Source organism: Paractinoplanes tereljensis (assembly GCF_016862435.1).
Classification (GTDB): domain Bacteria; phylum Actinomycetota; class Actinomycetes; order Mycobacteriales; family Micromonosporaceae; genus Actinoplanes; species Actinoplanes tereljensis.
Genome location: NZ_BOMY01000008.1, coordinates 169649 through 227319 on the forward strand (window position 1 = coordinate 169649; position 57671 = coordinate 227319).

General features: G+C 71.4%; 51 protein-coding genes (2 of these 51 running past the window's edge). 12 read left to right on the forward strand and 39 right to left on the reverse strand.

Annotation, left to right across the window (positions count from 1 at the left end):
* From Ate02nite_RS06420 to proS, 13 genes are all read right to left on the reverse strand, one after another.
* A protein-coding gene (locus tag Ate02nite_RS06420; protein ID WP_203800456.1) for a peptidoglycan DD-metalloendopeptidase family protein crosses the window boundary here: on the reverse strand, positions 1 to 249 show its 5' portion. Its footprint begins 204 nt before the window's first position; only the first 249 of its 453 coding nucleotides appear in the window; the start codon lies at positions 247 to 249; its stop codon lies off the left edge, out of view.
* A gap of 89 nt (positions 250 to 338) precedes the next feature.
* Positions 339 to 662: a DUF2469 domain-containing protein gene (locus tag Ate02nite_RS06425; RefSeq protein ID WP_127497241.1), complete on the reverse strand. Its 324-nt coding sequence runs from the start codon at positions 660 to 662 to the stop codon at positions 339 to 341.
* Entirely contained in the window at positions 659 to 1504 is an 846-nt protein-coding gene (locus tag Ate02nite_RS06430; protein ID WP_203800458.1) for a ribonuclease HII, read from the reverse strand. Before Ate02nite_RS06430 ends, Ate02nite_RS06425 begins: the two co-directional genes overlap by 4 nt.
* On the reverse strand, positions 1504 to 1947 hold the full coding sequence (locus Ate02nite_RS06435; protein WP_203800460.1) for an NUDIX hydrolase: 444 nt from the start codon (positions 1945 to 1947) through the stop codon (positions 1504 to 1506). The genes Ate02nite_RS06430 and Ate02nite_RS06435 overlap by 1 nt, the downstream gene beginning before the upstream one ends.
* Positions 1948 to 1991: 44 nt before the next feature.
* Positions 1992 to 2630: a signal peptidase I gene (gene lepB, locus Ate02nite_RS06440; protein WP_203800462.1), complete on the reverse strand. Its 639-nt coding sequence runs from the start codon at positions 2628 to 2630 to the stop codon at positions 1992 to 1994.
* A complete protein-coding gene (lepB, locus tag Ate02nite_RS06445; RefSeq protein WP_203800464.1) occupies positions 2627 to 3523 on the reverse strand; it encodes a signal peptidase I in 897 nt (298 codons plus the stop codon). The genes lepB (Ate02nite_RS06440) and lepB (Ate02nite_RS06445) overlap by 4 nt, the downstream gene beginning before the upstream one ends.
* A gap of 154 nt (positions 3524 to 3677) precedes the next feature.
* On the reverse strand, positions 3678 to 4034 hold the full coding sequence (gene rplS / locus Ate02nite_RS06450; RefSeq protein WP_203800466.1) for a 50S ribosomal protein L19: 357 nt from the start codon (positions 4032 to 4034) through the stop codon (positions 3678 to 3680).
* A gap of 124 nt (positions 4035 to 4158) precedes the next feature.
* Positions 4159 to 4917: a tRNA (guanosine(37)-N1)-methyltransferase TrmD gene (trmD, locus tag Ate02nite_RS06455; RefSeq protein WP_203800468.1), complete on the reverse strand. Its 759-nt coding sequence runs from the start codon at positions 4915 to 4917 to the stop codon at positions 4159 to 4161.
* Positions 4918 to 4919: 2 nt separating this feature from the next.
* Positions 4920 to 5480 (reverse strand): ribosome maturation factor RimM, encoded by a 561-nt coding sequence (gene rimM, locus Ate02nite_RS06460; protein ID WP_203800628.1) that lies wholly within the window; start codon positions 5478 to 5480, stop codon positions 4920 to 4922.
* A gap of 6 nt (positions 5481 to 5486) precedes the next feature.
* Positions 5487 to 5744, reverse strand: coding sequence for an RNA-binding protein (locus Ate02nite_RS06465; RefSeq protein WP_023561857.1), 258 nt, complete (start codon positions 5742 to 5744; stop codon positions 5487 to 5489).
* Positions 5722 to 6249 (reverse strand): 30S ribosomal protein S16, encoded by a 528-nt coding sequence (rpsP, locus tag Ate02nite_RS06470; RefSeq protein WP_203800471.1) that lies wholly within the window; start codon positions 6247 to 6249, stop codon positions 5722 to 5724. The genes Ate02nite_RS06465 and rpsP overlap by 23 nt, the downstream gene beginning before the upstream one ends.
* Before the next feature lie 260 nt (positions 6250 to 6509).
* Complete coding sequence (locus Ate02nite_RS06475) at positions 6510 to 7196, reverse strand: ribonuclease FAU-1 family protein (RefSeq protein WP_203800474.1); 687 nt, start codon at positions 7194 to 7196, stop codon at positions 6510 to 6512.
* Position 7197: 1 nt separating this feature from the next.
* Positions 7198 to 8604 (reverse strand): proline--tRNA ligase, encoded by a 1407-nt coding sequence (proS, locus tag Ate02nite_RS06480; RefSeq protein ID WP_203800475.1) that lies wholly within the window; start codon positions 8602 to 8604, stop codon positions 7198 to 7200.
* Positions 8605 to 8683: 79 nt separating this feature from the next.
* On the opposite strand from proS, the gene Ate02nite_RS06485 reads away from it, so the two are divergent.
* Together Ate02nite_RS06485 and Ate02nite_RS06490 are read left to right on the forward strand one after the other, a co-directional pair.
* The gene (locus tag Ate02nite_RS06485; protein WP_203800476.1) at positions 8684 to 9175 is read left to right on the forward strand and encodes a SigE family RNA polymerase sigma factor; all 492 of its coding nucleotides are present in this window, start codon (positions 8684 to 8686) and stop codon (positions 9173 to 9175) included.
* Positions 9165 to 10607 carry an outer membrane protein assembly factor BamB family protein gene (locus Ate02nite_RS06490; RefSeq protein WP_203800477.1) on the forward strand — a complete coding sequence of 481 codons (1443 nt, stop codon included), beginning with the start codon at positions 9165 to 9167 and terminating at the stop codon, positions 10605 to 10607. Before Ate02nite_RS06485 ends, Ate02nite_RS06490 begins: the two co-directional genes overlap by 11 nt.
* A gap of 9 nt (positions 10608 to 10616) precedes the next feature.
* On the opposite strand, the gene Ate02nite_RS06495 is transcribed toward Ate02nite_RS06490, so the two are convergent.
* From Ate02nite_RS06495 to Ate02nite_RS06510, 4 genes are all read right to left on the reverse strand, one after another.
* Positions 10617 to 11693 (reverse strand): amidohydrolase family protein, encoded by a 1077-nt coding sequence (locus Ate02nite_RS06495; RefSeq protein WP_203800482.1) that lies wholly within the window; start codon positions 11691 to 11693, stop codon positions 10617 to 10619.
* Between the two features lie 168 nt (positions 11694 to 11861).
* Entirely contained in the window at positions 11862 to 12458 is a 597-nt protein-coding gene (locus Ate02nite_RS06500) for a Uma2 family endonuclease (protein ID WP_203800484.1), read from the reverse strand.
* A 61-nt stretch (positions 12459 to 12519) separates the two neighbouring features.
* Positions 12520 to 14079: a signal recognition particle protein gene (gene ffh, locus Ate02nite_RS06505; RefSeq protein ID WP_203800486.1), complete on the reverse strand. Its 1560-nt coding sequence runs from the start codon at positions 14077 to 14079 to the stop codon at positions 12520 to 12522.
* Between the two features lie 65 nt (positions 14080 to 14144).
* A complete protein-coding gene (locus Ate02nite_RS06510; RefSeq protein ID WP_203800488.1) occupies positions 14145 to 14372 on the reverse strand; it encodes a hypothetical protein in 228 nt (75 codons plus the stop codon).
* 238 nt (positions 14373 to 14610) lie between these two features.
* Between Ate02nite_RS06510 and Ate02nite_RS06515 the strand changes: the two genes are divergently transcribed.
* Together Ate02nite_RS06515 and Ate02nite_RS06520 are read left to right on the forward strand one after the other, a co-directional pair.
* The gene (locus Ate02nite_RS06515; RefSeq protein ID WP_203800489.1) at positions 14611 to 16371 is read left to right on the forward strand and encodes a stealth family protein; all 1761 of its coding nucleotides are present in this window, start codon (positions 14611 to 14613) and stop codon (positions 16369 to 16371) included.
* 54 nt (positions 16372 to 16425) lie between these two features.
* Positions 16426 to 17688, forward strand: a complete 1263-nt coding sequence (locus Ate02nite_RS06520) for a nucleotide sugar dehydrogenase (RefSeq protein WP_203800496.1) — start codon at positions 16426 to 16428, stop codon at positions 17686 to 17688.
* Between the two features lie 928 nt (positions 17689 to 18616).
* Here Ate02nite_RS06520 and Ate02nite_RS06525 read toward each other — a convergent pair.
* From Ate02nite_RS06525 to Ate02nite_RS06535, 3 genes are read right to left on the reverse strand one after another with little or no spacing between them, the layout of a single operon-like run.
* Positions 18617 to 19027, reverse strand: coding sequence for a GtrA family protein (locus tag Ate02nite_RS06525; protein WP_239147163.1), 411 nt, complete (start codon positions 19025 to 19027; stop codon positions 18617 to 18619).
* Complete coding sequence (locus Ate02nite_RS06530; RefSeq protein WP_203800499.1) at positions 19014 to 19991, reverse strand: glycosyltransferase family 2 protein; 978 nt, start codon at positions 19989 to 19991, stop codon at positions 19014 to 19016. The genes Ate02nite_RS06525 and Ate02nite_RS06530 overlap by 14 nt, the downstream gene beginning before the upstream one ends.
* A complete protein-coding gene (locus tag Ate02nite_RS06535; protein ID WP_203800502.1) occupies positions 19988 to 21535 on the reverse strand; it encodes a hypothetical protein in 1548 nt (515 codons plus the stop codon). Before Ate02nite_RS06535 ends, Ate02nite_RS06530 begins: the two co-directional genes overlap by 4 nt.
* Positions 21536 to 21610: 75 nt before the next feature.
* On the opposite strand from Ate02nite_RS06535, the gene Ate02nite_RS06540 reads away from it, so the two are divergent.
* Positions 21611 to 23656 carry an acyltransferase family protein gene (locus tag Ate02nite_RS06540; RefSeq protein ID WP_203800505.1) on the forward strand — a complete coding sequence of 682 codons (2046 nt, stop codon included), beginning with the start codon at positions 21611 to 21613 and terminating at the stop codon, positions 23654 to 23656.
* Here the strand turns inward: Ate02nite_RS06540 and Ate02nite_RS06545 are convergent.
* Together Ate02nite_RS06545 and Ate02nite_RS06550 are read right to left on the reverse strand one after the other, a co-directional pair.
* Entirely contained in the window at positions 23645 to 24292 is a 648-nt protein-coding gene (locus tag Ate02nite_RS06545) for a hypothetical protein (protein ID WP_239147164.1), read from the reverse strand. The two genes, Ate02nite_RS06540 and Ate02nite_RS06545, sit on opposite strands and share 12 nt — an antisense overlap.
* Positions 24289 to 26469, reverse strand: a complete 2181-nt coding sequence (locus tag Ate02nite_RS06550; protein ID WP_203800509.1) for a glycosyltransferase — start codon at positions 26467 to 26469, stop codon at positions 24289 to 24291. The genes Ate02nite_RS06545 and Ate02nite_RS06550 overlap by 4 nt, the downstream gene beginning before the upstream one ends.
* Before the next feature lie 206 nt (positions 26470 to 26675).
* Here Ate02nite_RS06550 and Ate02nite_RS06555 point away from each other — a divergent pair, with 206 nt between their 5' ends.
* Complete coding sequence (locus tag Ate02nite_RS06555; protein WP_203800511.1) at positions 26676 to 27161, forward strand: CAP domain-containing protein; 486 nt, start codon at positions 26676 to 26678, stop codon at positions 27159 to 27161.
* A gap of 5 nt (positions 27162 to 27166) precedes the next feature.
* Here the strand turns inward: Ate02nite_RS06555 and Ate02nite_RS06560 are convergent, their stop codons facing one another.
* From Ate02nite_RS06560 to Ate02nite_RS06575, 4 genes are read right to left on the reverse strand one after another with little or no spacing between them, the layout of a single operon-like run.
* A complete protein-coding gene (locus Ate02nite_RS06560) occupies positions 27167 to 28177 on the reverse strand; it encodes a class I SAM-dependent methyltransferase (RefSeq protein WP_203800512.1) in 1011 nt (336 codons plus the stop codon).
* Complete coding sequence (locus Ate02nite_RS06565; protein WP_203800513.1) at positions 28177 to 29781, reverse strand: hypothetical protein; 1605 nt, start codon at positions 29779 to 29781, stop codon at positions 28177 to 28179. Before Ate02nite_RS06565 ends, Ate02nite_RS06560 begins: the two co-directional genes overlap by 1 nt.
* 27 nt (positions 29782 to 29808) lie before the next feature.
* Positions 29809 to 30408, reverse strand: a complete 600-nt coding sequence (locus Ate02nite_RS06570) for a hypothetical protein (RefSeq protein ID WP_239147165.1) — start codon at positions 30406 to 30408, stop codon at positions 29809 to 29811.
* Positions 30392 to 32371, reverse strand: coding sequence for a glycosyltransferase (locus Ate02nite_RS06575; RefSeq protein WP_239147166.1), 1980 nt, complete (start codon positions 32369 to 32371; stop codon positions 30392 to 30394). The genes Ate02nite_RS06570 and Ate02nite_RS06575 overlap by 17 nt, the downstream gene beginning before the upstream one ends.
* Before the next feature lie 125 nt (positions 32372 to 32496).
* Between Ate02nite_RS06575 and Ate02nite_RS06580 the strand changes: the two genes are divergently transcribed.
* Positions 32497 to 34833 carry a glycosyltransferase family A protein gene (locus Ate02nite_RS06580; protein WP_203800516.1) on the forward strand — a complete coding sequence of 779 codons (2337 nt, stop codon included), beginning with the start codon at positions 32497 to 32499 and terminating at the stop codon, positions 34831 to 34833.
* Positions 34834 to 34965: 132 nt separating this feature from the next.
* On the opposite strand, the gene Ate02nite_RS06585 is transcribed toward Ate02nite_RS06580, so the two are convergent.
* The 7 genes from Ate02nite_RS06585 to ftsY form a co-directional block, all read right to left on the reverse strand.
* On the reverse strand, positions 34966 to 35958 hold the full coding sequence (locus tag Ate02nite_RS06585; RefSeq protein ID WP_203800518.1) for a class I SAM-dependent methyltransferase: 993 nt from the start codon (positions 35956 to 35958) through the stop codon (positions 34966 to 34968).
* Positions 35955 to 38432, reverse strand: coding sequence for a glycosyltransferase family A protein (locus Ate02nite_RS06590; protein WP_203800524.1), 2478 nt, complete (start codon positions 38430 to 38432; stop codon positions 35955 to 35957). The genes Ate02nite_RS06585 and Ate02nite_RS06590 overlap by 4 nt, the downstream gene beginning before the upstream one ends.
* 43 nt (positions 38433 to 38475) lie before the next feature.
* Positions 38476 to 40725, reverse strand: a complete 2250-nt coding sequence (locus Ate02nite_RS06595; RefSeq protein ID WP_239147167.1) for a [protein-PII] uridylyltransferase — start codon at positions 40723 to 40725, stop codon at positions 38476 to 38478.
* Positions 40726 to 40735: 10 nt separating this feature from the next.
* Positions 40736 to 41074 (reverse strand): P-II family nitrogen regulator, encoded by a 339-nt coding sequence (locus Ate02nite_RS06600; RefSeq protein WP_203724369.1) that lies wholly within the window; start codon positions 41072 to 41074, stop codon positions 40736 to 40738.
* Between the two features lie 35 nt (positions 41075 to 41109).
* Complete coding sequence (locus Ate02nite_RS06605; protein WP_275422798.1) at positions 41110 to 42474, reverse strand: ammonium transporter; 1365 nt, start codon at positions 42472 to 42474, stop codon at positions 41110 to 41112.
* Between the two features lie 249 nt (positions 42475 to 42723).
* Complete coding sequence (locus Ate02nite_RS06610) at positions 42724 to 43524, reverse strand: phosphotransferase (RefSeq protein WP_239147168.1); 801 nt, start codon at positions 43522 to 43524, stop codon at positions 42724 to 42726.
* 34 nt (positions 43525 to 43558) lie between these two features.
* Positions 43559 to 44707 carry a signal recognition particle-docking protein FtsY gene (gene ftsY / locus Ate02nite_RS06615; RefSeq protein WP_203800537.1) on the reverse strand — a complete coding sequence of 383 codons (1149 nt, stop codon included), beginning with the start codon at positions 44705 to 44707 and terminating at the stop codon, positions 43559 to 43561.
* Between the two features lie 122 nt (positions 44708 to 44829).
* On the opposite strand from ftsY, the gene Ate02nite_RS06620 reads away from it, so the two are divergent.
* Both Ate02nite_RS06620 and Ate02nite_RS06625 read left to right on the forward strand, forming a co-directional pair.
* Positions 44830 to 46539, forward strand: coding sequence for an alkaline phosphatase D family protein (locus Ate02nite_RS06620; RefSeq protein WP_203800540.1), 1710 nt, complete (start codon positions 44830 to 44832; stop codon positions 46537 to 46539).
* Positions 46540 to 46545: 6 nt separating this feature from the next.
* On the forward strand, positions 46546 to 47067 hold the full coding sequence (locus Ate02nite_RS06625; RefSeq protein ID WP_203800543.1) for a DinB family protein: 522 nt from the start codon (positions 46546 to 46548) through the stop codon (positions 47065 to 47067).
* Here the strand turns inward: Ate02nite_RS06625 and Ate02nite_RS06630 are convergent.
* The 3 genes from Ate02nite_RS06630 to Ate02nite_RS06640 form a co-directional block, all read right to left on the reverse strand.
* The gene (locus tag Ate02nite_RS06630) at positions 47064 to 47675 is read right to left on the reverse strand and encodes an HAD family hydrolase (protein WP_203800546.1); all 612 of its coding nucleotides are present in this window, start codon (positions 47673 to 47675) and stop codon (positions 47064 to 47066) included. The genes Ate02nite_RS06625 and Ate02nite_RS06630 overlap by 4 nt on opposite strands.
* 5 nt (positions 47676 to 47680) lie before the next feature.
* Entirely contained in the window at positions 47681 to 51259 is a 3579-nt protein-coding gene (gene smc / locus Ate02nite_RS06635; protein ID WP_203800560.1) for a chromosome segregation protein SMC, read from the reverse strand.
* 207 nt (positions 51260 to 51466) lie between these two features.
* Positions 51467 to 51661 (reverse strand): hypothetical protein, encoded by a 195-nt coding sequence (locus Ate02nite_RS06640; RefSeq protein WP_020518001.1) that lies wholly within the window; start codon positions 51659 to 51661, stop codon positions 51467 to 51469.
* Between the two features lie 629 nt (positions 51662 to 52290).
* Between Ate02nite_RS06640 and Ate02nite_RS06645 the strand changes: the two genes are divergently transcribed.
* The 3 genes from Ate02nite_RS06645 to Ate02nite_RS06655 are packed head-to-tail and all read left to right on the forward strand — an operon-like array spanning position 52291 to position 55630.
* Complete coding sequence (locus tag Ate02nite_RS06645) at positions 52291 to 53793, forward strand: DUF3492 domain-containing protein (RefSeq protein WP_203800563.1); 1503 nt, start codon at positions 52291 to 52293, stop codon at positions 53791 to 53793.
* Positions 53790 to 55070, forward strand: coding sequence for a hypothetical protein (locus tag Ate02nite_RS06650; RefSeq protein WP_239147169.1), 1281 nt, complete (start codon positions 53790 to 53792; stop codon positions 55068 to 55070). The genes Ate02nite_RS06645 and Ate02nite_RS06650 overlap by 4 nt, the downstream gene beginning before the upstream one ends.
* Positions 55067 to 55630 carry a spherulation-specific family 4 protein gene (locus Ate02nite_RS06655; protein ID WP_203800565.1) on the forward strand — a complete coding sequence of 188 codons (564 nt, stop codon included), beginning with the start codon at positions 55067 to 55069 and terminating at the stop codon, positions 55628 to 55630. The genes Ate02nite_RS06650 and Ate02nite_RS06655 overlap by 4 nt, the downstream gene beginning before the upstream one ends.
* Here the strand turns inward: Ate02nite_RS06655 and mutM are convergent.
* The 3 genes in view from mutM to rnc are tightly spaced (at most 11 nt apart) and all read right to left on the reverse strand, a layout consistent with a single transcriptional unit that may run on beyond the window.
* Entirely contained in the window at positions 55590 to 56438 is an 849-nt protein-coding gene (gene mutM, locus Ate02nite_RS06660) for a bifunctional DNA-formamidopyrimidine glycosylase/DNA-(apurinic or apyrimidinic site) lyase (protein ID WP_203800568.1), read from the reverse strand. The two genes, Ate02nite_RS06655 and mutM, sit on opposite strands and share 41 nt — an antisense overlap.
* Before the next feature lie 11 nt (positions 56439 to 56449).
* The gene (locus tag Ate02nite_RS06665) at positions 56450 to 57631 is read right to left on the reverse strand and encodes a mannosyltransferase family protein (RefSeq protein ID WP_239147170.1); all 1182 of its coding nucleotides are present in this window, start codon (positions 57629 to 57631) and stop codon (positions 56450 to 56452) included.
* 2 nt (positions 57632 to 57633) lie between these two features.
* Positions 57634 to 57671, reverse strand: partial view of a ribonuclease III gene (gene rnc / locus Ate02nite_RS06670; RefSeq protein WP_203800572.1) — the final stretch only. The gene runs 718 nt beyond the window's last position; only the last 38 of its 756 coding nucleotides appear in the window; its start codon lies beyond the right edge, outside the window; the stop codon is at positions 57634 to 57636.

Sequence of the window (57671 nt, forward strand, 5' to 3'; positions counted from 1 at the left end):
GGTGGTGCGCAGCCCGCCGGCGTGGGACACGCTCACCACGCCGTTTCCGGCGATGATGCCGACGAAGACCACCGTCCCGGCACCGGCCGCCCGCACCGCGGCGCCCGGTGGCGCCGCGAGGTCGACCCCGCGGTGGCCGGGCAGCCAGCGCTGCGGCGGCGGATCGAACCGCCGCACGACCGGTGCCGAATCGATCGGCCAGCCGAACAGTGGCGCCAGAAGGATGCTGACGAGCAGGATGAGTGGCATGGCCACCACCCTGGCCGAACCTCAGGCCGCCCGCCCCCGGCCCTGTGGACAACGGCCAACTGTGGATAACCCCTGCCAGCCGACCACAACTAACTGCCGAAGCCGGGCTCGTCGGGCAGGGAGATGTCGGGCTTCTCCAGCTCCTCCACGTTCACGTCCTTGAACGTCATCACTCGCACGTTCTTGACGAACCGAGCCGGCCGATACATGTCCCACACCCAGGCGTCGTGCATCTCAACCTCGAAATACACCTCGCCGTCGGAGTTGCGCACGTGCAGGTCAACCTGGTTGGCCAGGTAGAACCGGCGCTCCGTCTCCACCACGTAGGAGAACTGGCGGACGATGTCGCGGTACTCCCGGTAGAGCTGCAGCTCCATCTCGGTCTCGTACTTCTCGAGATCCTCTGCGCTCATCGATTCTCGCCCTCCATGGCCTCATCTTCCCCCACCATCGGCGACGGCTGAGGCTGGTCGCCCGACGCCACGCCGACGGTACCCTCAGCAGCGTCCGGAAGCACCGGCTGGGCAGCCGTTGATGCATCAAACAGCAGCGTCTGCTGCCCGTCAAAGGCCGACACGGGCCGCCGGGCCCGCGGCGGCCGGTTCACCCGGCCGGAGGCGGCGGCCACGTTCACGTACGAGAAGCGGTGTTCCGCGCACGGGCCGTGGCGCAGCAGCGCGGAGCTGTGCTCCTCGGTGATGTATCCCTTATGCACGGCGAAGCCGTAGTCGGGGAACCGGTCGTCCATCTCTACCATGATCCGGTCTCGGGTGACCTTGGCAAGCACGCTGGCCGCGGCCACGCAGGCGGCGACCCGATCGCCCTTCCACACGGCCAGGCCGGGCACGCCCAGGCCGTCGACCGGGAAACCGTCGGTCAGAACGTATTCCGGGGAGGTGGTCAGCGACGCCAGCGCCCGGCGCATCGCGGCGAGGTTGCACACGTGCAGCCCGCGGGCGTCGACCTCGGTGGCCGGGATGATCATGACGGACCAGGCCAGCGCCCGGGACACGACCTCCTGGTAGACGCGTTCGCGCGCGGCCGGGGTCAGCAGCTTGGAGTCGGCCAGCCCGGGGACCTCGCCGCGCTTGCCCTCGGGCAGGATGGCCGCCCCGGCCACCAGAGGCCCCGCACAGGCGCCGCGACCGGCTTCGTCGGCCCCGGCCACGAACCGGAAGCCACGGCGCTGCAGCGCCCGCTCAAGGGCGTAGAGGCCGCCTTCGCGGCGGACGACGGTGCGTGGGGGCGCCAGCATCAGAGGCTCCGGAGCAGTGCAGCCAGCGAAACCGGGAAAATCTGCTCGGCGCTGGCCTCGATCTCGAGGGCCGACCACCACCGGTGCTCGGTGATGGTCTCCTGCTCGTCGGAGTCCATGCCGGCCGTGTCGACCTGCCACTCGCCCACCCGGAGCAGGAAGAAATCCTGGTCCTGCCGGTACTGCTGCTCGCGGTAGCTGAACTCGGTGACCTCGTGCCACACCGGGTCGCCCAGCTCGGCCGGGCCGACCCGCAGGCCGGTTTCCTCGGCCAGCTCGCGGGCGGCCCCCTCGGCGGGCGTCTCCCCGGCGTCGAGACCGCCGCCGGGGGTGAACCACCAGCGCTCGCCGGGACGGGCCGGGTCGCCGCCGTGCAGCAGCAGCGTGCGGCCCGCGGCATCCACGAGAAGCACGCGGGCGGCGCGGCGGTCGAGCACAGTCACGCGACCAAGCCTATTGCGCCCGTGATGGATCTTTCGATCGGGTGTTACTTGGCGTCCGGAATGTCATCGAAGCCCTTCGGGACGGACAGCCAGGTGGCCCGCTTGACCGGCCAGAACACCGTGAAGGCGCGGCCGACCACCGAGTCCTCGGGGATGGTCGCCTCCTCCACGTCGCCGGTCTCCTCGTAGTGCTCGAGGGAGTCGCCGGAGGCGGACCGGTGGTCGCCCATCACCCAGAGGCGGTTGGCCGGCACGGTGATGTCGAACTTGCGGTCGGCAGCCGGGTCCTGGTTGCCGTCGGCGTCCTTGTAGATGTACGGCTCGTCGAGGGACTTGCCGTTGATCGTCAGACGCTCCTGCGAGTCGCAGCAGATGATGTGATCGCCGGGCTCACCGATGATGCGCTTGATGAAGTCTTCGCCCTCGGCGCCGGACTGCCAGTCGGAGGGCGCCTTGAAGACGATGATCTCGCCGCGCCGCGGGTCGCGGAAGTCGTAGACGAGCTTGTTGACGAGCACCCGGTCCAGGACGTTGAGCGTGTGCTCCATCGACGGACTCGGGATGTAGAAGGTCTGCAGGACGAATGCGCGCACCAGAACGGCGACGAGGATCGCCACACCCAGCAGGATGGGAAGCTCGCGCCAGAAGGAACCACGGCGCTTTTCGGTCTGCTCGTCAATCACGAACGGAGCCTACGACGCCGTGTCGCGAACGGCAGTCCGGAACGCGCGGATACTCCCGCAGTTAACAGAAAGGGGAGAAGTAGTGCGTCGGTGGCGGGGTTGTCCCGGCGCACCGGAACCGGACCCAGCTCGGCGGCGGCGGTCGGATGCTCGGCCGCGTACGTCTTCCAGATGTCCGGAACGGACAGGCTGGTGAACCGGCTGCTCGGCCAGACGATGACGAATGCCCGCCCGATCACGTTCTTGATCGGCACCGGCCCCTGGCAGCGAGCGTCCTGCGAGACCGCCCGGTGGTCGCCCATGACGAACATCTCACCCGCGGGGATGGTGACCTCCGCGAACCGGCGGCTGGTGCACTGTGTCGGGTTGGGTGGCTGGTTGATGTCGGAGTTGTAGCCCTCGGCGATGTACGACTCGTCGATGCCCACCCCGTTGACGGTGATCCGGCCCTGCGCGTCGCAGCAGGCGATCTTGTCACCCGGCAGGCCGATCACCCGTTTGATGAAGTCACGTTCACCCGGGCGGCTGACCCCGACGAGGTCACCGATCGTGCGACCGAGCTTGGCCGCGAAGCTGTTGCTGACCGGCTCGGTCACCTCGGGCGCCCAGTTGTCGGTGCCGCGGAAGACCACGATCTCGCCGCGAATCGGGTCGCGCATGTCGTAGATGACCTTGTTGACCAGCACCCGGTCCTTGACCAGCAGCGTCTTCTCCATCGACCCACTGGGGATGTAGAAGGCCTGCACCAGGAACGTGCGAATGAGTACGGCCAAGCAGAACGCCACCACCAGCAGAAGCGGAAGCTCCTGCCAGAGAGGCATCTCTTTGCGCCGCAAAATCGACCGCCGTCGTGCTGACGGCCGATAGCCCTGCATCGGTTCCACGCTTCGCATCTCCCGCCGCCGACCGGCCGAACCGCCCCGGATACAGCACTACCGCCCGATAACCCCTCGCGAGGTCTTACGGGCGGTAGTGCTGGAAGGGTTCACTTTGATCCCATCCGACACTGGGGCAAGCGTAGTTCGCCCAGAGCCAGATCGATGAGGATCAGACGGTCTGCTTCTCGCGAAGCTCCTTGATCTTGGCCTTCTTGCCACGGAGCTCGCGAAGGTAGTAGAGCTTGGCGCGTCGCACGTCACCGCGGGTCACGATCTCGATCCGGTCGATCGCCGGGCTGTTGATCGGGTAGGTCCGCTCGACACCGACGCCGAAGCTGATCTTCCGGACCTTGAAGGTCTCCCGGAGGCCAGCGCCCTGACGGGCGATAACCACGCCCTGGAAGACCTGGACGCGGGAACGGTTACCCTCGACGACCCGGGCGTGCACCTTGACGGTGTCGCCGGCCCGGAAGTCAGGAAGGTCGGTGCGCTGCGACTGGGCGTCGAGAGCGTCCAGCGTGTTCATCGCTGCATCCTCGTCGTACTAAAGCGCACCGGGTGTTCGGGGCGCGAGGTGGGTACTGCTGATCTCCCGCAACTTCAGAAGATCCTCGTCTCACTCCGCGGCGCGAAGTAAAACGGCAACCTCCCTACTCTGCCACAGGGGGAGGCGTGATCCGAAATCCACCCTCGTCGAGGGTCTTCCGGTCGGCTTTGTCGAGTGATGACGGCGGATAGCCGGCCATCATGTCGGGGCGCCGGGAAGCGGTCCGCAGCAGTGCCTGATCCCGTCGCCAGCGGGCGATCCGCCCGTGGTCACCGGAGCGGAGAACGTCCGGGACGTCCAGCTCGCGCCAGGAGGCGGGCTTCGTGTAGACGGGGGCCTCCAGCAGGCCGGCCGCGTGCGACTCCTCGGTCAGCGAGTCGGCGTTGCCGAGCACGCCCGGGAGCAGCCGGGTCACCGCCTCCATGATGACGATGACGGCGACCTCGCCGCCGAAGAGCACGTAGTCACCGAGCGAGACCTCGAGCACCGGCATCCGGGTGGCCGCGTCGTCGATGACCCGCTGATCGATCCCCTCGTACCGGCCGCAGGCGAAGATCAGATGATCCAGCGAGGCCAGCGCGGCCGCGTCGGCCTGGGTGAACGGCTTGCCGACCGGCGAGGGCACGACCAGGGTGCCCGGGCCCACCGCGGCGAGCGCCTGGCCCCACGGCTCCGGCCGCATCACCATGCCCGGCCCGCCCCCGTAGGGCGTGTCGTCGACGGTCCGATGCACGTCGGAGGTCCAGGTGCGCAGGTCGTGCACTTCGAGGTCGAGCAGGCCGGTACCCCGGGCCTTGCCGATCAGCGACAACGACAGCGGCCCGAAGTAATCCGGAAAAATGGTAATAACGTCGACGCGCATGCTCAGAGGTCCAGCAACCCCTCGGGCAGATCAACCACGATCCTGCCGCCGGCCACGTCCACGGTCGGCACCATCTGGTTGACGAACGGGATCAACGCCGTCCCACCGCCCGATTTGTCCAAAACAATAAGGTCGGAAGCGGGCGCATGATCGATCCGGGCCACCACGCCAAGATCATCCCCAGCGACCGAGACCACCCGGAGCCCGACCAACTGGTGGTCGTTGAACTCGTCGGGGTCCGACGGCGGTTTGATCAAAGAGCTGTCGACCTGCAACAGCACACCCCGCAGCGCCTCCGCCACGTTCCGGTCGTGGACGCCCTCGAACTGGACGATCCCACGCCCCTGATGCCAGCGCACCGACTCGATCACGAGCGACGGCGGCACCTGATATGCGATCCCGGGGGCCGTCGCCGGCCCGGCGCTCACCCGGCGGACCCGAGGGACCTCCGTGGCGAACACCGAACCGGCGACGAAACGCTCCTCGGGCTCGTCCGTGCGCACCGCGACCGAGACCTCGCCCCGGACCCCGTGCGGCTTACCGATCTGACCGACGACAAGCAGCATCGGTCAGTAGGCGTCGACGATGTCGACGCGGATGCCGCGCCCACCGATCGACCCGATGACCTGCCGCAGGGCCTTGGCCGTGCGCCCGCCGCGCCCGATGACCGTTCCCAGGTCCTCGGGGTGCACGCGCACCTCGAGCCGCTTGCCGCGGCGCGAGTCGACCAGTCGGACCCGGACGTCGTCCGGGTTGTCGACGATGCCCTTGACGAGGTGCTCCAGCGCCGGCCGGAGCGCCCCGTCAGTTCGCGTCGGCGCCGGCACCGGCGGGGTCCTCTGCGGTCTCGGCGACAGCCTCGCGGTTCGGCTCAGCAGCCTCCGGAGCCTTCGGCTCGACAGCCTCCGGAGCCTTCGGCTCGGCGGCCTTCTCAGCCTTCGGCTCGGTCTTGGCCGACTTCTTCGGGGTCGCGGGCTTGGTGTCCGCAACACCGGCGGCGGCCTTCGACTCAGCCTCGTAAACCTCGGTGCGGCTCTTCTTCGGCTCCGCCACGAGCAGCGGCGGCGGCGCGGGAAGACCCTTGAACTGCTGCCAGTCGCCCGTCTTCTCCAGGATGCGCTGCACGGCCTCGCTCGGCTGCGCGCCGACGGAGAGCCAGTACTGCACACGCTCCGACTTCACCTGGATGATGCTCGGGTTTTCCTTCGGCTGGTAAATGCCGACGTACTCGATGGCACGGCCGTCACGCTTGGTGCGCGAGTCGGCGATGACGATGCGGTACTGCGGGTTGCGGATCTTGCCCATCCGCAGGAGCCGGATCTTAACGGCCACGGTAATTTCGCTCCTGATGACTGCGTGAGGTTTTGAGGGTAGGACCCACGTGGGGATGCGGGACCGAACCTCGGGGATGGCAACGCGCTCAGAGTTAGAGGGCGCCTCACGCGTGCCAAGCCATTCCATTCTGCCAGACGGTTGGTGACGGCTCCCAATCGGGCCGCGTTTTCCAGGCCAAATCAAGATCAAATTCAAGATGTCGTGCCTGGTTGCATGGTGCAGACCGCAACTCCCGTCGAGGCCGGGCCGGGGCCCAGCTAAGGCTGGCCCTGGCCCTTCATTCTGCGTGAGTGGTCAAAACCCACGACCGGACGGTCCCAGCCCACTGGCAGCTCGGTGGGGGTCTCCCAGGTCGGGTCCGGCTGGAAGTCGGTCCAGGTGCCGTCGAAGGGGAACTCGGCCGCCTCGATCATCTTGATCACGCGCCGGCCCTCGGCCCAGACCGCTGCCTCGTCGGGCACCCAGTAGTGGTTCGGGAGGGCCAGGCGTTCGGCGAACTCGTCCTCGTCCTTCCACTGCCAGGCCAGGTCGGGGGTGGCGACGATGTCCAGGTCCTGGTCGATTACGTCGAAGCCGGCCACCTCGCCGTCGTCCCAGCGGACCGCGGACTCCTCGAGGTTGACGTAGTAGCCCTTGAAGGTGTCCTCGTCGGTGCGGAAGAGCCAGACCGAGTGGTCGGCACCGACCGGGAAGAACCGCAGCACCCCGGGGCCCTGCCAGGAGGTGAGCCGCAGCTCGTAGCGCTGCTCGGACCACTCGGCGAACGACATGTCGCGCGGGCCGCGGCCGTCGGCCGAGCGCTCGACCGCGATGGTGGAACCCCGGGCCAGCCAGACGAGCAGCCCGCGCTCGTCGTCGGCGACCACCCGGGCCGGATGCACGAAGGCGATCCGGCCCAGATGGGTGTCCCGATGCAGAATCAGCCGGCCAGCAACGAAGGTCACGTCAGTAAGAACGGGCCAGGATCGCGATCAGGTTCGGCTCGTCGTCGGAGTCGGGCATCGTGCCGTCGTCGCGAGTGAGGCAACGGACGGTCACAGCCTTGCCGTTGGCCTCCTTCTCACCCTGCTCGCCGACCGCCGACCAGGGCACCCGGGCCCAGCCGGTCTGCGCGGCCTCGATCGCCTCGCCCAGCGTCTTGACGTCGACCGTGTTCTCCTCACGGAAGGCCAGCGCGTTGTCGTAGAGCACCTGCTGGTCGACCTTGAGCCCGCTGGTGACCGCACCCACGACCTCGCCCAGCGCGATCGGGTACTTGGAGCCGTCGATGCGGCGGGCCACCGTCACGTTGCCGGCCGCCAGGTCACGGGGGCCGATCTCGACCCGGATCGGGATGCCCTGCAGTTCGGCGTCCACCGCACGGCGACCGAACGGGATGTCCGCACGGTCGTCGAGCTTTACCCGTACACCTGCGGCTTTGAGATCGTCTCGCAGCTTTGCTGCGGCCTCCGCCACGCCCTCGCCGGCCTTGACCACCATGACCTGCACCTGGATCGGCGCGAGCCGCGGCGGCAGCCGCAGGCCGTTGTCGTCGCCATGCACCATGATCAGCCCGCCGACCATCCGGGTCGAGGTGCCCCACGAGGTGGTCCAGGCGTGCTCGACCGTGCGCTCGGCGGACGAGTAGGTGATGTCGAACGCCTTGGCGAAGTTCTGCCCGAGCTCGTGCGACGTGCCCATCTGCAGCGCCTTGGTGTCACCCATCATGGCCTCGACGGTCATCGTGTTGGTGGCACCGGCGAACCGCTCGCCCTTGGTCTTGCGGCCGGGCACCACCGGGATGGCCAGCACCTCGGTGAGGAACGCCTCGTAGACGTTCTTGTGGATGTCGCGGGCGTGCTCCCGGGCGTCGGCCTCGGTGGCGTGCGCGGTGTGCCCCTCCTGCCAGAGGAACTCGGTGGTGCGCAGGAACGTGCGCGGGCGCAGCTCCCAGCGAACCACGTTGGCCCACTGGTTGAGCAGCAGCGGCAGGTCGCGGTAGGAGTCGACCCACTTGGCCATGAACTCGCCGATCACCGTCTCGCTGGTGGGGCGCACGACAAGCGGCTCGGCCAGCTCTTTGCCGCCGGCGTGGGTGACCACGGCCAGCTCGGGCGAGAAGCCCTCGACGTGGTCGGCCTCGCGGCGCAGGTAGCTCTCCGGGATGAAGAGCGGGAAGTAGGCGTTCTGCACGCCGGCTTCCTTGATGCGCGCGTCCATGTCGGCCTGCATGCGCTCCCAGATGGCATAACCGACCGGCCGGATGACCATGGTGCCGCGCACCGGCCCGTTGTCGGCCAGCTGCGCCTTGGCGATCAGGTCCTGGTACCAGCGGGGGAAGTCTTCCGCACGGGGTGTGAGCACACGAGCCATGAGGGTGCATCCTAGTCGCGCCGTGCGTGCAACCCGTCGGGTGGGCGTCCCGTGTCAATTCGGGAAAGGGCGGTGACGGATGGACTTCGACGCGTTCTACCGGGACACCTCCCGGCGCCTGCTGCGATATGCGTACGGGCTGACCGGGGATCCGGGTGAGGCGCAGGACCTCGTGCAGGAGGCGTACGCCCGGGCCTGGCAGCGCTGGCGGCGGCTGACCGACTACGAGGAGCCGGAGGCCTGGCTGCGGCTGGTGGTGAACCGGCTGGCCACCGACCGGTGGCGCCGGCTGGGCGTACGCCGGTCGCGGGTCCTGGACCGGCCGGTGCCGGTGGATCCCCCGTCCGAGGACGTGGTCCTGCTGGTCACCGCCATGCGCACGCTGCCGGCCGCGCATCGGCGGGCGCTCGCCCTGCACTACCTGCTGGACCGGTCGGTGGCCGAGATCGCCGCGGAGACCGGCGCGTCCACCGGAACGGTGAAGTCCTGGTTGTCCCGCGGCCGGGCGGGTCTCGCGGCCGCGCTCGGCCTGGTTGGTGACGTCAAGGAAGGGGCGGACCGTGCCCACTGATCTCGACGACCTCTTCGACGCGCTGGGCCGCAACGCCGACGCGCTCCCGCTGGCCGGTGCGTCCGACGCCAAGCGGCGCGGCCGGCAGCGCACCTGGACCCAGGCGGCGGTGGCCGCGGCGGCCGCGGTGGTGCTGGTAGTGGCCGGCATCGGCATCGCCCTGCGCGACCCGCATCCGCGCGCGTCCCGCCCGGCGGCGACGCCCACCGTGTCCACTCCGGCGGGCATTCCGGTGGTCGGCACGGTCAAGCTCGGCACCGCCCGCCTCGCGACCGCACTGACCGCCCAGGACGGCGAACGGGCGTACACGACGTGGATGAGCCAGGACGACAACACCCAGTGGGTGCTCGGGGCCGACCTGGCGACCGGCACCGAGGCCTGGCCGGCCCGCCAGATCGACGACAAGGACCGGGCCATCGAGCAGATCCTGGTCGTGCCGTCGGCCGTCCTGGTCGTCACGCTGACCCACAGCGGCGCCATGCCGGAACGGGCGTTGTACGCGTTCGACCCGGCCAGCGGCGTGCCGCTCTGGCAGGACTACGTGCCGGCCGGCGACTCGGTGGTCTTCACCGATCAGATGCTGGTGCGGTCGTCCCGCTCCGAGGGCCTGGTCGAGGGCCTCGACTGGCGCACCGGAGAACAACGCTGGCGGGTGCTGCTGCAGGACGACCGGCCGGCCCGGACGATCGGCATGCGGGTGGCCGCCGACGAGGAGCGGATCGACCGGGCCGGGCCGCGCCCCGATCTCACCGACGGCCGGGTCGTCGTGGTCACGGTGGCCGGCCAGGTGCAGGTGCGCCAGGCCGGCACCGGCGAGCTGCTCGCGAACGCCGCGGTGCCGGTCGGTTCCGGGAACACCATGGTGGCGTACGAGGGCCGGCTGTTCAGCCACGACGAGGCCGACGACAACGGCGGCCCGCACCACATCCGGGCCACCGACCTGACCGGCAGCGGCGCGTCCGCGATCGTCGGCACCGTGCCGGACCGGTTCCTGACCATGGCGGGCTGCGGGCCGAACCGGATCTGCGTGGTCACCGCCCGGAAGCCGAACTACAAAACCACGGTGCTGACCGCGTTCGACGCGGCCAAGCGCAAGAAGCTCTGGGAGACGGCAAGCCAGTACGGCGGCGACCAGCTCTCCTCGGCCCGCGGTCGGACGATGCTGAGCGCGCTGGACGGTGGCGACGAGATGTTCGACGCCAACGGCACCCGGATCTTCACCGCGACCCTGACCAACGGCTGGCTGGACGCCGGCACCCTGATGATGGTCGCGCCGGACGGCACCGGCCGGTGGTCCCGCTTGTCGATCGCCGACCAGAAGCTCACCCCGCTGGGCCCATCGCCGGGCGAACAGCTCGGCTTCTGCGCCTCGACGAGCACCCTGCTGGCCTGCCCCGCCGAGGCCGGCCTGCGGATCTGGCGGGTCCGCTGATTACTTGACTTACTTGATGACCCGCCCCCGCAGCACGATCCGCTGCGGGGCCCGCACCACCCGCAGGTCGACGCGCGGGTCGGCCTCGTAGACCACCAGGTCCGCGAGGCCACCCTCGACCAGCCCCGGAAAGCCGAGCCACTCGCGAGCTTTCCAGGAGGCGGACGCGATGATGTCGGCCGCCGGAATCCCGGCCTCCTCCATGATCAGCATCTCCTCGGCCGCCAGCCCGTGCCGAATCCCACCGCCGGCGTCGGTCCCGATGTAGATCGGCACGCCCGCGTCATGCGCCGCCTTGACGACCTCCGGGAACCGGTCCCGCAGCGCGATCATGTGATCGGCGTACCCCGAGAACTTCTCCCGGGCCTGATCAGCGATGCTCCCGAAGGTCCGAATGTTGATCATCGTGGGCACCAGCGCGGTCCCCCGCCGAGCCATCTCGTCGATGAGCTCCAGCGACAGTCCCGTCCCGTGCTCGACGGAGTCGACCCCGGCCTTGACCATGATCTCCACCCCCTCCTCGGAGAAGGTGTGCACAGCGGCCCGAGCGCCGGCGGCATGAGCGGCCTCAACAGCGGCGGTCATGGTCGCGGCGTCCCAGGAGGGTGCGAGATCGCCGACCCCGCGGTCGATCCAGTCCCCCACGAGCTTGACCCACCCGGTGCCGGCTTTGGCCTGAGCGGTAACGGTGGCGGCGACGTCCTCAGCCGCGACCTCGATCCCGATGTCCCGCAGATAGCGCCGCGGAGGCGCCACATGCCGCCCGGCCCGGGCCAGCCGCGGAATCTCCACCTCGTCGTCCAGCTCCGGGTAGGGAAAGGGCGACCCCGCGTCCCGAAGCGCCAGCACCCCGGCGTCCCGATCGGTGATGGCAAGCTCCCGAGCCTGCTCAACGCTGGTGATCGGCTTGGCCCCATAGGCAATCCCGAGGTGACAGTGCGCATCAACAAGCCCCGGCACGACAAACCCACCGTCGCTGAGGGTCTCAGCCCCAGCCACGCGCTCAAACGTGACCCGATCCCCCACAAGCCAAAGATCCCGAACCTCACCCGCAGGCAGGACCGCCCCACGCACATGAAACGCCATGGATAAGTCCTACCCGATCACCGGCCTACCTGTATGGATGGTCGGCGGTATGTATCGCGTCACGATCGCGAGTCATCGGAATGGGAACGACCTCGCCGTCCAGCAGCTCGTAGTAGAAGTCCTCGGGGTAGTCCGCGACATCGTCGAGAGTCAGCCGCACCGGCCCGATCACCAATCGGGTTCTGCGTGGTCGTATTCCGCGCGAAGCTCGGTAAGCGCCGGTAGGTCGACGGTCACCGGGTAGGGCACGTCGGTTGTGAAGACCTTGCTTGTGCTGGTGACTCTCTCGTACCGACCGTCGTCGCCGATACGGAACTCGGTAAGCAGGACATCCCCGCCGGCCGTGGGATCGACGACCCAGTAGCTTGGGACTCCCGCAGCCGCGTAGACCTTGGCTTTGGCGCGCGCATCACGAGCCTGAGAGGTCGGCGAGACGACCTCAACGACGAGCAATGCGCCCTCGATCGGCACGGGGCTGCGCAAGCCCCGTGCCATTCGCCGCACGACCACGTCGGGCCGGGGTTCATTGCGCCGATCGATCGCCAGCGACACGTCGATCACGGCCCGATGACCCGGTGGACAATTCAGGCTGAGCATATTGCTCAGCTGAACGCAGACATCCTGATGAAACATTGTGGGGGACGGCAAGATGAGCCTTCCATCGATCAACTCATAACGAAGATCCTTTGGAAGGCTCGCCAGGTCGTCGACGGTCCAGTCCTGCTTTTCATCCAGCAGGCTCGGCAGCTTAAGGGCCGCAGTCATCGGGACCTCCTCAGGGGATGTCACCAGACTACCTTACCCATGACTACCTCCGCCACCCCGCTCACTTCTTGTCGTCGTCGTCCTTTTGGGGCTTCATCAGCTTGTTGAAGTCGATGTTGGGGAGCTTGAAACCGCCTGCGCCGCCCGCACCACCCAGGGCGTTCGGGTCCAGGCCCGGGGGAAGCTGGGGCATGCCACCGGGGAAGCCGGGAGGCATGGTGCCGCCGCCCACGCGCGGGCGGGACGAGCCGCCCTTCGTGCCCTTGCGCTTGTTCTTCGGGCTCTTGGTGGCCTTCCGCCGCGCGCCGGGCAGGCCCATCATGCCGGTCATCTGCTTCATCATCTTCTGCGCGTCGGCGAAGCGGTTCAGCAGCTGGTTGACGTCCATCACCGTGACGCCCGAGCCGTTCGCGATGCGGGCCCGGCGGGAGCCGTTGAGGATCTTCGGGTTGGAGCGCTCGCCCGGGGTCATCGAGCGGATGATCGCGGTGACCCGGTCGAAGTGGGAGTCATCCAGGTCGTCCAGCTGGGCCTTCATCTGGCCCATGCCGGGCATCATGCCGAGGATGTTGGCGATCGGGCCCATCTTCCGCACGGCGATCAGCTGGTCGAGGAAGTCCTCCAGGGTGAACTGCTCGCCACCGAGCAGCTTGGAGGTCATCTTCTCTTTCTGGTCCTCGTCGAAGGCCAGCTCGGCCTGCTCGATGAGGGTCAGCACGTCGCCCATGCCGAGGATGCGGCTGGCCATCCGGTCGGGGTGGAAGAGGTCGAAGTCTTCGAGCTTCTCGCCGGTGGACGCGAACAGGATCGGCTCGCCGGTGACGTGCCGGACGGACAGCGCGGCACCACCGCGGGCGTCGCCGTCGAGCTTGGAGAGGACCACGCCGGTGATGCCGACGCCGTCGCGGAAGGCCTCGGCGGTCTGCACCGCGTCCTGGCCGACCATCGCGTCGATGACGAAGATGACCTCGTCGGGGTCGACCGCGTCGCGGATGTCGCGGGCCTGCTGCATCATGTCGGCGTCGATGCCGAGGCGGCCGGCGGTGTCGACGATGACGATGTCTTTGGCCGTGCGCTTGGCGTGCTCGATCGAGTCCTTCGCGACCTGCACCGGGTCGCCGACCCCGTTGCCGGGCTGCGGGGCGTAGACGTCGACGCCGGCCCGGCCCGCGAGGACCTGCAGCTGGTTGACCGCGTTGGGGCGCTGGAGGTCGGCCGCGACCAGCAGCGGCTGGTGCCCCTGGGCCTTCAGCCAGCGGGACAGCTTGCCGGCCAGCGTCGTCTTACCGGAACCCTGCAGGCCGGCCAGCATGATCACGGTAGGCGGCGTCTTGGCGAACTGGAGACGCCGGCCCTCGCCACCGAGGATGGTGACGAGCTCCTCGTGGACGATCTTGATGATCTGCTGGGCCGGGTTGAGTGCCTGGGAGACCTCGGCGCCGCGGGCGCGTTCCTTCAGGTTGAAGATGAAGGACTTGACCACGGGCAGCGCGACGTCCGCCTCCAGCAGCGCGAGACGGATCTCGCGTGCGGTGGCGTCGATGTCGGCATCGGTGAGCTTGCCCTTGCCGCGAAGCTTGGTGAAGATTCCGGACAGGCGGTCACTCAAAGTGTCAAACACGGTGCGACTTCCCCGATGGTCAGAAGAGAGACGATGCCGCCAAGCCTAGCCGCCCGCGTGGAAGCTCACCGGTTGCGCATGCGGTACGTCTTCTGCGCTGCCTCGATCCGCCGCTGAGTGCGGGTGCCGGGAGCGAGCGACTTCTTGGCCTTGCCGTACAGATAAACGCCGCCGACCACGGCAAGCCCGATCAGAGCCAGGTAGAACAGCGGGCCGATGATCGCGTGCAGCACCCAGCCGACCACAACCACCGCACCGATCACCGCGAGCAGGTATGCGAGAGCCTTGCCCATCAGGTCCTCCAAAAACCAGAAAGTGCGTCGACCTCCACGATGCCCCCGCGGGTCAAGCCTTGCCTATCGGCCGCATCCCTGAAGCACACCCGTAGGGGTCGCTCTCGTCCGTTTTGTCCTACCTCATCGGGTAAATGGCGTATACCGGCGTTATCAGGCGTCACATACGACCGCAACTTCGAGTCGAGGGCTGCCGTTGAGGGTCAGTGACCGATACGGCGGGCGGAAGGACGACGGCGTGCCGATACGGCGGATCCTGCGACACACGCCCTGGCCGGTCCGGCGGCGGGTGCTGGCCGGCATGCAACACAAGCTGCTGCGCTATGTCCCGGCCGACCGACGCCTGGCCACGGCCCGGCGGGTAGTTCCGCTGACCGGAGGCCCGCGGCGGGTCCGGGTGGCCGCGCGGGTCACGGACCGGGCAACCCCTTCGGGCGTACGCCGGGAGAACCTCGACCGAGTCGTCACCGCGCTGGAAACCGCCGGTGTCGACTGGTTCCGGATCCCGGTCGATGCGGTGACCGGGTCTGCGGTGGCCGTACCGGAAGAGGACCGGGACCGGGTGATCGCCCTGCTCGAAACGCTGAGCGCGAGTGACGCCGGGCTGTTGGAGATCGTTCGGCCGCCAGGCCGGAACGGCCGGCGCGGGCGACGGACGGCGACCGTGCTGCGGTTGAGCCGCCCGGTGACCGATCCACGCGGGACCCTGGTGTTCGGCCCGGAGTACGGCTGCGAGATCGAGTTCTGGCGCAGCGTGAACGGCAACCTGGTCGGACCGCGCAGCAACCCGGTGTCCGACGTGGTGCCGGCCGACGAACCGGTCGTGGACGCCGGCGAGCCGGTGTTCGGCTCGTTCAGCGCGCCGGACGACCCGGCCTGCTACCGCACCCGCGAGATCTTCACGATGGTCAGCCCGGACCGGGTCGCGTTCCCGATCGACGTGGTCTACACCTGGGTGGACGGCGGCGACCCGGCCTGGCGGGAACGCAAGGCCCGGGCGATGTCCGAGAACGGCTGGGTCGCCGAGGTGAGCGGGCTGGCCACCAACGACTCGCGGTACGCGTCCCGGGACGAGTTGCGCTACTCGCTGCGCGCGCTGCACGCGTTCGCGCCCTGGGTGCGGCACATCTTCCTGGTCACCGACGACCAGGTGCCGGTCTGGCTGGACACCTCGCGGCCGGACCTGACCGTGGTGAGCCACCGGGAGATCTTCGGCGAGACCGGACTGCTGCCGACCTTCAACTCGCAGGCCATCGAGTCGCGGCTGCACCGGATCCCGGGGCTGGCCGAGCACTTCCTCTACCTGAACGACGACGTCTTCCTGGCCCGGCCGGTGGCGCCGGAGATGTTCTTCACGCCGGGCGGGCTGACCCGGTTCTTCCCGTCGACGGCGCTTGTCGACTCGGCGCCGCGGCGGGACGACGACCCACCGGCCAACTCGGCCGGGAAGAACAACCGGCGGCTGATCCAGCAGGCGTTCGGCCGGGTGCTGACCCGCAAGATGAAGCACACCCCGCACCCGTCCCGGCGCAGCGTGCTGGCCGAGATCGAGCTGCGCTTCGCCGAGCACGTGACGGCGACGGCCGAGCACCAGTTCCGGCATCCGGAGGACGTCTCGCTGCTGTCGTCGCTGCAGCAGTACTACAGCTATCTGACCGGGCGCGCGGCCCCCGGCGAGATCAAGTACATGTACGCCGACCTGGCCGACTCGGGGACGCCGATGCGGCTGGCCCGGGTGCTGCACGACCGGCACCTGGACGCGTTCTGCCTCAACGACACCGACTCGACGGCCGCGACCGCCGCCGAGCAGGCCGCGCTCCTGGCCGAGTTCCTGCCGGCCTATCTGCCGTTCCCGTCGCCGTACGAACTGATGACGCCGCGGCTCACTCGGTTCGAGCTGCCGCGTACGCCGATCGTCGCTCGCCAGCGCCCGCAGCTGGCCCCGGACATCGCGCTGCCGTCGCAGCCGTCCTCCGCATCCGACTCGTCCGTCGCCTGACGGGTCCCACGACCCAAAGCCGGCCAGCGCCGGCCCCAAAGAGGGGGAAATTTCATGACTTACGATGTTGCTGTGCTCGGACTCGGGTACGTCGGGCTACCGCTCGCCCAGCAGGCCACCCGGGCCGGCATGACCGTGCTCGGCTTCGACGTCAACGCGCGCGTCGTCGACTCCCTCACCGCCGGGAAGTCGCACGTGGACGACCTCAGCGACGCCGACGTCACCGAGATGCTGGCCGGCGGCTTCCACACCACCACCGACGAGACCCTGATCGCGCGGGCCGACACCGCGGTGATCTGCGTGCCCACCCCGCTGGCCGAGGGCGACGGCCCCGACCTGCGCGCCGTCGTCGGCGCCACCGAGGCGATCGGCCGCAACCTGCGCCCCGGCATGCTTGTCGTACTCGAGTCGACCACCTACCCCGGCACCACCGACGAGGTGGTCCGGCCGCTGCTCGAGAAGCTCTCCGGACTGACCGCCGGCATCGACTTCCAGCTGGCCTTCTCGCCGGAGCGGATCGACCCCGGCAACGAGAAGTTCGGCCCCCGGAACACCCCCAAGGTGGTCGGCGGCTACACCCCCGACTGCACCGACCGGGTGGCCGCGTTCTACGGCAGGTTCGTCGACACCGTGGTGCGCACCAAGGGCACCCGCGAGGCGGAGACCGCGAAGCTGCTCGAGAACACCTACCGGCACGTGAACATCGCGCTGGTCAACGAGATGGCCCGGTTCTGCCACGAGCTGGACATCGACCTGTGGGACGTGATCAAGGCGGCCTCGACCAAGCCGTTCGGCTTCCAGGCGTTCTACCCCGGCCCCGGGGTGGGCGGCCATTGCATCCCGATCGACCCGAACTACCTTTCGCACAACGTCCGCAGCAAGCTCGGCTATCCGTTCCGCTTCGTAGAGCTGGCCCAGGAGATCAACGCGACGATGCCCGGCTACGTAGCCCGGCGCGCCCAGAACCTGCTGAACACCGACGGCCAGGCGGTGCACGGCGCCACCATCCTGCTGCTGGGCGTTACTTACAAGGCGAACATCGCCGACCAGCGCGAGTCTCCCGCCACCCCGCTGGCCCGCCACCTGGCCTCACTGGGCGCCACGGTGCTCTACCACGACCCGCACGTGGCCACCTGGAAGGTAGGCGACGTAGAGGTGGCCCGCACCGACGACCTGGAGGGCGCGGCCGCCTCAGCCGACCTGGTGATCCTGGTACAGCACCACCGCGAGTACGACGCCGACCACCTGGCCGGCGTAGCAAAGCGCTTCTTCGACACCCGAGGCGTAACCACCGCCCGCGAGGCGCACCGCCTCTAGCTCTTTCCGGCTCGGGGTCCCGCCATTCCAGAAAGGACGGGACCCCAGCCCAGGCTTCCGCGAAACGGAGGCCCAGAAAGATCAGATCCTTTCCGTACGCCCCGGCCCAGTCCCGTGGCACTCGGTCCCGGCCGGTGCAACTCGACCTCCGCGCGCCCGCCACGGGCGGGCCCGACCCAAGACCTCAACCCACCCCGCCCACGGCGCTCACCCGCCGACCAGAGACAAACACCAGCCTGTCCGACACTTTGCTCTGCTCACCTATACGCGCTGCTCTGCTCACCTCGGGTAAGCGCCAGGTGAGACACCCCAGGCAACAGGGCGTTTTGCACGGCTTTGCCACTACCGTGCGGACCGGTTCTGCGTCCGGGTCTGCCCCGCCCGCTCCAGCAGGCAGACCTTGAAGACCTACTGCTCGCGGCGAACAGGAACTCCGCAAGATCGCACCAACCCTCAGGGCGCGCCTACCCAAGGTGAGCAGAGCAGCGCGTATAGGTGAGCAGAGCAAAGTACCCGCGGGGGAACGCCGTGGGGCGCGGTTGCGCGAGCGTCGCGGCACGTGCCGGTGATGCACGGTGGTCGCACGGTGGCGGGCCGATGCCATGCCTTAGCGCCCGGCGTCGCAGATCTTGCGGACTTGCAGTTCGGTCCTCACGGTAAGTCCGCAAGATCGCGCCTGGCCGAGCTGCCGGAATCGGACATGGGCGTCATGTCATGCTCTTCTGCCAGCTGCCAGCTGCCAGCTGCCAGCGGCCGGGCGGCCGGGCGGCCGGGCGGCCGGGCGGGTTGAGGGGTTGGGGCGGGCCCGGCCGCAGCGGGCGCGCGGAGGGTGAGTTGCGCCGGCCGGGACCGAGTGCCACGGGACTGAGCCCACGCGTACCGAAAGAGATTTGCCCTTCTCGATGCCGAGCCCTGGTCCGGAGGGTGGCTAGGACTGGCGCGGGGGGCCGGGCCGGGCGCCCGCGGCGAAGGTCCAGCGTGAGTTGAGCGTGTAGTTCAGGATTGGGATGGCTACCAGCGCCAGCGCCTGGACCAGCGCGAAGGGGGCGTGTAGCAGCTCCGTGCCGATCCACAGCACCGCGGTGTTGAGCAGGAAAGCCGCCGCCGTCACGGTCAGAAATCGGCTTCCGGCTACGGCGTGGCCGGCAGCGGAGCGGAACACCCAGGCGTGCTGCAGCGCGTAGGAGACGGCGATGCTGGCCACGAAGCCGGCCGTGGACGCCAGCACCGGGCGCACGCCGGCCGAGGTCAGCAGCAGGCCGACGCCGAAGTGGGTGGCCGCGCTGGCGCCGCCGCTTATCGCGTAGCGGAACAGCCGGCCCAGGTCAGTGGTCGGCACGCTGCGAGACCACCATCTGCTCGGGCACCGGCGTCGCCGCCGCCTGCGCCGACTTCTCCTGCACCAGGTAGCGCGGCCGGCCGCGGACCTCCTCGTGGACGCGGGCCAGGTATTCGCCGATCACGCCCAATCCCAGCAGGATGAACGTCCCCATCACCAGCAGCAGCAGGATGACCGTGGGGAAACCGGCCACCGAGCCGCCGCGCAACCAGCGCACCAGCGTCTGCACCCCGAGCAGCAGCGAGAACCCGGCGAACGCCAAGCCGACCAGGGTGACCAGGTGCAGCGGCGCCGAGGTGAACGAGGTGAGCCCGTTGACCGCGAGCCGGAACAGCGAGCGGAACGTCCAGCGGGACGCGCCGCCCTCCCGGTGGTCGATGTCGACCTCGACGGTGGTCCGGCGGAAGCCGATCCAGCTGCTGGTGCCGCGGAAGAACGACGAGTGCTCGGGCATCTTCAGCAGCGCGTCCAGCGCCGGGCGGCTGAGCAGCCGGAAGTCGGTCGCGTTGACCAGGTCGACCTTGGTGAGGCCGGTGAACGCCCGGTTGAACAGCTTGCCGCCGAGCCGGCCGATCACGCCCTGGCCGGTGCGGTTGCGTTTGACCGCCTCGACCACGTGCGCGCCGTCCCGCCAGCGCTGCACCATGGCCGGGATGGCCGACGGCGGGTGCTGCAGGTCGGAGTCGATGACCACGACCGCGTCGCCGGCCGCGTGCTCGAGTCCGGCCAGGACGGCCGGTTCCTTGCCGAAGTTACGGGACAGCTGGATGCCGCGGACCCGATCGTCGACAAGCGCCTGCTGCACGATCCGGTCCCAGGAGTCGTCCGAGGAGCCGTCGTCGACCAGGACGAGCTCGTAGCGCAGGCCGGCCTCGCCGAGCACCTCGGTGAGCCGCCGCACGAACCGTTCGACGCCCGGTCCCTCGTTGAAGATCGGCGCGACCACCGACACCAGCGCGCTCATCGGGCTGCCGTCACGCAGAAGGGGCGGCCGGCCAGCAGGACCGTGGCCCGGTTGACACTCACGTCGAAGCGCCTCACTTCTCGCTGACTGACACCCCGGTTGTTGTGCGCCGAGGTCTGGATGAACGTGTCGCGGAGCGCGCAGCGCCGGAGGTTGCCGGCCGGCGTGGGGTCGAAGTCGGCGACCTCCTGCGCGATCCGGTTGTGCAGATAGGGCCACGGCCCGCGGGCGGCCCGATCCCGGAAGTCCTTGTTGGCCGCCGTCGAAACCGTCCCGGCCAGCACCAGAACGGCCAGCACCACCACCAGATAACGCCGCCAGAAGACGAGCAGGAGGAGGCTGCCGGCGACCGTGGTGAGCCCGCTGTCCCGCCAGCCCAGGCCGGGTTCGAACCGCTGCACGGCCGCGTTCAGCGCGGCGATCGAAGACCCCAGGATCAACAGCACAACGGCAACGGCCCCGATGCCGTACGCCTGGCGCCGGTCCAAGGTCGGCAGCCGCCGCAGGTCCCGGACGGTCCGCCAGGCCAGCACCGCCAGGGCGACGAGCGCGAGCAGTGGGATCGCGGCCAGCACCCGCGGGAAGCCGTGCGCGGCCCGTTCCCACATCAGCGGCGGCAGCCAGGAGACCATCCGGCCGGGCAGTCCGGCGGGTGCCCCGGCCAGCGCCAGATCGGACCCGGTGTAGCAGCCGCCGTCGGCGCAGCGCAGGTAGACGAGCACCCGCACGGGCACGAACACCGGCAGGAAGCCGGCCCAGAGCAGCACCAGGAACTTCGCCGACGGCCCCCGGAACGGCGGCCGCCCGAGCACCACCCGGTTGCGGATCAGCACCGCCGCGGTGGCCAGCGGCACGGCCAGCACGGCAAGCTCGTTGAACGCCGCGATCCCGGCCCCGGCCAGCAGCACCAGCAGACCGGGCCGGCGGCTGCGGCAGGCCCAGGCCGCGACGGCCAGCACCAGCGCGCTGGTGGCCAGGTAGAGCGCGCCGAACAGCACGGTCGTGCTGGCCCAGCCGGCCGCGACCAGCCCGGCCCCGACCGCGAACGGCAGCAACGCCACCTGGGCGGGCGGCGGCGCGGCGAACATCCGGTCGCGGCGGGAGACCACGGCCACCGCGAAGACCACGGCCGCGATGGTCAGCAGGATCGCCGAGACCGACGAGACCAGCCGCAGTCCGATGTTGACCGGCAGGCCGAACAGCGCGGTGAGCGCGAAGACGACCACGTCCAGGGACCACTCGACGATCCGGCCGAGCGGCCGGAAGTTGCCCAGGTCGAGGAACATCGGCACGGTCGTGAACGCGTTCTGCACCAGCAGCCAGGGCTTGCCGCCGTAAAGGCCGCCGTTGGCATACAGGTTGAACCGGTGGTCGGCCGACGGGGTCAGGGTGATCAGCGGGGCCAGCACGATAAGCGGCACCAGGACGCAGCGCAGCAGCAGCGCCCGCCAGGGCCGGTCGGCCGACTGAAGAACCGGCGTGGACAGCGCCGACGGATCGGCCTCCGCGCGGGGCGGCGGGACGTGCACGATCTCGGCGGTCACAAATGAGCAACGACCGCGACGAGGCCGAAGTTGCGACACACGCGTCCTGGCCGCCCTCGCGGGCGTTGGGATCAGGTGCGCTACACAGCCCTTGATACGCGGCCCCATCCGCTCCCGGGACAGCGCGACTCGCTGCCCGCCTCGGTCCTGCCGGGCCGCTCGTTCCGCCCCGACATCGAGGGCCTCCGCGCGATCGCGGTGCTCCTGGTGGTGGCCGCCCACACCGGCGTCCCGTTCCTGTCCGGCGGTTACGTGGGCGTCGACGTCTTCTTCGTCATCTCCGGTTTCCTGATCACCTCGCTGCTGCTGCGCGAGGCCGAGCAGACCGGCCGGATCTCGGTGCCGCGGTTCTACGCCCGCCGGGCCATGCGGCTGCTGCCGGCCGCCGCCGTGGTGCTGATCACGACGCTTGTCGCGGCCCGGCTGTTCCTGCCGCTGACCCGGCTCGGCGAGTTCTGCAAGGACGCGCTGGCCGCCGCCGGGTACGTCGCCAACCTGCGGTTCGCCGAGGCCGGCACCGATTACCTGCGGGCCGACCAGTCGCCGTCGCCGTTCCAGCACTTCTGGTCACTCGCCGTCGAGGAACAGTTCTACCTGGTCTGGCCGTTGCTGATCCTGCTCAGCGCGTACCTCTGGAAGCGCCGGCGGCCGCTGGTGGCGGTCCTGGCCGTGGTGGTGGTCGTCTCGTTCACGCTCAGCGTGACCGAGACTGCCCGCTCCGCGCCGTGGGCATACTTCGGGCCGCACACCCGGGCCTGGGAACTCGGTGCGGGCGCGCTGCTGGCGCTGGCGGCCGGCCGGATTCCCCGGCATCCGCTGCTCGGCTGGGCCGGCCTGGCGGCGATCCTGACCGCCGCCGTCATCTTCGACGATTCCACCGCGTACCCCGGATGGCTTGCTCTTCTGCCGGTGGCCGGCGCCGTCGCGATGATCGCGGCGGCCAGCTCCGGGGCCGGCCGGCTGCTCGGCCTCGCGCCGATGCAGGCGATCGGGCGGCTGTCCTACGGCTGGTACCTGTGGCACTGGCCGGTCCTGCTCATCGTCCCAACCTCGGTCTGGTGGCAGAAGGCGCTGCTCGCCGTGGGTGCGCTCGGCCTGGCCTGGATCACCTACCGGCTCGTGGAGAACCCGCTGCGACACCGGCGCTGGCCAATGTGGCAGGGCGCCGGGTTCTCCGCGGCGGTGGCCGCGGTCGCGCTGCTGCTCGCCTTCCTGCCGCACGATGTGGAGGCCGGCGGTCGCCGGGCCGACCTGCGCGCGACCCTCGCGTCGGCCGCCGACCCGGCGGCCGAGCTGGCTCGCACCATCGACGCGAGCCGGAAGATGGGCGCGCTGCCGGCCAACCTCACGCCGAAGCTGACCAAGGCGGCGCGGGACCGGCCGCGGGTCTGGGACATCGGCTGCCACGCCGACACCCCGGTCACCACCGCGCCCGAGGGGTGCGTCTTCGGCGACCCGAACGGCCGCGAGACGGTCGTGCTCTACGGCGATTCGCACGCGGCCCAGTGGTTCCCGGCCATGGAGAAGCTGGCCATCGCGCGGCACTGGCGGCTCGTCGAGCTCACCAAGAGCTCCTGCACGGCCGCCGACCTGGCGGTCTGGCACGACACGCTGAAACGCGCGTACACCGAGTGCCTGGCCTTCCACCGGTCGGCGCTGGCCCGGATCGGCCGGCTGAAGCCGGCCCGGGTGGTGATCGGGTCGAGCTTCAACTATCGGCCGGCGGTACCGGCGACGGACGTGGCGGGCCAGTGGCGGGCGGCCTGGGACCGCACGTTCGCCCAGCTGGAGGCGCGTGGGGCCCGGGTGTCGGCAATCGCCGACACCCCGTACATGGGCGGGCCGGTGCCGGAATGCCTGGCCGAACCGGCCAACGCCGGCCACGCCGGCAACTGCACCCGCAGCCTGCGTTCGGCGCTGCGCGGCCCGGAGCAACGCGAGGTCTTCCTGGCGTACGCCGGACGACCGCGCACCACGGTGATCAACCCGATCACCTGGTTCTGCACCGACGTGTGCCCGCCGGTGGTCGGCAACCTGCTCGTCTACCGCGACTCCAACCACATGACCACGACGTACTCCGCCGCCCTGGCCCCGCTGCTGGGTGCTCAACTACCGCAGTAGGTCGGCCAGGGTCGGCGGCGCGGCCCGGTCCACGATGATGGTCCGGGCCGTGTCGTGGTCGCGGTAGAGGCGGGACAGCCGCGCGGCGAGCACGTCGTCCCAGGGCCGGTCCGGGCGGTGCTTCTCCCAGGTGTCCCGGTCCGGCAGGTACTCCAGCAGCACGCCCAGGTCGCGCAGCAGCGCGAAGGACGGGCAGTCGGTCACCACCACCGGCCGGTGGTCCGGGCTGACCAGCAGCCGCTGCTGAAGGGTCAGCACGAACTCGCGCACCGCCGCGATGTCCAGCCCGATCGCCACGTACAGGTGGGCGGGCGGGCGCTGGGCGGCGGCCGGGGCCCGGCGGACCTCCGCGTCGCCGGCCGGCCGGCGACCGCGCAACCGGCGCAGCACCGCCCGGCCGATCCGGGGCACCGTGTGCACCGGATCCTTGACCAGCGAGACCAGCCCGAACCCGAGCCGGTACGACTCGCTGTGCCGCAGCCGTTCCAGGCGGCGGCGCTCGCGGTCGCGCTCGCGCCGCATCTCCTCGCCGTTCGCCTGTTCCTCGGCCAGCCGCACCTCGAGCGAGCGCAGCCGGCCGGCCATCGCGGCCAGCTCCCAGCGGGCCCGCTCGGGGGCGTCCAAGGTCACCTTCACGCCATCCTCCACGTGTTCGACGGCAGCTCGCTCAGCCACTTCGCCGCCGCGGCGCCACCGTTTCCGAAGCTCAGTTCCCGGCAGCGGTGGGCCAGCCCGGCTCGCACCTCCGGCCGTACCGCCTGGTCCAGCACCTGTTCCAACTCCCCCGAGGCCGGGTCCTCGACCACGAGCGCGACCCCGGTGGCGGCCGCGAAGCGGGCCCGCCCGACCTGGTCGTCGAGCCGGGTCGAGGTGTTCGGCAGGAACACCGTGGGGATCGCGAAGGCGATCTGCTCGTGGAACGAGTTGTAACCGGTCGCGCTGATCGCGAGATCGAAGGCCCGCAGGTAGCGGCTGACCGGGTAGAGCCGGACCACCTTGGCCCCCGGCACCTTGGGCATCGGCCGGGTCGCGATCGTCGACTCGGCCAGCACCAGCTGGAAGCCGTGGCCGGTCAGGTGCCGGCAGATCCGGGCGATCGGCGACGAGATGTCGTTGATGTTCCCGGCGCCGAGCTGCAGCAGCACGGCCGGCCGGTCGTCGAGGTCCAGCTCGCTCTTCGCGGCGTCCCGATCGAGCAGTTCGCTCTCGTCCAGGAAGCTGATCGGCTCGACCTGGAACGCGCGGGCCCGGTCGGCGACCGTCGGCCCCTCGTCGGCGATCGCCGCGAACTCGCCGGGCTCCAGCACGTGGTCGAAGACCTTGCCCTCGGTGATCCAGTCGGCGCCGACGCCGCGCTGCCACATCGCCCGGCGCACCCAGACCCAGGTCAGCTCCGGGTGTTCGCGGACCGTCTCGACGATGCCGGGGTGCGGCAGGCAGTCGACCGCCACCACGGACGGCTCGTGCAGCTCGATCAGGTGCTCGAGGCGGGCGCGCAGGATGGCGGTCCAGCGCGGCTTGGCCGCGTCCAGCACCTTCCGGGACGGGATGTACTCGGTGAGGAAGCCCTCCTGGTGGGCGACCGAGGCGGCGTACGACTGGGTGGCGATGACCGTGTCCACCTCGTCGGGCAGCCGGCGGGCGATCGCCATCAGCCGGGACAGATGTCCCATTCCGGCGCCATTGTCGCTGACCATCAGGACCCGCTTCGTCTCGGCTTTCTGTCCGGCCTTGACGGTTTTCGTCGGGGCGAGCCGGGAGCGGATGCCGAAGTCGGCCAGCCGGGCGAGGTGCGACTGATGGCCGTACCGGTGCTCGGCGAACTCACGGGCCCGGCTGACCACCTCGCGGTAGCGCGCCGGGTTCCGGTAGAGCTCGGTGACCAGGCGCCGCACGTCGGCCGGGGTGCCGTAGAGCGCGGCGTCGTCGAACGTCGGCCGGAAGTGCTCACCGATGATCACCGGGACGCCGCTGGCCATCGCCTCGAGGATGGTCCGGCCGAACGCCTCGACCAGATCGGGGTCGTGGAAGTAGACAAAGACGTCGATAGTGCGCAGGAACTCCTCGGGTTCCTCGGCCCCGAACCGGATCACGTCCCAGTTCTCCGGCTTGGTCCCGAGCCGCTGCACGGCGATCTCGCCGCCGCCGAGGATCCGCACCCGGGTGTCGTCGCCCTCCGGGTAGGCCTGCCGGATCTCCTCCGGGTCGAGCGGCCACTTCACCGGGTCGCCGCGGCCGTGCCGGCCGATCACCGGAACCTCTCCGACGAAACCGTCCCGGTCCCGCCACCAGTGCGCCACGTCGATGATCTCGTGCCAGTCGGCGGGCGCCAGCCGGGCGTCCGGGACCACCTGGCGCACCTGGTCGCGGACCTGGGAGCTGATCGGCGCCCACTCCACGTCGTCGCCGAAGTAGCGGTGCACCCGGTCGCGGACCGCGGCGAAGTCGTAGTACCGGAACGGGTTGCCGACGTCGCCGGGCGCCTGGTTGATCACCATGACCGTCCGCTCGGCGGTAATCCGGGGCAGCGTGGCCAGGTCCGCGGTGAAGATCCGTGGCTGGCGCACCAGCAGGAGCTTGCAGCGCACCGGCTCGTCGTCCCGGGCCAGGGTGGCCACGCCGTCGCGGAGCAGCTCACTGATCCGCGGGCTGAACGGCAGCGCGCGGGGCTGATGCGGTGACGGTACGTGCACGAGAACGGTGGAGAGCGCGGCCTCGGCCTGCGCCTGCACCTCGGCGGCGATGCTGGCCGAGGTGCCGCCGGGATACCGGAAGTCCGACAGGATCGCCACGTCGTAGACGGTCTCGGGCACTTTCTGGTCTCCCTCAGGTCGGCGCAGTGTCCCTGAAACCCAACGAGAAACCGGTACGCACCGTGACGGCAACCGTCAACCGGGCGGCAACTCAGGCGCCCCGGCAAGGCAACCGTCAAGGCATCAGCGGCCCGGATGCCAGGCCGAACATCTCATTGAACCCGGCGGTGCAGCCGGGCCAACACGGCGAAAGGCAGTTCCACTCGATGCGCTCCATCACCAAGCGTCTGGCCCTGATCTCGATGATCCCCGCCACCCTGCTCGGCATGGTCCTGCTCGCTGCCGCACCGGCCCAGGCCGCGCCGACCAGCGTGGTCAACCTTCAGAACGGCATCAACACCCTGATCAACGCCGAGCGCGCGTCGCACGGCTGCAAGCCGCTCACGGTCGACGGTCACCTGCTCACCGCGGCCCGGGCGCACAGCGCGTACATGGCCCAGACCGGCAGCTTCAGCCACACCGGCCGGGGCAGCTCGACCTTCGACTACCGGATCAAGACCGCCGGTTACTCGAAGCCGTCGGCCGAGAACATCGCGTACGGCTACCGCAGCGCCGCCGAGGTCGTCAAGGGCTGGATGAACAGCCCGGGCCACCGCGCCAACATCCTCAACTGCAAGTCGGCCCGGGTCGGCGTCGGCGCGGTCTACGCCGCCAACGGCACCCCGTACTACACCCAGGACTTCGGTTACTGAGCCTTTTATTCGGCCGGCGTCAGCTGGCGAACGATCCGGCGGTACGACAACACGGCGTGCCGCCCCCGGGCCTCACCTTCCTCGGTGAGGCCCTCGATCGTTTCCACCCACTTGCGCAACGCCTCGGCCTCGTCCTGCCGGTGGGCGTCGTCGAAGATCACCGTGGCCGTGTCGGCCAGCCGGTCCTCGAGCACCCGCATCGCCGGGTACCGGGCGTCCTTGCCGGTCTTCTCCGGCGGCCCGTCGATCAGCAGCAGGTCCACCTCGCGCAGGTCGGCCACCGACTCGACGTCGTACCAGGGGAAGGTGCGGCCGTCGACGACGACCGGGCGCAGCGGGGCGTCGCGCACCTCGGCCACCTCGGCCAGGCCGTGCGCGGCCAGCGCGATCCGGGTCTTCTCGGCGTAACCCGGGTCGTGGTCGAGCGAGACGAGCCGGCCGCCGGCCCGCTCCAGGGCGTACGCGATCCATACCGTCGAGGTCCCGCTGCCCAGCTCCAGCACCAGGCGCGGCTGCCGGGTGTGAATCAGGTGCAACAGGTCCAGCAGGTCGGTGGGGTTGAGCGCGAACCCGCCCGAGGACGGCATCGGCGCCCGCGGCGAGAAGCCCTGGAACAGCTGCACCAGCGCCTCCACCTCGCCGGTCTGCGCCCGCAGCAGCCGGTCGGTGCCGTTCGCCGCCGCCTTCTGCTGGGTGGCGAGCAGCTCGGTCAGTTCCCGGTGGCGATCGCCCGCGGTGAGCAGCATCTGCTCGACCGCACCGAGCACCCGGCGCTGCGTCTGGTCGAGCACCGCCCGCTGCTCACGCTGGGATTTGCGCTGCTCGCGGCCGAGCGTGCCCAGCCGGTGCAGCACCAGCACCAGCCCGGCGGCGAGCGCGGCCAGCACCGCCCCGAGCACGGCCAGCGCCAGCCCGAGGTGACCGGTGAGCGCGCTGCCGCCGATGGCCGCGCCGAGGATGGACGCGCCGGCCAGCAGAATGGCCTGGCGAGGGGTGATGTTCCGGAGCCGCCTCATTATTTTCCTCTCGGTGCGGTCGGTGGGTGCGGGCAGAACTGAACCCCGGCCCGCTGCTCGGCGGCGACGTCGAACGACTGGTCGAACCGGTACCGGGAGAACGGCGCGTCGGCGAACATCGCGAAGAACTCGGCGCGCAGCGCGCAGCGCCGGGCCTGCCCCGCGGGCGTCGGGTCGAAGTCGGCCATCGACTGGGCGATCCGGTCGTCGAGCCGGGCGGCCGGGCTGGCCATCACGGCGTCCCGGAACCGCTTGTTGGCGGTGGCCGAGACGGTGGCGCTCGCCGCGAACAGCAGGATCAGCGTCGCGATCAGCACCCGGCGGCCGGGCCGGATCAGGTGCCCGAGCGCCGCGAGCAGCAGCGCGCCGGCCGGCATGGTGACGGCCGAGTCCCGCCAGCCCATCCCCCAGTCGCCCTTCGTGGCCACCCGCTGGATCTCCCCGTTCAGCGCGCCCATGGTGGCGCCGAGCAGCACCGCGGTCGCCGCGACCAGCAGCAGCACCGCGCCGGCCGGCCGGTCCACGACGGACAGCCGGCGCAGGTCGCGGATCGCCGAGAACGCCAGGGCGCCGAGCGCGAGCGCGGCGGCGACAAGCACCACGCCGGCCAGCCACGGCCGATGACCGCCCCCGACGGTGGCGTCCGGCCACATCAGCGGCGGGAACCAGCCCAGCGCCCGGCTCGGCAGGGCCGCGAACACCTCGGGCCCGGCCGCGACGTCCGAGCCGGTGTAGCAGTCCCGGATCGAGCAGTAGTGGTTGATGATCGCCCGGACGGTCAGGAAGACCGGCAGAAAACCGAGCCAGAGCAGCCCGAGCACCCGCATCGGGGCGGCGAGCCAGAGCTTGTGGCCGGTCAGCTCGAGCACCCACCGGCCGCGCGCCGGCACCGCGACGGTGGCCAGCGGCAACGACAGGTAGGCGACCTCGTTGAAGGAGGCCAGCGCGGCGCCCGCGACGATCAGCGGGAGGATCCACCAGAGCCGGATCGGCCGCTGCGGGTGGATCCGGCACAGCATCGCCGGGACGGCCAGCACCAGGGCGGCCGAGGTGAGGTACAGCCCGGCGAACAACACCACCGGGCTGGCCCGGCCGGCCGCGACCAGGCCGCCGGCCACCGCGAACGGCACCACCGCGGCCAGCGTGGACGGTGGCCGCCGGAACATCCGGCCCCGGGCCACGATGCTCTCCGCGAGCAGCATCGCGACCACCCCGAGCAGCGCCGCGGCCACGAACGAGACCAGCCGGAACGCGATGTTGCCGGGAATCCCCAGGACGTCGCCGAGGACGTACGCGATCAGGTCGAGGGTTTTCTCCACCATCCGCCCGAGCGGCCGGAAGTTACCCATCCGCAGATAGCTCGGCATCGAGTCGAGCGTGTGCGGCACGATCCGCAGCGGGTTGTCCCGGAACAGGCCACCGTGCCAGTAGATGTTGAACCGGTGGTCGGCGGTCGGCGCCATCGCCACCAGCGGCCCGAGCACCACGAGCGGGGCGAGGGCCGCTCGCAGCATCGCCCGCCGCCAGAGCGCACCGACCGGCGGCCCCTCGACGACAAAACGCATCGCGACCCGGGGGGCCTCGGCTTCCAGCACGGACGTCACGAAGAGGGCAACGAGCCCACGATCGGCTCAGTAACGCGACGGCTCGAGGAGCGTGGCCAGGGTGGGCGGATCACGCGGGTCGACGACGACGGTGCGGGCCGCTTGGTGGTCCTGGCAGAGCTGGGCCACCCGGCCGGCCAGCAGCGCCTCCCAGTCGCCGGGTTCGTGCCGGGACCAGGTGATCGGGTCGGGCAGGTACTCCAGGACCACGCCGGGCACCTGCAGGCCGCGCAGCGCCGGCTGGTCGGTGACCACCACCGGACGGTGGTCGCCGTCCACCACGATCCGCTGCCGCAGCGCCCGGACCAGGGCGTGCGAGGCCTCCCGGTCGAGCCCGACGGCCACGTAGACCCGGGCCGGCACCGGTCCGGTGACGACCTTACGGCGGGCCGGATGGCCGGGCCGGCGTCGCAGGAGGCGCCGGGCCGTACCGATCGGGTCGTCGGTCAGGTCGACCAGCGCCCGGCCGATCCGATAGGCGCGGCTGAGTCGTAGCTCGGCCAGCAGGTCCTGGGTGCGGTCCCGGTCGTGGACGGCCGCGTCCCGTTCCGCCTCGACCGAGCGCAGCCGCCCGGTCAGGGTGGCCACCTCCCAGCGGGCCAGGGCCAGATCATCGGTGTCCCGCACGATTCACCTCCCGGCAGTGCGCCGCGAGCCAGTTCGCGGCGTCCTCAGCTCCATTGCCGAAGGCCAGTTCGGCGCAGCGGCGGGTCAGCGCGGTCCGCACCGCCGGGTCGGCGAGCTCCTCCAGCGCGGTCGCGGCCGTCTCGTCGTCGGTGGCGTAGAGCGCGACCCCGGCCGCCGCCGCGAACCGGGCCCGGGCCAGCTCGTCGTCGCAGGCGTCCGGGTCGGGCACGAAGACGGTCGGCACCCGGGCACCGATCAGCTCGTGGAAGTTCATGTAGTCGGCCCGGGACACCGCCACCGTGACCTCGCCCAGCTCGGCCGGCCCGGCCTCGATCGCCCGGAAGCCGGGCAGTGCGGCGTCCACGCCCCGGCAGAGCAGGGTGTCGTCGCCGTCCCGGCGAACCAGCCGGTCGGGCAGGCCGGTGATCGGGTCCACGGTGGAGACCCCGGACCGGGCGGTGGTGGTCCAGCCCTCGTCGCCGCCCGCGGCGAACTCGCCCGGCTCGAGGATGCCGCCGAAGACCGCGCCCCGGGCCGCCCACTCGCCGCCGGTGCCGCGCCGCCACATCGCCGGGCGCAGCCACAGCCAGCGCGGCAGCGGATGCTCCTCGACGGCGGCCACGATCCCGTCCTGCGGCAGGCCGCCGACCAGCACGGCCCGCGGCCGGTACAGCTCGACCAGGTGGCCGAGGCGGTCGCGGGCGAAGTCGTTCCAGCGGGCCGGCGGGGCACCCAGCTCGGTCGCGCCGGGAAGGTATTCGGTGAGCAGGCCGGCCGCGTGCGCGCCGGCCAGGCCGGCCGATCCGGCCACCACGACCGCCTCGAGGCCGGCCGGCAGCCGCCGGGCGATGGCCCGGAACCGGGCCACGTCGTCGCCGACCAGCAGCACCCGGCGGTTCGGCCGGGACGGGCGCACGGGTGGGCGGGTGCGGCGGCGACCTGGTCGGGGCATCACGCCGAGCGAGGCGAGCCGGGCGATGTGCGAGGCGCTGCCGAACTGCTCGGTGACGTAGCGCCGGGCTCGTTCGACCTGGGCCTGGTAGGCGGCCCGGTCGGCGTGCAGCCGGCGCACCAGGTCACGCACCCCGGCCGGGTCGGTGTAGAGGGCGGCGTCGCCGAAGATGGACCGGAAGTGCGGGCCGACGATGACCGGTACCCCACTGGCCATCGCCTCGAGGATGGTGCGGCCGAACGCCTCGGTCCAGTCCGGATCGTGGAAGTAGACGAAGAAGTCCAGCCCGGCCAGGAAGTCCTGCGGTGACTCGGCGCCGAACTCCACGACGTCCCAGTTCTGCGGTTGGTGGCCGAGACGGCGTACCCCGATCTCGCCGCCGCCCAGGATCCGGACCTTGACCTCGGCCGAGTCCGGGTAGGCCTGCAGCAGCTCACCCGCCTCGCGCGGCCATTTCACCTCGTCCGGCCGGCCGTGCCGGCCGATGACCGGGACGTCGCCGGGCGTCCGGACCGCGGCGGCCCAGTCGTCGATGTCGATGATCTCGTGCCAGTCGGTGTCCGGGAGCGGCGCGCGGGGCGCCACCCGCTGCACGTTGTCGCGCACCTGTGGACTGATCGGGGCCCAGACGATGCCGTCGCCGAACAGCCGGGTGACCCGCGCCCGCACCTCGTCGAAGACGTAGTAGCGCTGGTCGTGCGACTCGTCGCCGGGTGGCTGGTTGAGCACCACGATGGTGTGCCCGGCCTTGACCTTCGGCACCACCGCCGGCTCGTCGGTGAAGATCCGGGGCTGACGGATCAGCAGCACCCGGGCGGCCACCTCGGTGCCGTCGTCGTGGGCCAGGTCGGCGAGGCCGTCCCGCAGGCACTCGACGATCCGGGACTGGAACGGGCGGGCGTGCCGCAGGTGCGGCGACGGCACGTGGATGAGCACCGTGGACAGTCCGGCGGCGGCCTGGGCGCGTACCTCGGCGACGATGCTCGCCGAATTGCCCCCTGGATACCGCAAATCGGACAAGATGGCGACGTCGTACAAGGTCACGGTGGTTCAAACGACCGGAACTAAGCGGGCGATACGGACAATTCACCTGACGCGTTGGCTCGTTAAGAACTGCGGATGGAAGGAGAACGCCGATGAGATCCGGACCGGATCCGCTCGCCGTCGCGGCCCTGCAGGCCCGCTCGGTGGCTGCTCGCGGACCCCTCGCCCGGGTGGCCGGGGCGCCCTCGGCCGAGGCGCTGGCCTCGGGCGAGAGCAGCTCGGCCGATCCGTGGCTTGCCGGTGAGCTGGCCCGGGTGATGGCGTTGCAGGACCTGCGCCCGGACGACCAGGCCGGCGCCCTGGCCATCCTGGCCCGGCTGCGCCGGGCCGGCACCATCGCGGCCGAGCACCAGGGCCTGCACGTCCAGCTCGCCTGCGTGGCCGGCGATCGCAGCCTGGCCACCGCGCTGCTCGACGAGTACCCGCACGTCGCCGAGACGATCCGCACCGCGGTCACCCTCGACCTGGCCAACCCGCACACCGGCGGCAGCGGCACCGGCTGGGCCGACGGCTTCGCCGCCCTGCTGCCGCACCCCTGGGTCCGGGTCGGCGACGGACCGGGCGAGGCCTTCGACCGCCTGGTCACCGGAGCGGCCCAGCGCACCGGGCACGCCCGCCGGATCACCACCATCGTCACCAGCTGGCGGCCCGACCAGGCGCTGCTCACCGCGGTCCGCTCGCTGGTCGGGCAGACCTGGACCAACCACGAGATCCTGGTGATCGACGACGGGTCGCCGCACGAGTTCGACCCGGTGCTGCGGGCGGCCGGCGCGATCGACCCGCGGATCCGGGTGATCCGGATGGTCACCAACGGCGGCACCTACGTGGCCCGCAACGCCGGTCTCGACGCCGCCACCGGCGACTTCGTGACGTTCCAGGACTCCGACGACTGGTCGCACCCGACGCGGCTGGAGAAGCAGGTGGCGCCGTTGCTCGCCGACGAGGCGGTGTTCTCCACCACCTCGACCGGCATGCGGGCCACCCCGGATCTGCTGCTCACCCGGCCCGGTGTCGAGCCGACCCGGTCGTACAACCTCTCGTCCTTGATGTTCCGCCGGCAGGCGGCGCTGGACCAGGTCGGCTACCTCGATCCGGTCCGCAAGGGCGCCGACGCCGAGTACGTCGAGCGGGCCCGCGCCGTCTTCGGCCGGGCCGCCACCCAGCATCTCGGCGGCCCACCGCTGGCGCTGATCCGGCTGAGCAACGACTCCCTCTCCAGCGCCGACTACCGGGTCGGCTGGATGCACCCGGCCCGCCGCTCCTACCTCTCCGCGTTCCAGGCCTGGCACACCCGGATCAAGGCCGGAACCGCCGCGCCCCGGGAACCACGAGCGTTCGCGGCCCCGCGCCGGATCCGCGGCGAGACCGGCGCCCGCGCCTACGACGTGCTGCTGGCCGGCGACTGGACCACCGCCGGGGGTGCCGGCACGGCCGGGATCGGGCAGCTGCGCGCGCTGACCAAGCGCGGCCTGCGCGGCGCCCTGCTGCACCTGGACGAGCTGGCCAACCTGCGCACCGGGCCGCAGAACCTCGACCCGGTCGTCCAGGACCTGATCAACAGCGGTGATCTGACCCAGGTCGAGCTCACCGACGACGTCCGCACCCGGCTGGTGGTGGCCCGGTCGGCCCGGGTCCTGCAGCACGCCCCCGACCTGCCCGGCGGCATCCGCGCCCAGTGCGTGGTGATCGAGTCGGCCACCATCTCCCGCTCGGCCGCCGCCGCCGGTCGCCGGCTGTTCGGTCGCCGCCCGCTCTGGGCGCCGGCCGGCCCCGACGGCCGCCGGCTGCTCACCGCCGCGCTCGCCGAGGACCCGCTGGCCGCGGGTGCCCCCGGGGACCTGCTCACCACCGTCGACCTGCCCGGAACGGTGGACGCCGCCCGCTGGCGGCTGGACCGCCGGGGCCCCCGCGCCGACCGGCCGGTGGTGGGTCGTCGCTGCCGGGGCGGCCGGGCCGAGTGGCAACGCCTGCGGGACGAGCTGCCCGACTCGGCCCGGGTCGACCTGCGGCTGCTCGACGACGACGGCACCGCCGGGCGGGCGTTCGGCCGGTTCGGCGCCCCGCGCGCCTGGCTGGTCTACGACCGCGCCGAGGTCAGCGTGCGCAACTTCCTCTACCAGGTCGACTTCTACCTGCACCTGCCCCGGCCGGAGGCGCCGGCCGACCCCGACCCCGACCTGCTCGCCGCGCTCGCGGCCGGCTGCGTGGTGCTGCTCCCCTCCCGGTACGCGGCCACGTTCGGCGACGCGGCCGTGTACTGCGAGCCGGACGAGGTGCCGGAGGCGGTCCGGGCGCTGCACGGGAACCGCCAGGCGCTGGTCAGCCAGGCGGCGCGGGGACCGGAGTACGTCCGCCGGCACCACGGCCACGACCTGTACGCGGAGCGCGCCGCCCTGTTGGCAACCCAAGGGCAACTGACGCGCGGGTAAAGCGGGCGGCCCAGCAACCGATTCTTCCAGGCGTAGGACACAGAGCAGCCGGTTCCCCGACCGGCTGGCCGCGAGAGCTTCCCCTGTCTCTCGCGACCCGCGACCCCGCCGTCCCCCGCGGCGGGGTCGCGTTTACTTAACGGCCGAGGCCTGCGGCTGGGCCAGCGTGGTCCAGCGGCCGGACAGCCGGCGCTGCTCGGAAAGACCGAACCCGCCCTGCCGCGGCGCGACCCGGCCGGGCACCTCGTCGACCACCACGACCCCCGAGTCGGCCAGCCGGCGGCCCAGCACGTGCAGGGCGGGCGCCACCGCCTCGGTGCCGGGCGCGGACGTGCCGTCCACCACGAGCAGGTCGATGTCGGTGAGACCGTCCAGCGCGTCGACGTCGTACCAGTCCACGCTCCGGCCGTCCACGGTCAGCTCGGCCGCCATCGCGTACCGCACCTCGACCGCGGTGAGACCGTGCTCGCCCAGTGACTGCCGGGTCGCCTCGGCCCGCTTCCGGTCGTGGTCGACCGCGACCAGCCGGCCGCCGCCGGCCTCCAGCGCGTACCCGAGCCAGATGGTGGCCGGACCGCCGCCCAGCACCACGGTCAGCCCGGCCGGCCGAGCGGCCGCGATGGTGATCAGGCCGAGTAGGTCGGTGGGGTTGAGCGCGCCACCGGCGGGCATCGGCGCTCGCGGCGTGACCTGCTGAAACAGCTGGAACAGCGCCTCGATCTCCTGGTTCTGCTCGCGCAGCAGGAGCTCGGCGCCGCGCCCGGTGAGCCGCTCGTTGCGGGCCAGCGCCTCGGTCAGTTCCTGGTGCCGGTCGCCGGCGGCCAGGCGCTCCTTCTCCACCGAGGCGATCACCCGGCGCTGCAACTGCTCGACGACGACCCGCAGGTCGCGGACGGCGTCCTGGGTGGCGCGGTTGACCCCGCCGATCCGCCGGGACAGGTGCAGCACCCCGGCCGTCACGGCCACCAGCAGCAGGGCCACCAGGCTGGTGGCGAGCGCGGCCCGGCCGGCGGCCGAGGCAACGGCCACCCCGGCCGCGACCGTCACGATGACCACGAGACCCGCGATCTGCCGGCGCGAGAGGCCCAGCAGTGCCTTAACCAGCCTTTTCAGCTTCGCTTTCACACCATCGGTAACGCGGCCCCGGCGGCGGCCGTTACGGGAAGCAGGTCCATGATCCGGTCGACCAGGAGGGCCGGGTCGTGGGCCCGGGCCACCACCTCGCGGGCCCGGCGGCTCTGCTCGGCGTACAGCCCCGGATCGGCCCGGTAGCGAGCGATCAGCGGGCCCACCTCGGACCGGCCGCAGTGCACGGCGGCGTCGCCGTACAGGCCGGCGTAGCGCTCCGGCATCACCACCACGCAGCCCATCGCGGCCGCCTCCAGGGCCGGGCGGGAGTACCATTCGGCGCTCTCGGCCGGCGGGAAGTGCAGGTAGAAGTCGAGCTGATGGAGGAACGGCCGGGGGCCGAGGTCGGCGGCCTCGTAGCCGAGCCAGGTGCGCGGCAGTGGGATCGGCGGGTCGGTGCGGGGCCGGTCGGGCAGCCGGATTCGCACGTCCGCGTCCGGCAGCCGGCGGCACACCGCGAGGGTGGCGTCGATGTCGAGCGGCCAGGCGGCGGCGTCGCAGAGGTCGGTGCCGACGACCGCCGGGCCGGGGGCGGCGGCGACCCGGTCGGCCACCCAGCCCGGCGCGGCCAGCGCGGTCGGGAAGTCCCGGTCGGCCACGGTGACGCCGTCCGGCGTACGCAGGGAAGCCCGGACCCCCGGATCCTGCGGAACCCACAGCGGGTCCGCCCCGAACAGCCGCCGGGCCGCCGCGTCGCAGGTGGCGGGCCGATAGCGGTGGTCGGAGCCGTCACTGCGCAGCGGCGCCCGATCGGCCACCACGACCACCCGCCGCCCGGTGACCCGGCTCTCGGAGGGCGCGAACTGGAGCACCGCGGCCTGCCGCACCAGCACCAGCGACGCGTCGACCCGCTCGCTGAGCGCGACCCGGTCCACCGCCCCGGAGTTGATCAGGTCCTGGATCGGTACGCACAACGGCTGCCGCTTGAGGTGCACCGCCCGGCCCTGTTCGAGGTGCAGCACCGCCACCCGCAGACCGGCCGCCCGCAGCGCGGTGAGCTCGTCCACCGCGGTTCGCGGCGCGCTCTCCAGGAACCGCCAGTCGGCCACCATCAGCACGTCGTACTCGGCGACCCGTTCGGGGTCGACCCCGAGCAGATGCGCGGGCGCCGCGTGCAGCCGGCCGGACCCGTCCGCGGACCGCACCGGGGACGCCGCACCGGCCGTGATCAGCTGGTGATAGCGCAGGTAGGCCGAGCTGTACGCGGTCCGCGCCGGATGCATCCAGTGCGGCTTGATCTCCGAGCGGGACAGCGACCCGGCCGACAGCCGGATCAGCGCCAGCGGCAGCGAGTCGAGGTGCCGCACCCGGCGCGCCCCGAACGCGGCCTGGATCCGGCCGATGTATTCGCTGTCCGCGGCCTTGCGCACCCGGTCGAAGTAGCCGACCCGGGCGAGCACCGCGGTGCGCCGGATCAGCAGCGACGACGGGTTGAACCGGCCGCTGCGCACCCCGGGCCGGGTGAGCATCAGCTGGTCGGTGACGGCCAGCCCGTCCGAGGTGGTGGCGACCAGCCGCCGGTCGGCCAGCATCGGGGCGACCTGCAGTTCCAGCCGGCGCGGATGCGACCAGTCGTCGGAGTCCTGGAACGCGGCGAACTCGCCACCGGCGGCGTCCAGCCCGGCGTTGCGAGCGGCGTAGGTGCCGGCGTTGACGGCCAGCTTGATCAGCCGGATCCGGTCGCCGAGCGCGGTCGCGGCCCGCAGCACCTCGTCGTACTCCGGCGGCGACGCGTCGTCGACGATGATGATCTCGACGTTGGCCCAGCTCTGGGCAAGGATCGAGCGGACCGCGGTGAGCAGTCCCCGATCGGGCCGGAACGCGGTCACCACCACCGACACCCGATGGGCGGCCTCGACCCGGTCGGCCGGCGGCGACGCCAGCCGGTCGAACGGCACGCCCTCGCCGTCGCCGACGACCGGGCCGGGGGCGGGCGTCAGCGTCTGGAAGCCGCGCAGCCACGGCTCAGTGGGCCGGTCAGCCACGAACGGGTTGATCAGGTCCAGGCGCAGCGCGTCCCGGGTCGCCGGGTTCATCCGCCGATAGCCGGCGAGCAGCCGGCGGGCCGGCTCCGGGCCCTGGTACGCGAGCACGAGCTGGGCGTGCAGCGCCTGGTTGGCCGGCGACACCGCACGCGACCCGTACGCCCGGCGGACCAGGTCGTACAGCGCGAGCGCATCCTCCCGGTCGCCCGGCAGCAGCTCCTGCAGCGCGATGATCTGGGCCACCGCGGCCACCAGCCCCGGGTCGGCCTTCGGCCGGCGACGGCGCAACCAGCGCTTGTCCCCCCGGCGAGCCGCCGCGAGCAGATCGTCGAGCGTGCCCGCGTCGCCGAGCGCGGCCCGGGCCATCAGCACCCGGGAGTCCACGGTCCGGTTGCGCGACGCGGTGGCGGTCAACGCCAGCCGCAGCCGCGGGCCGATCGCCCTAATGTGATCATCGAGCAAACCGGATGGATGTGGGTCCCGCATGCACCCACCAACGTCGCGACGGCCGTCGCAGTGACGCGGCCGTTCAGACCGCGGCCAGCACCGCCGCCGTGACCCGGTCCCGCTCGGCCTGCTCATTCCACGATCCGACCAGGTAGAACGCGTCCACCACGTCACCTCCGAGGGTGGAGATGCGGGCCGCGCGGACCTCGGCGCGAGCCTCGTCGAGGGCGGTAGCCACCCGATAGAGCAGCCCGACCGAGTCGGCCGCCCGCAGTTCGAGCACGGCCGCGTCGGTCGCGACGTCCCGCTGCCAGAGCACCCGCGGCTCGGCGGTGCCGCCGCGGGCGCTCATCGCCCGCGCCCGCACCCGCTGGGTGACCGACACGTCGCCGGCCGCCACCCGGCGCAGGTCGGCGGCGAGCGCCACCGGGTCGTACGGGGAGCCGTACCGGGGCTGGGTGAAGAACTCGACGATGGCCCGGCCGTCGACCGTGGACGCGTTCGCGCCGACCACGTCGAGCCGGTGCATGGCCAGGCAGGCCGCGACCGCGCCGAGCAGCCCACGCCGGTCGGCGGCGGCCACCGCGACCCGGTCGCCGTCCAGGTGCACGGCGGGCAGGTCGCCCTCCAGCAGCTCGGGATCGGGCGCGGGCGGTTCGGGCAGTTCGCCGGTGTCCAGGGCGGTGTGCACCCGGCGGACCAGCTCGGCCATCAGCCGGCCCTTCCAGTCCGACCAGGCGGCCGGGCCGGTGGCGTGCGAGTCGGCCCGGGCCAGCGCGTGCAGCAGGTCGAGGGTGGCGGAGTCGCCGACCTTCTCGGCCACGGTGGAAATGGTCACCGGGTCGCTCAGATCGCGGCGGGTGGCCACGTCCGGCAGCAGCAGGTGCAGGCGCACCAGCTTCTCGATGGTGGCCACGTCGGCCGGCGGCAGGCCGATCCGGGTGGCGATCTCGGCGGCGATCGGAGCGCCGACGATGCTGTGGTCGCCCTCCAGACCCTTGCCGACGTCGTGCACGAACGCGCCGATCAGCAGCAGGTCGGGGCGGTCCACCTCGCGGGCGTACGCGGTGGCCTCGTAGGCGGCCTGCACCAGGTGCCGGTCGAGGGTGAAGCGGTGCACCGGGTGGTGCTGCGGCAGGCTGCGCATCCGGGCCCACTCCGGCAGCCAGGCGTCGATCAGCCCGTACCGGTCGCAGGTCTCCCAGGTGGGCAGCAGGCCCGGCCCGGAACCGAGCAGCGAGACCAGGGCGGCCCGGGCGGCGGCGGGCCACGGGTTGGGCAGCGGCGGGCTGAAGGCGGCGAGCCACTCGCTGGTGGCGCGGGCGATCGGCAGTTGCACGGTGGCGGCCGCGGCCGCCACCCGCAGCGAGAGGGCCGGGTCCGGGACCGGTCCGATAGCGGTACGGGCGAGCACCAGCTCGCCGTCCTGCTCGACCACGTCCCGGGCGACCGGCCGGCGGGTGGGTGAACTGGGCATCTGACCACGCCGACGGCCGGCCCGTAGCCGGTCGGCGGCCCGCCAGGCGTCGTCCACGGCGTGCGCGACGGTACGGGCGTCGCCGGAGAGGCGACGCAGCAGCGCGTCACCGTCGTCGAGTTCGAGCAGCTCGGCCACCGCGGCGCGCTCCTGGGCGACCAGCCGGTCGACCCGGCGGCCGACCGCGAGGTGTAGGGCGTCACGGGTGTCGAGCAGGCGCAGGCCTGCCGCACGCACCGCGGGGCGCATGGTGTCGGCCACCCCGGCCCGGCCGATGCCGCGCAGGATGGTGACGTCGCGCAGGCCGCCGGCCGCTTCCTTGAGGTCACCCTCGAGCAGGAAGGCAAGCTCGCCGTGGGTGGCCCAGCGGCTGGTGGTGATCTCTTTGAGCTGCGGCATGAGGCGTACGGCGGTGCGCCGCCACTGATCCGAGGAGGCTGCGATGAGCTCGGCGGAGAGGGCCGGGTCGCCGGCCACGTGCCGGGCGTCGAGCAGGCCGAGGGCGACCTTGACGTCGTCGTGCGCGACCGACAGCGCCTCCGGCAGCGTGCGCACGGAGTGGTCGAGGCCGAGCCGGGCGTCCCAGATCGGGTACCACAGGGCCGAGGCGATCCGGTCGATGCCGGCCGTGCCGTTGTGCAGCAGCACCAGGTCGAGGTCGCTGTAGGGAGCGCAGTCCCGCCGGCCGAGCCCGCCGACCGCCAGCAGGCTGACGCCGGGCAGGTGGCTCGGGAAGATCTCGCTCAACCATTTGTCGATCGCCGCGGCCCGGTCGGACCGGGCCGCGGCGCCGATGTACTCACGCAGTTTGTCGGGCGAGCCGCCGGCTGGCACAAATGGCGGCTCGCCTGACATATTCGTCATCTCAGAGCGCGTCGAGACCGCGCTCGCCGGTACGGACCCGGACGACCTCTTCGACAGCGGTCACCCAGACCTTCCCGTCGCCGATCTTGCCGGTCCGAGCCGAGGTGACGACGGCGTCGACGATCTTCTCGACGTCGATCTCGTCGGTCACCACCTCAACCTTGATCTTCGGCAGGAACTCCACCGTGTACTCGGCACCCCGGTACACCTCGGTGTGGCCCTTCTGCCGTCCGTACCCCTGTACCTCGCTCACGGTCAAGCCGGTCACGCCGAGTGCGTGCAGAGCTTCCTTCACCGCGTCGAGCTGGTACGGCTTGATGACCGCGGTCACCAGCTTCATGCTCAGTCCCTCTCTCGGAGCAGTCATACGGGAATCTAACCGGCGACCTTCTGGCTGACATCAGCCTTACCGTCCGCATCGATGCCGGGCTTGATGCCGGCCATCGCGAACGCGCCACCGCTGCCCGAACCACCGGACGGGGTGAGGTCGTACGCGGTCTCGCCGTGGTCGGCGATGTCGATGCCCTCGATCTCGGCCTCTTCGCTCACCCGCAGGGCCTTCACGGACTTGAGGATGAAGGCGAGGATCGCGGCGATCGCGAACGAGTAGACGGTGACAGCCGCGCTACCGGCGAACTGGCGCCACAACTGCTCGCCACCACCCCCGTAGAACAGACCCTCCTTGGCACCGAGCACGTCGGTGATCGCACCGTTGACCTGCGTGGTGGCGAAGAAGCCGATCGACAGCGAGCCGATCCATCCACCGACGAAGTGCACGCCGACGACGTCGAGCGAGTCGTCGTAGCCCAGCTTGTACTTCAGGCCGACCGCCAGGGCGCAGACCGCACCGGCGATGATGCCGATCAGGGCGGCGGGCAGCGGAGCCACGAAACCACAGGCCGGGGTGATGGCGACCAGGCCGGCAACCGCACCGGACGAGGCACCGACCAGGGTCGGCTTGCCATCCCGCAGCCACTCGACGACGGCCCAGCCGACGAGAGCGGCGGCGGTGGCGAGCTGGGTGTTGACGAACGCCACCGCGGTGGTGCTGTCAACGGTCAGCTCGGAACCGGCGTTGAAGCCGAACCAGCCGAACCACAGCAGGCCGGCGCCGAGGGCGACGAACGGCACGCTGTGCGGGCGCATGTTCTCCCGCGGCCAGCCGATCCGCTTACCGAGGACCAGGATCACACCGAGTGCAGCCGCACCGGCGTTGATGTGGACCGCGGTACCACCGGCGAAGTCCAGCGCGTGCAGGTTGGCGCCGATCCAGCCACCGCCCCAGACCCAGTGCGCGACCGGGACGTAGACGAGGGTGAACCAGCCGATCGCGAAGAGCACCCAGCCGCCGAACTTGAGGCGGTCGGAGAGAGCACCACTGATCAGGGCGACCGTGATGACGGCGAACATCATCTGGAAGACCATGAAGACGTACGTCGGGATCCCGGTCTCGCCCCACATGTCCGGCAGCCAGCTGGTGCCGGTGCCGAAGTACTGAGTGAAGCTACCGAGGAACTTGTTGGTGCCTTCGCTGTCGTTCGCGCCGAACGCCAGCGTGAAGCCGTAGAGCGACCACAGAATCGAGATGATCCCGATGCTGGAGAAGCTCATCATCATCATGTTCAGGGTGCCCTTGGACCGGTTGAGGCCACCGTAGAACAGCGCCAGACCCGGGGTCATGAGCAAAACGAGCGCAGACGACAGGAGCAACCAAGCGGTATTGCCAGTGTCGATCTCCACGCTGCCTCCTCTCGGAATTTTAGGTGTCCTCCCACACGACCTACGGGGCAGCGTCGCCAGTCGGCCGGTTCGCGGCAAAGCGTTCCGGTCTGCTGTTTCACGCACGGTCTACGCGCGATTTCCGGCGCGTGACGGGTTGTTTCGTACGTGTGAAGAAACTCTCACAGGCACAGCGGCGAAACACGCTGAACTGGGACAATAGCCGTGGAATTTCGACAACCGTCTAGCCGACAGATTGTCAACAGCCGATCAACGGAGAGCGTATTCGAGGGTGTGGCGCTCGTAATCGAGCAGCCGCAAATCGCGCATCGGGCGCCGGAGATGCCCCTTGTGCACGATGCGCACAAAGGCCGGGTCGCCGGCCGCCGCCATCCGCCGGATGCCCTCGACGTGGTCCACGATCCGCTTGCGGATGGTGCGCACGAGGCGGTGCCGGTCGCGCGGGATCAACCCGTACGCGTCCGCGAAGAGCCGCAGCCGGCGCGGCCGGTTCGGCCGTTTCCAGCCCAGCGTGTACGAGTCGCGGTCGCTGAACAGCGGCACCCAGGTCCACGCCGCGTAGGCCACGTCGTAGATGCGGGCACCCGGCGAGGCCAGGTCGAAGTCGATCAGGGCGAGCGTGCCGTCCGGCCGCCAGACCACGTTGTGCGGCGCGGCGTCGTGGTGGCAGATCACCTCGGTGTCCGGCGGGGGCGGCCCGAACGAGCGCCACACGGCACCCGGCGGCGGCACGAAACCGTACTGCGCGTCGTGGAACATCCGCAGCATGGTCGCGACCGTGACCAGGGCTTCCTCGGTCACCCAGTGCGGCGCCAGCGGGTATTCACCGCACTCGCCATCGAGGTACGACAGGACCTCGCGGCCCTTCTCGTCGATGCCGAGGGCGTGCGGGGACCCGGTGAAGCCGACCCGCTCGAGGTGGTTGAGCAGGGCGTGCACGGAGGGCGTCCACGGGCCGGTGTTCCGTCGGACGGTGTCGCCGACGCGCGAGACCGTGCTGACGTTGCCGCCGTGGAGCGGAATCTCCCGCACCGGCTCCTGCGTCACCAACGGCCTCCCGAGTTACTCACCTGAAACTCCGAGACTAGCCGTCGGAACCAAGCAGTGCCTCGACGAAGGCAGCCGGCTCGAACGGGGCAAGGTCGTCCGGGCCCTCACCAAGGCCCACCAGCTTGACCGGAATCCCCAGCTTGCGCTGCACGGCGATGACGATTCCGCCCTTCGCGGTGCCGTCCAGCTTGGTCAGCACGACGCCCGTCACATCCACCACTTCAGTGAACACCCGAGCCTGTTCGAGACCGTTCTGCCCGGTCGTGGCGTCCAGGATCAGCAGGGTCTCGTCGACCGGCCCGTGCTTCTCCACCACCCGCTTGACCTTGCCCAGCTCGTCCATCAGGCCGACCTTGTTCTGCAGCCGGCCGGCCGTGTCGATCAGCACGGTGTCGATGCCGGTGTCGATGCCCCGCTTCACCGCGTCGAACGCCACGCTGGCCGGGTCACCGCCCTCCGGGCCACGCACGGTCTCGGCGCCGACCCGCTCGCCCCAGGTGGCCAGCTGCTCGGCGGCCGCGGCCCGGAACGTGTCGGCCGCGCCGAACAGCACCGTCCGGCCGTCGGCGACCAGCACCCGGCCGATCTTCCCGCAGGTCGTGGTCTTGCCGGCGCCGTTGACGCCGACCACCAGCACCACCGCCGGGCGGCCGTCGTGCGGGGTGGTGCGCAGCGAACGGTCCATGTCCGGCTCGAGGGCCGCGGTCAGCTCCTCGGCCAGCTGGGCGCGCACCTCAGCCACCGTGCGGGTGCCGAGCACCCGGACCCGCTCGCGCAGCCGTGCCACAAGCACCTGGGTGGCCTCGACACCGACGTCCGCGGTGATCAGGCTGTCCTCGATCTCCTCCCAGGCGTCCTCGTCGAGGTGGTCGCGGGACAGGACGCTGAGCAGGCCCCGGCCGAGCGAGCTCTGCGACCGGGCCAGCCGGGCACGCAGCCGCACCAGGCGGCCGGCGGTCGGCTCCGGCGTCTCGATCTCGGGCTGCGGCTCGACGAGAACCGGCGGCAGGCCCTCGTCGACCTCGGCCGGCGGCTCTTCCTCCGAAACAGGGCGCTCGAGGGTCGTGGTCCCCCCGCCGGTCGGCGGCGGCAGCTCACGGCGGCGCATCCGCGGCACCATCAGGCCGACGGCACCGGCGACCAGGACGACGAGCAGGATGACTGCGGCGACCACGTATTCCATGGCTGAAATCCTGACAGATGAGCCGTCGGCGCGTGGCGTCGGCCGTCCAGTGGCGGCATCCCGCTCCTCTGACGGAGGATGGGACGCCCTCGGAACATCTGCGTGGAAGGCTCTATCGCCTGATGGCTGCTCATCTCCTCATCGGCCCCCTGCTGCGGCGGGTGGTCGGCGACCGCGCCACCATCTGGGTGGAAACCACCGAGCCGACCACGGTGCGGGTCGAGGCCGAAGGCGGCGGCGCCGGCTCGGCGACCACCTTCGCGGCGTACGGGCATCACTACGCCCTGGTCGTGGTCTCGGGCCTGACCCCCGACGCGGCCAGTTCCTACCGCGTCTTCCTCGACGACCGCCCGGTCTGGCCCTCGGCCGACTCGACGTACCCGCCGTCGGTGATCCGCACCCGCCCGGCCGAGGACGCCGACGCCCCGGTCCGGCTGATCTTCGGGTCCTGCCGCGAGGCGACCCCGCACTCGACCGCCCGCCACCTGCCGCCGGACGCGCTGGATGCGTACTCCCGCCGGCTGATGGGCGACGCGCAGAACCCCGAGCTGCGCCCCGACCTGATCGTCCTGCTCGGCGACCAGGTCTACGCCGACAACACCTCCGACAAGGTCAAACGCTTCCTGCGCCGCCGCCGCGCGGCCGGCCACCAGGGCCCGGAAGACCAGGTGGTGACGTTCGACGAGTACACGAAGCTGTACCTGGAGTCGTGGCGCGACCCGGAGATCCGCTGGCTGCTCTCCACCGTCCCGAGCGTGATGATCTTCGACGACCACGAACTGATCGACGACTGGAACACCTCGGCCAGCTGGCGCCGGGACATGGCCGCCCAGTCCTGGTGGATCGAGCGGATCGCCGGCGGCCTCGCCTCCTACTGGGTCTACCAGCACCTGGGCAATCTGAGCCCCGACGAGCTCGACGCCGACCCGCTGTTCGCCAAGGTGACCGCGGCCGGCGAGGCCACCGTCCTGCTGCACGACTTCGGCCGCTCGGTCGACGGCGAGTCCGGCCACTACCAGTGGTCGTTCGCCCTCGACCTGGGCCGCACCCGGCTGGTGATGCTGGACAACCGGTGCAACCGGGTGCTGACCCCGGGCGCCCGCGAGATGCTGCCGGCCCGCGAGTGGGCCTGGTTCGTCGATCAGGCCCACGGCAACTACGACCACCTGGTGGTCGGCAGCTCGCTGCCGTGGCTGATGCCGCCCGCCATCCACCATCTGGAGGCGTGGAACGAGAAGACCGCCGACTCCAGCAACGAGCGGGTGGCCGCCTACGCCGAGAAGATCCGCCGAGCCTTCGACCTGGAACATTGGGCGGCCTTCGGCCGATCCTTCGCCGCCCTCGGCGAGCTTTTCCGCCGGCTGGGCGAGGGCGGTGACGGCGCCCCGACCCATCGGGTGGGCGCAGGCGGGGCGTACGCCGCTCCGGCCACGATTTCGGTGTTGTCCGGCGATGTGCACCATTCGTACGTCGCCCGGGCCGACTTCGGCGAGGTCATGCACACCCCGGTGATGCAGCTGACCTGCTCGCCGGTGCACAACCAGGTGCCCGCGTTTATGCGCCCGCTGATGCGCTTCAGCTGGTCCCGGGCGGCCGCCAAGGGTGTCCGTGGCCTGGCCCGCTCGGCCGGTGTGCGCCGCCCGACCTGGACCTGGAAGCGCGAGGCCGGCCCCTATTTCGGTAACGCGGTCAGCAGCCTGCGGTTGACCGGCCGCACCGCCACGGTCCGAGTTGAGGGCACCGAGAAAGGTGGCACCCTGTTCACCGTCGCGGAGGTCGATTACGGCCCCGAAAATAGGGCTGCGCCCGCCGCCGGGCAGCGGGAAAGATAGCCGCCGATGACTACCTGGACCGCGCCCGAGGCGCAACGCGAGAGCGAACCGTTCACCGGCCCCGAGCGGGCCATGTTGCAGGGCTGGCTGGACTGGCACCGCCAGACCCTGCTGACCAAGTGCGCCGGCCTGACCGCCGAGCAGCTCAAGACGGCCAGCACGGAGCCGTCCAACCTGACCCTGCTCGGCCTGGTCCGGCACATGACCGAAGTCGAGCACTCCTGGTTCAGCACCCGCGCCGCCGGCGGCCCGGTCGTCGACATCTACTGCTCCGACGACAATCGCGACGGCGACTTCGACGACGTGGCCGACGCCGACGCCGAGGCCGATCTGGCCGCCTTCCGGGCCAAACTGATCACCGTCGACCAGGACGTCGCCGACCTGCCGCTGGACCACGAGTTCACCACCAGCCGAGGCCGAACCCTGAGCCTGCGCTGGGTCTACATCCACATGATCGAGGAATACGCCCGCCACAACGGCCACGCCGACCTGATCCGCGAGCGCATCGACGGCGCCACCGGCGACTAGGCCAGATCGAGGGCCTTGTTGAGGTAATTGATGTGCTCCGGGCCGGCCCAGCGGTACGCGGGCAGGCCCGCGGCGCGGGCGCCGAGCACCGCGCGGTTGTCGTCGTCGACGAAGAGCACGTGTTTCGGGGCGAAGCCGATCAGCTCGCAGGCCCGGTGGAAGAACTCGGGGGCCGGCTTGTGCAGCTTCTGTTCCCACGAGCTGATCACCACGTCGACCTCGTCGGTCAGGCCGAGCGCGTCCAGGTCGGGGCGCAGCCGGTCGGTGGCGTTGGTGGCCAGGCCGACCTTGCGGCCGCCGGCCCGGACCGCGCGGATGAACGCCAGCGCGTCCGGGTCGACCTCGCCGCGGTCGGACTGCCACTCGGCCACCGCGGCGGCCGCGCGCTCGGGGTCGATCGGCAGGCGCTCGGCAACCAGGCGCATCCACTCTGCGTCGGTGATCTCGCCGGCCACCGCGGGACGGTAGATGTCCCACGACATCGCCGTCTCGAGCAGGGCGGCCGGCTTGAGGCCGTACTCCAGCTCGACGGCGATCATCGGAGCCGGGTCCCAACGGCGCAGAACGCCGTCCAGGTCGATGAGCAGGGCCTGGGCGCGTTCGCGCATACCGGCTATTCCTCTTCCTTCTTCAATCGCTGACTGATCACCTGGGTCACACCGGCACGCATGGTGACGCCGTACAGGGCGTCGGCGACCTCCATGGTGCGCTTCTGGTGCGTGATGATCAGCAGCTGGCTCTTCTCCCGCAACTGCTCGAAGAGGGTAATCAGTCGGCCCAGGTTGACGTCGTCGAGGGCGGCCTCGACCTCGTCCATGATGTAGAAGGGCGAGGGGCGGGCCCGGAAGATGGCGCAGAGCATCGCTACCGCGGTCAGCGAGCGTTCGCCACCGGACAGCAGCGACAGCCGCTTGATCTTCTTGCCCGGCGGGCGGGCCTCGACCTCGACGCCGGTGTTGAGCATGTCTTCCGGGTCAGTGAGCACGAGCCGGCCCTCGCCGCCCGGGAACAGCACCTGGAAGACCGCCTGGAACTCGCGCGCGGTGTCCTCGAACGCCGAGGCGAACACCTCGAGGATGCGGTCGTCGACGTCCTTGACCACGGTGAGCAGGTCCTTGCGGGTGGCCTTGAGGTCTTCCAGCTGGTCGGAGAGGAACTTGAAGCGCTCCTCGAGCGCCGCGAACTCCTCCAGCGCCAGCGGGTTGACCTTGCCGAGCAGCTGCAGGTCGCGTTCGGCCTTGTTGGCCCGCTTCTCCTGGGTGGGCCGGTGGAACGGGGCCGGCTCGGGCACCGGCTTGCTGTCCTTCTCGGCCTGCGCCGTCTCGGCCGCGCTCGGCGGCACGAGCTGCTCCGGGCCGTACTCGGTGATCAGCGTGTCCACGTCGAGCGAGAAGTCCTCGGCCGCCTTGGCCTCGAGCGTCTCGATGCGCATCCGCTGCTCGGCCCGGGCCATCTCGTCCCGGTGCACCTCGCTGGTGAGCCGCTCCAGCTCGGCCAGCAGCCGCTTGGCCGTCGCCCGGACCTCCTGCAGCTCGGCCTCGCGAGCGGTGCGGGCCTGGGCCAGCTCGTCGCGCGCCTCGACCGCCCCGGCCAGCGACAGCTGGACCCGGGCGAGGGCGGTGGCCGCGCCGAGCGCGACCGCCTTGGCGATCTCGGCGCCGCGGGCCCGTGCGGCCCGGCGGGCCGCGGCCCGCTCGCGGGCCTGCCGCTCGGCGTTGGCCTGGCGCATCAGCGAGTCGGCCCGGCCGGAGATGGAGGAGACCCGTTCCTCAGCCGTACGCACGGCGAGGCGTACTTCCATCTCGTTCTGGCGGGCCTGCGGTACGAGAGCGGCGAGCGTGTCCCGTTCCTCGGTGGACGGTTCCTCGTCGATCGGGGTCGACTCGGCCAGGCTGAGCCGTTCCTCCAGCTCGGCCAGGCGCATCAGGTCCTGCTCGCGGGCTCCCTCGGCCTTCTGCCGGGCGGCGCCGAGGCGCTCGCTCTCGGCCTTGGCCGACCGGGCGGCGGCACCCAGCTCGGCGAGCCGGCGGGCGGCGGCGTTGCGCTCGCCCTCGGCCGCGCGCTTGGCCGCCGCGGCCACGTTCACCGCTTCCTTGCGCTCGGCGACCTCGGCCCGGGCGTCGACCAGCTGGCCCTTGAGCTCGCGAATCGCCTCCTCGGCGGCGGCCCGCCGGGCCTTGGCCTCGTCGACCGCGGCCTGCACCTCGATGTAGCTGGTGGCCTTGCCGGAACCGCCGGCCGCGGCGAACGCGCCGAGCACGTCGCCGTCCGGGGTGACCGCCCGCAGCTCGGCGTTGTTCGCCACCACCTGGGCGGCCAGGCCGAGGTCGGGAACGAGGACGACGTCCCGCAGGGCGCGGTTGACGGCGGGCCGGATCTGCTCGGGGCACTCGACCACCTCGGGCGCCCAGACGGCGCCCTCGGGCATTTCCGGCCGCAGCGACTCCAGCGAGCCGCGCATGCCGGGCCCGGCCGGCGAGGCCACCACCAGGGCGGCCCGGCCGGCGTCGGCGATCTTCAGGGTACGCATCGCCTCGATCGCCTCGTCCACACCGGAGAGTGCGACCGCGTCGGCGAACGCGCCCAGGGCGGCGGCGATGGCCGCCTCGTGACCGGCCCGGACGGTGAGCATCGAGGCGAGGCTGCCGAGCAGGCCGGGCACCTGGTCCCGCTTGGCCAGCAGGGCCCCGGCGCCGTCCTTGCGCTGCAGGCCCAGTGCGAGCGCTTCCTCGCGGGCCTTCCAGCTGGCCGCGTCCTTCTCGGCGGTCCGCTCGGCGTCGGAGAGCTCGCGCACCACGGCCGCGGCCCGGTCGTGGGCGGTCTGCGTCTCGGCGTGCCGCTCGTCCAGCTCGACGTTGTCCCGGTCGGCCTCGGTGGACTCGGCCGCCACCACGTCCACGTCGGACTGGGCCGCCTCGGCCCGGGTCAGCGCGTCGGTGTGCGCGATGGCGAGCCGCTCGATCTCTTCGGCCGCGCTCCCGGTGCGGGCGCGGGCCGCGTTCACGTTGCCGGTCAGCTTGGCCAGGCCCTCGCGGCGGTCGGCGATCGCCTTGGCCGCGGTGCGCAGCGCGCCCTCGGCCGCGGCCAGTTGCCGTTCCAGTTCCTGGCGCCGCTCGACCGCCTCGGCCAGCCGCATCTGGTCGTCGGTGAGCGCCTCGCGCAACTCCTCTTCCTGCTCGCGCACCCGCTCGGCCTCGGCGACCAGCTGATCGGGGTCGCGGCCGGGGCGTTCCTCGTCCGGGGTGGCGGCGAGGTGCCGCAGTCGCTCGGTGGCGAGTTGCTCGGTGGAGCGGAAACGTTCCTGCAGCGCGGCCAGCTTGTACCAGGTGTCCTGGGCGGCCTGCAGCAGCGGAGCGTCCTCGGCGTGCGCGTGCTCGAGGTCGGCGAGCAGCCGCTGGATCTCCTTGTTCTCCGCCTCCACCTCATGCCGGCGGTCGCGCATCGCCGACTCGTCGGCGATCTCCCGGTCCAGAGTGGTGCGCAGGGTGTGCAGGTCGTCGGCCAGCAGCCGGAGCCGGGCATCACGCAGGTCGGCCTGGATGCCGGCGGCGCGGCGGGCCACCTCGGCCTGCTTGCCGAGCGGCTTGAGCTGGCGGCGGAGCTCGGCGGTGAGGTCGGTCAGCCGGTTGAGGTTGACCTGCATCGCGTCGAGCTTGCGGATCGCCTTCTCTTTGCGCTTGCGGTGCTTGAGAACACCGGCCGCCTCCTCGATGAAGGAGCGGCGGTCCTCGGGCTTGGCGTGCAGCATCGCGTCGAGCCGGCCCTGGCCGACGATGATGTGCATCTCCCGGCCGATGCCGGAGTCGCTGAGGAGTTCCTGGATGTCGAGCAGCCGGCAGGCGTTGCCGTTGATCTCGTACTCACTGGCGCCGTCCCGGAACATCCGGCGAGTGATCGAGACCTCGGTGTACTCGATCGGCAGGGCGCCGTCGTTGTTGTCGATCGTGAGCGTCACCTCGGCGCGGCCCAGCGGCGCCCGGCCGGACGTGCCGGCAAAGATCACGTCTTCCATCTTGCCGCCGCGCAGTGCCTTGGCGCCCTGTTCCCCGAGCACCCAGGCGATGGCGTCGACGACGTTGGACTTGCCGGAGCCGTTGGGGCCCACCACACAGGTGATGCCCGGCTCCAGGCGCAGCGTCGTGGCGGAGGCGAAGGACTTGAAGCCCTTGACCGTCAGGCTCTTGAGGTGCACGGATCTCCGAGGGTCGGCGTCGAGATATTGGCAAGCAGGTTACCCGTACCCAGGTCCGGGGGCTCGGCACGCCGCGCTTGCGACCCGTCAAACCCGACAAAGGGGACAAAAAGATGCGCGCCGCCACTATGTGGAGGCGCGCTGCTCGGGGTGCGTCGAGACGGTACCGAGGGGGATCGGCCGCCGATCAGCGGCGGCCGGCAGAACTCAGGTCAGTGCCGGCTCGGTCAGTCGCAGGATGTCGTCCGCTTCTGCGGCTGCTGCCGCCAGACGGTCATTCTCCGCCCGGAGGCGGGTGACCTCGAACTCCAGGGCCTGCACCCTGGAACGCAGTCGGGTGACCTCGTCGAGCAGGCGCCGATCGGGCGCCGCACCTACGTGGCCAAAGAGGGCCTTCGCCATGGTGACTCCTTGAGAAGCACTGCTTCTTCTTGGGATTGAGAACTACGCGCACACGGCGCGCGCCGAGTTTGCACCCAAATGTCCATGCACACGGGCACGCGTGAGCACAGACTCATGCACCCGCGGAACGTAGTCTTAGGTGCAGATGTCTCATGTCCTGAAGTGAAACCGGGCATGAGTGGGCGCGACTGGCGACACCTCCATAGTCCGCCAGTACCCACGCTCCGTCAAGCGGTGCGGCCGCGGACCCGGCCCCAAGGCCAGTGAATCATGCCACGTTGCTGGTCTTTACCTGCGCTTATGTTTTCCTTTGCCGGTTTGCACTCGCCCAGTTCGACTGCTTACCGTCGGCCGCGATCGAGCCCGCCTTGATCACGCAAAACGATCAAGGCCGGTGCGGGCGGTGAGCCTCTGGCATCTCGATCACCGTGCGCACGGCGCCGGGTGCTGGTGGCGGGGTATCCGGCGTCGGCGCGACGCCGAACCTACGTACGGCCATACCCTGAACTGCCATTAAATTTCGTGACTTTTGGGACAAGTCGGGCGGCAAATCGGATAAAAGTCGCGTAATTATGTCGCCTACCCGACACGATCTTGTAACTTCGCCAGGCTGTCTCGTTGCCTCCTTCGTGAAATCGACCCCGTCGCAGGAGCACGTCTGTTTGCTCACCGGCGGCGGGTACCCGTTCCGGCGGGACGCGCTGAGCGGGTGGTGCCGCACCCTCGTCGAGGGGCTGCGCCGATTCCGTTTCGATCTGCGGACCGTCACGGACCGCGAACCGCCGTCCGTCCCGGCGTACCCGCTTCCCTTCAACGTCGGCTCGGCCGACGCCGTCCAGGTCGGCCGGAACCCCGGCCGGGAGCGCCGCCGTGGCGACTCCAACGAATCCGGCCGGGGCGCCGCCCATCTGCTCTGCCGGGGGCTGCTCGAGGAGAGTCGCTTCGCCACCGGGCTGCGCGGTCTCGCCGAGATCGCCGCCGACCGCCCCGACCCGCTGACCAACGTGCCCCTCGCCGATCTGCTGATGGACGCCTGGCGCGGGGCGGGCTCGGCCGACGAGCTGACCCTGCCCCGCCTCGGCACCCGGGACGCCCGGACCGCGGCCACGCTGCTCAAACACGCCCTCGGCGCGCTGGCGGTGTCGCTGCCCGAGTCCGACCTGGTGCACTGTGTCGGCGGGACCACCCCGCTGCTCACCGCGCTGGCCGGCCGGTGGCGGACCGGCGTTCCGCTGCTGCTCACCGAGGCCCGGGCGCCGGTGGCCCGGCAGCGGCCGGCCGAGGAGCGGCTGTCGCCGGCGGTGCGGGCGGTGCTGCGCCGGTTCCGGGCCGCGGTGGCCCGCACCGGGTACGCCGAGGCCGGCCTGATCGCCCCACTCAGTGCCTATCACCACGGCTGGGCGCTGCGGCACGGCGCCGCGGCGAACAAGCTCGTCCAGGTGCCCGCCGGGGTGGACCCGTCGGAGTACCCGGTCACCGCCGAGCCGAACACCGAGCACCCGGCCGTGGTGTGGGCCGGCAGCGGCGGGCCGGACAGTGGCCTCACCGCGCTGCTGGCCGCCTTCGAGCAGGTCAAGGCGACCCTGCCGGGGACCGTGCTGCACCTGGTCGGGGTCACCGCGGCACACGAGGATCACTGCGCCGAGCAGATCGAGCGCACCGGGCTGGGCCGGGCGGTGCGCATGCATCCGCTGCCGGCCGACCCGCACGACCGGTACACGGTCGGGCACGTCGTCGCGCACGTGCCCGGGCCGGCCGACCCGCCGTACCGGCTGATCGAGGCGATGATGTCCGGCCGGGCGGTGGTCGGGGTCGATGTCGGGCCGGCCGCCGAGACGCTTGGCGACGCGGGTGTGCTGGTGCAGCCGGACGACCCGGCCGAGCTGGCCATCGCCATCGTCGGGCTGCTGCGCGGGGTCAACCGCCGCCGGCAACTCGGGGACGCGGCCCGGCACCGGGCGCTCACCCACTTCACCAACGACCGGGTGGTCCGGGTCTACGGCGCCCTCTACGCCGACCTGACCGGGCCGCCGCCGGCGCCCGCGTCCGCCTTCGAACTGGCGCTCACCATTCCGGCGCCGCGGACCTCGCCGCCCGCGTCGCTGCTCTGGCTGAACCGGGAGGAACTATGACGGTCAAACCCCGGCGGGCGGCGACCACGACCCGTACGCCGAAGAACCGCACCCGCCGCCGCGCGGTCGGGCACCCGCATGACGGCGTACACGCCAAGCATGCGGCCGAACCGGGGGTCGCGGCACCGCCGATCCCGACCACCGCGCCCGCGCTGCCGCGCAACCACCGGCGGCCCGGTGCGCTCCGCGCCTGCCTGAGTGCCGCCCTGCTGCGTTGTGCCCTCTACCTCGCCCCGATCAGCGTCGGGGTGGCCGGCAGCGGGACCCTGCGGCACGTGGCCTGGCCGGTCCCGCTGGTGACGCTGCTCCTCGGCTGGACCGCCGCACAGGCGCTGACCTGCGCCGGGGCCGCAGTGGCCCGGCGGGCCGGACCGGCCGTCGCCTGCCGCCTGGTGGGTGGTGGATTCGCGGCCGTCGCCGGGCTCTGGTGCGCGCTGGTCTGGATCGCACCGGACCCGATGGTCGGGCCACAGCGCGGGCTGGCCCTGGTGGTCGGGCTGAGCGGGCTGGCCACCCTGGCCACCATCACCGCGGCGCTGGTCACCCGGTCCGAGGCCGCCGCGGTGCGGTGGAGCATGCCGAGCTGGGTGCTGGGCGCGGCGACGGTGGCCGCGCTGGCCGGCAACCCGGTGCCGTGGCTGCCGGTGGGCACGCTGCTGCCGGCCGCGATCGTGCTGCCGCTGGTGCGCGCGTTCCGCCCGGCGATGATGCCGGGTAACCCGCGCCGGAAGTTCGCGCTGACCGGGCCGGAACGGCAGCGGTCCTTCCGCTACCTGGTGATCGGCGCGTCCCAGGCGATCTGCGTGGTGCTGCTCTGGCAGGGCGGGCCGTCCGGCTCGACCGTGCCGTTCTGGCTGCCGCTGCTGCTCGCGGTGCCGATCCTGGAGGCGCTGATCGCCTGGAACATCGGCCAGTTCGGGGCCCGGCCGCGGGGCGTCACCCTGGTCACGCTGACCGGGCTGCTGCCGCCGCTGGTGCTCGGCTGCGGACTCGCGGTAGCCGGGTTCACCGGTGCGCCGGCCGGGGTGCTGGCGCTGGCCGGCGGCACCCTGCTCAGCGGCGTCTTCGCCATCACCTTCCTGCTCGGCGCCCGTGGCCGGACCGGGATCGCCGCCGTCCTGGCGGCCGCTCCCCCGGTCGCCGTCGCCGTCCTCAAGCTCCTACCGCTACCCGCCGCCGGCCCCCTGCCGAACGCCGTCGGCGCGCTCGCCGTGACCCATGCGGCCGGCCTGCTCGTCGTCGCCCTGACCGCCGCCGACCATCGGAGGACCTCGTGAAAACCCTGTTCCCGCCGTACGCCCATCCATCGCCCGAGCTGGCCCTGGACTCCGAGACCTGGATCATCCGGGACCTGCCCGGCGAACGCCGCACCCTGCACCAGTCGCTGGGCCGGGTCGACCTGGACTGGGGCAGCCGGTCGCTGGCCGACGTGCTGGCCGACGTGGACGTCTGGCGCGAGGACGGGGTGGAGGGACTGTTCCTGGACCGGGCGCCGGCCGGGTCGGGCGGGGTCGGGCCGGTGGCGCTGACCGTCCGGCTGGCCGCGCGGCGCGGGCTGCACCGGGTGGTGCTCAACCCGGGCGTGCCGACCCACCCGCTCTACCGGGACCTGGGCACCCGGATCTGCACCTTCGAGGGGCCCTGGTCGGCCTACCAGAGCTGGGACGGGGACGGGGTGCGGTCCGGGGACGGGCACATCGTGCACGGGGTGCCGCCGGCGCTGCTCACCGCGGCCCGGCGGCTGATGGGCCGGCGCGGTGCCGGCTTCGGGCTGGCCACCGACGCCAGCCCGCACGTCAATGCGTACGTGGGCGGGGCTGGCAGCGGGGACAACTGAACGAGGAGCGGTTCATGAACTGCTCGCGCCGGATCGGGGTGCCGCAGCGGTGGCAGGGTTCGCCCTCGCGGCCGTACGCGTTGAGCGACCGGTCGAAGTACCCGCTCTCCCCGTTCACGTTCACGTACAGCTCGTCGAAGCTGGTGCCGCCGGCCACGATGGCCTCGCCCAGCACCTCCCGGACGTGGGCGAGCAGCCGTCGCGCGGCCGGCCCGGTCAGCGCGTCGGTAGGGCGGGCGCCGTGCAGCCGCGCCCGCCACAGTGCCTCGTCGGCGTAGATGTTGCCGACCCCGCTGATCAGCGTCTGGTCGAGCAGAGCCCGCTTGACCTCGGTGTGCTTGCCGCGCAGCCGGGCCACGAACGCGTCGTCGTCGAAGAGCTCGTCCATCGGGTCGCGGGCGATGTGCGCGATCTCGTCGGGCAGTTCGGCGCCGCCGTCGCTGACCGCGAGGCCGCCGAAGGTGCGCTGGTCGACGAACCGGAGCTGCGGCCCGCCGTCGGTGAAGGTGAACCGGATCCGCAGGTGTTTCTCGTCCTCGGCCTCGGCCGGCTGCATCAGCAGCTGGCCGCTCATCCCGAGGTGGCCGACTATCGCGTCACCCGAGTCGAGCGGCAGCCACAGGTATTTGCCGCGGCGGGCCACGTCGACGACCGTGCGGCCCTGCAGCATCGCGATGAAGTGCGCGTCGCCGGGCAGGTGGCGCCGGATCGCGCGCGGGTGGTGCACCTCGACGGTGGCGATCGTCCGGCCGGCCACCCACTTGGCCAGGCCCTGCCGGACGGTCTCGACCTCGGGCAGCTCGGGCACGGCGGCTCCTTCTACAACGTGTAGGGCCAGATGGTGATCATGTAGGCGCCGTACCAGAGGCCGAACGCGGCCCAGGCCACGATCGACAGCACCGCGACCCGGGGGCGGGCGCGGGCCGCGGCGACGGCCGCCGGAAGCAGCGTCAACATTACGGGCAGCAGCAGCCGCGGCTTCGAGTGGTAGAAACCGGCCTGGCCGTACACCAGCACCATGGCCACCACCCCGTAGACGGCCAGCGGCGGCCACGGTTTACTCGCCAGCCCGACCCCGGCCGCGGCCAGCGCGGCCAGCAGGATCAGCGCCACGCTCATCGGGATCCAGCCGTCCCCGGACGACAGGGTCTCGTCGAGGAACTCCCAGGTGCTCCGGCCGTAGTCGAACGAGGTGCCCCAGCCGGCCGTCTGGATGCGGAACCAGGCACTCCAGTCGCCCACCCGCAGACCCACCCAGGCCAGGAACAACGGCACGCCGGCCAGCGCCACCCCGGCGGCCAGCAGCGGTTGCCAGGCCCGCGCCCGGTTCCGGCGCACCGCCATGATCGCGGCGACGGCGAGGCCGAGGGCGGCGGCGGCACCGGTCGGCCGGGTCAGCGCGGCGGCGAAACCGAGCAGGCCGGCCGCCCACCACACCTGCCGGTGCGCGGCGGTGAACATGCCGGCCACCAGGGCCAGGAAGAGTGCTTCGGAGTACGCCATGGACAGCACCACCGACACCGGCGCGCTGCAGCAGATCGCGACCAGCGCCCAGCCGGTCCGCTTGCCGTACAGCGTGGTGCCGAGCAGGTGCAACGCCACCGCGGCGGCGATCGACGCGGTCCAGGCGACCACCAGCGCCGCGGTCTGCGCGGAGAAGCCCACCGCGGCGAAGCCGCGGATGAGCATCGGGTACACCGGGAAGAAGGCCAGCTCATTGCCCTGCAACACCTGGTGGGTGTCATAGGTGTACGCATGGGGGTAGCCGTCGACAGCCACCCGCAGGAACCAGCCCGCGTCCCAGACCAGCAGCCGGCCGCGCAGGCTCGTGCCGTCGTCGGCCGCGGCGCCCAGCCAGACCAGCATCAGCAGTTGCGCGACCCGGGTCAGCGCGAAGATCCCCACCGCGGTGAGCACGCCGCGCCAGGCGCCGGCCGCCTCCCACAGGCTCGGCCGACGCTCCTCGGCCTGCTCAGCCCCCGGCCGTTCGTCCACCGCCACGCTCACTGCTCGTCGTCGTCCGGTTTCTCGGCCTCTTCGA

Excerpts from the sequence above, each read along its gene's own strand:
- Ate02nite_RS06600 (WP_203724369.1), bottom strand. The coding sequence starts at position 41,074 with ATGAAGCTGGTGACCGCGGTCATCAAGCCGTACCAGCTCGACGCGGTG.
- Ate02nite_RS06590 (WP_203800524.1), bottom strand. The coding sequence starts at position 38,432 with ATGCGGGACCCACATCCATCCGGTTTGCTCGATGATCACATTAGGGCG.
- rplS (WP_203800466.1), bottom strand. The coding sequence starts at position 4,034 with ATGAACACGCTGGACGCTCTCGACGCCCAGTCGCAGCGCACCGACCTT.
- Ate02nite_RS06625 (WP_203800543.1), top strand. The coding sequence starts at position 46,546 with ATGACTACCTGGACCGCGCCCGAGGCGCAACGCGAGAGCGAACCGTTC.
- Ate02nite_RS06530 (WP_203800499.1), bottom strand. The coding sequence starts at position 19,991 with ATGAGCGCGCTGGTGTCGGTGGTCGCGCCGATCTTCAACGAGGGACCG.
- Ate02nite_RS06425 (WP_127497241.1), bottom strand. The coding sequence starts at position 662 with ATGAGCGCAGAGGATCTCGAGAAGTACGAGACCGAGATGGAGCTGCAG.
- Ate02nite_RS06485 (WP_203800476.1), top strand. The coding sequence starts at position 8,684 with ATGGACTTCGACGCGTTCTACCGGGACACCTCCCGGCGCCTGCTGCGA.
- Ate02nite_RS06595 (WP_239147167.1), bottom strand. The coding sequence starts at position 40,725 with ATGTCAGGCGAGCCGCCATTTGTGCCAGCCGGCGGCTCGCCCGACAAA.
- ftsY (WP_203800537.1), bottom strand. The coding sequence starts at position 44,707 with ATGGAATACGTGGTCGCCGCAGTCATCCTGCTCGTCGTCCTGGTCGCC.
- Ate02nite_RS06520 (WP_203800496.1), top strand. The coding sequence starts at position 16,426 with ATGACTTACGATGTTGCTGTGCTCGGACTCGGGTACGTCGGGCTACCG.
- trmD (WP_203800468.1), bottom strand. The coding sequence starts at position 4,917 with ATGCGCGTCGACGTTATTACCATTTTTCCGGATTACTTCGGGCCGCTG.
- Ate02nite_RS06560 (WP_203800512.1), bottom strand. The coding sequence starts at position 28,177 with ATGAGGCGGCTCCGGAACATCACCCCTCGCCAGGCCATTCTGCTGGCC.
- Ate02nite_RS06640 (WP_020518001.1), bottom strand. The coding sequence starts at position 51,661 with ATGGCGAAGGCCCTCTTTGGCCACGTAGGTGCGGCGCCCGATCGGCGC.
- Ate02nite_RS06650 (WP_239147169.1), top strand. The coding sequence starts at position 53,790 with ATGACGGTCAAACCCCGGCGGGCGGCGACCACGACCCGTACGCCGAAG.
- Ate02nite_RS06630 (WP_203800546.1), bottom strand. The coding sequence starts at position 47,675 with ATGCGCGAACGCGCCCAGGCCCTGCTCATCGACCTGGACGGCGTTCTG.
- Ate02nite_RS06620 (WP_203800540.1), top strand. The coding sequence starts at position 44,830 with ATGGCTGCTCATCTCCTCATCGGCCCCCTGCTGCGGCGGGTGGTCGGC.
- Ate02nite_RS06555 (WP_203800511.1), top strand. The coding sequence starts at position 26,676 with ATGCGCTCCATCACCAAGCGTCTGGCCCTGATCTCGATGATCCCCGCC.
- proS (WP_203800475.1), bottom strand. The coding sequence starts at position 8,604 with ATGGCTCGTGTGCTCACACCCCGTGCGGAAGACTTCCCCCGCTGGTAC.
- Ate02nite_RS06495 (WP_203800482.1), bottom strand. The coding sequence starts at position 11,693 with ATGGCGTTTCATGTGCGTGGGGCGGTCCTGCCTGCGGGTGAGGTTCGG.
- Ate02nite_RS06580 (WP_203800516.1), top strand. The coding sequence starts at position 32,497 with ATGAGATCCGGACCGGATCCGCTCGCCGTCGCGGCCCTGCAGGCCCGC.
- Ate02nite_RS06510 (WP_203800488.1), bottom strand. The coding sequence starts at position 14,372 with ATGGGCAAGGCTCTCGCATACCTGCTCGCGGTGATCGGTGCGGTGGTT.
- lepB (WP_203800464.1), bottom strand. The coding sequence starts at position 3,523 with ATGCGAAGCGTGGAACCGATGCAGGGCTATCGGCCGTCAGCACGACGG.
- Ate02nite_RS06430 (WP_203800458.1), bottom strand. The coding sequence starts at position 1,504 with ATGCTGGCGCCCCCACGCACCGTCGTCCGCCGCGAAGGCGGCCTCTAC.
- Ate02nite_RS06500 (WP_203800484.1), bottom strand. The coding sequence starts at position 12,458 with ATGACTGCGGCCCTTAAGCTGCCGAGCCTGCTGGATGAAAAGCAGGAC.